This window comes from Paenibacillus cymbidii (assembly GCF_004764705.1).
Taxonomy (GTDB): Bacteria; Bacillota; Bacilli; order Paenibacillales; family NBRC-103111; genus Paenibacillus_AN; species Paenibacillus_AN cymbidii.
On sequence record NZ_SHLX01000002.1, the window covers coordinates 230,686 to 288,356 of the forward strand.

Sequence of the window (57,671 nt, forward strand, 5' to 3'; positions counted from 1 at the left end):
GCGGTTGCTCCCGGATACGCGCGCTCCACCTTGGCGGCGGCATAACCGGCGAAATCGTTCGAGAGCAAATCATTGTTCGCCCCCATAGCCGTCGTATGGCAGCCGTAGCTGAACAGAACCCCCTTCGCTTGCCCCGCTCGATCGCTCAAGCGCAGCACGAACAGATCGCGGTCGATGTCCGCCTCCGGATAGGGCGACCACGTTACGCTTCCGTTGCCGACCGGCCGTCTCCGGCTCATGGCAAAATCGGAGCGTGTGCGCCCGATATGCAGCTCGCCATCCTCCAGCCCGCCGTAGCATGCCTCCACCATACGCAGCAGCGTGTCGCGCACGAAGGCGAAGTACGCTTCGTCGCGCGTGTAATCGATGGCGCGTTCGTCGTCCATCCATCCGGACTGCCCCATGCTGTACCCGCCCCGACGCAGCGAAACGTCCGTTCCCGTCAGGAAGACGGAGTGATGCGTATGGGAGAAGTTGATCATGACCTGCGCGTGCCCCAGCCCGAATCGCGCTTGCAACGCGTCCTTAATCCCGACGGTAAAGCTGCGGTCGGAGCCGAGCGCGTCGATCGTCACGATCAGCAGCGCTTCGTTTGCCACAAGCAGAGCCGCTTTCATCAGCAGCGGATCGAGCACGCCGACGCTGGCATGCGTTCTCGCCCCAAACCCGTTCATGAACACCGGTTCGTCCGGCGTAATCGTCGCGGTGGACAAACAAAATTTCATCGATCGTCTACTCCTTCTGCGAGCCGGATTTCCCCGACCTGGCTTCGATTATCGTTGACGGCAATAAGCTCCGGCAGCCAAATGGATCCGCTCGGGGGACGTTTCTTCGCCCGGGCGGGCGTACACCAAGGAAACGGGCCCATTGCCGGTATTCATCCAAACGACAGCGTCCGCCGTTACGACGACCTCCAATTGTGCCGTACCCGCAGCCGCAAGCTCTACCGTCCCGCGACTGACGCGATAACCGGCGCGTTCGGCGGGAAGCGCGCCGCTCCAGGTATACCCGCCGCCGCCGATCCGGGTGACGCCTTCGAACAAGGGGATCGCCGCCGTTCCCGCTTCCAGCGTCTCCGAGAACACGAACATTTCCGGTTTCTCCGCACAGTTGAAAAACACCAGATAACGATCGTCCGTCCAAACGGCGGAACGCGACGGCATCTCCCCTGCGGCATCGGTTGCGCTGTGCATTCTCCCGCGCGCGGCCGCTTCCGCCGTTTCGGCGGCAGTAGCGTACATCATGCTGACGATGGCGAACGGGGCCGTACGTTCGCCCGCCGCCAAGAAGACGGGCTCGGCGCGATAGTTCAGCACCAGCCGGTCCTCGCCGCCTTTCCATTTTGCATATTGATGCTGATTGTAATAACGTACGCCGTTCGACCCGTACAGCAGGTAGCCGGCTTCGTCGTCGATATTGACATAGGCGCATGCCAGGAAGTCGGCAATCGTATCGCTGCCGTGCGGGCGCCAGCTGTCAAACCGACGCGTCTGTCCGGGCGTATGCAGCATGCGATATCCCTTGGCCCATGCCGGCAGGGCGGCATAACGCTCGTTGCGAATGCCGATCGTGCCGGTTTCGTTTGCCGCGATCGTTACGTCCGCTTTTGCCTCGAATTGTTCCCCATACACCGTTCTGCCGTCCGGCAGCGAAACGAATCCGACATGCTGCAGCAATCGGCCGTCCCCTCGCTCCAGCTGCGCATAAGCGGCAAAGCTGTCCTCGCTTACATCGATGCGATGCTTTTTCGCTTCGGTGACGAACGATTCGTGCCAGGGTGCACCGGCGCCTGCGCCGTCCGCCAGCTTGACCGTACCCGTATAGCTGTCGTAGAGCGGCGTCTGCAGCCACGCGCCATGACGGGGAAGCGTAAGCGCCATCGCGTGACTGCGCCAGCTGAAGACAGCCGATGTCCGTTGCGTCCGGTGCATGACGAAGCCGCCGAACGGGTACTCGTGCACGCCGCACAGCCGCTCCGCGAGCTGCTCCGCATCCTCCGGCATGGCGCCGCTGCCGCCCAGCTTGTGAATCAGGAACGCGTTCAGCACATGGGTCGCCGACAGATGCTCCATATCGATCGCGGTTTGATAGTCTTGCGGCATGATCGAACATAACTCGCCGTGCTGCTCCAGATAGCAGCCCCTGTCATTGCTGTTCTGCAATGCCTCGATCGTGGACAGCGCCATTTCCTCCAGCGCTGCCGCTTCCCCGTCGCGATGCACAACGTTCATCAGCGCATGGACGTGCAGAAAGCCGTGCTGCTGGTTGTACCACCAATCCTGGCCTTGCACGGAGCTTGGAATGCCGTCCGCTTCCGCCCAGCACTTGAGCGTTCGTTCGTACATCTCCGCATCGTTGCGCGTATCCGTCGTATCGAGCGGCAGATCGGCAAGCAGCAGATTGGCGATCGCCCGGCCGCGAAAATGCATGCTGGCCGCCATGTACGTCGGATGAACGAACGCATGATTTTCGGTTGTATAGTCGGGGTGCAGCGTAATCGCCGTAATGCCTGGCACATTCCCCACGCCGGGGGCATACCGTTCCTTCAGCCGATCGCGCACCGCCGTTGTCGTATTGCGATTCCACTTGCGATAGGCGTCCCACCATTTGCCGCTATGCGGATGATCGGGAAACAGCAAGGCGGCGGTAAAAATGCCGATGCCCGTCCAGGCGTTCTCCTCCAGCTGCGTATCGAAATACGTCCCGTTGCGCGGCTCTTCGTCCGACCAGCGGTCGGCATAGGAGGATACGACGTTCTGCACCAGCAGGCGCGTTTCGTCGTCGAGACGCCCCCACAGCAGCCAGGCCGCAAGTCCAACATACGAAATCGTACTGCCCACCTGGGTAGCCATAAAATATCTGTCGTGGCGCCCTCCCCATTTGGTGCCGCTGCACCGCGGATTGACGCCTTGGGCGCGCACGTTTTCCTCCGGGCCCGTGTCGTGCGTGAATCCCAAATAACGAATCGCGCGAATGGCGCGTTCGGCTAGCTGGTCCGCGTTGTATACGGCCGCCGCGCCTGGCTCCGGGAATGCCGCAAGCGCCGCGAAGACGGCTGCGGTATGCGCAGTCTCCAGCCCGTACCAATAAGCCCCGCCAAAAAAATGGCCGCAACGCGGCCGATCCGGCCAATCCCGGTACAACGTTTCGGCAAACGCCGTCCACTTGTGCAGGGAAGCGGCAAGCCGCCGCGTCCAGTCGTTGCAGTCGGCTCGCTCCCAGGCCGGTACCCGGATGCTCCAGACCGTCTCTTTCGTCATCAACGAAACCTCCGTTTCGGGCATTGCGGCATCGCTATTCCTTCAGCGATCCGAGCGTCGCTCCCTTGACAAAATACTTTTGCAGGAACGGATAAACGATCAGAATCGGCAGCGTGCCGAAAATAATTACCCCGGCCTTGATCATCTCCGGCGTGCTGGCCGCCATCATTTCGGGGACGGCTTGCTGCATGTTGTTGGCCGCATCCTGCTGGACGAACTCGCGCAGAATGATCTGCAGCGGCATCAGCGAACGCGAGCGAATAAAGATGAGCGCGCCGAAATAGGAATTCCACTGGCCGACGGCATGGTAGAGGGCGATTGTCGCCAGCACGGCCTTGGACAACGGCAGCACGATGCGCACATAGTTGCCGAATTCGGTGCAGCCGTCGATTTTGCCCGCGTCCATCAGTTCGGACGATAACCCCTGGAAGAAGGTCTTCATAATGATGATGTAGAACGCGCTCACCGCACCGGGCACGATCAGCGCCCACAGCGTATTTTCCATGCCCAGGCCGCGTACGACCAGGTAACCGGGAATGAGCGGAATCGTAAAAATGAACGTCACGATGATGCCCCGCAGCAGAAACTTCCGTCCCCGCATGGCCGGCCTGGACAAGGAGAAGGCAAGCGACGAGCACAACAGCAGCGCAAGCAGCGTCCCCGTCACGGTGATCCAGACCGACACGCCGAGCGACCGCCACATCGGACCGGAGCCCACTATCATTTCGTACACGCGGACGTTGAAGCCCTTCGGCCAAAGACCGACCAGCTTGGCTGCGGCATAGGAGGGCGAACTCAGCGACACGGCGAGCAAATGGATCATCGGCATAATCATCGTCAGGCTGAGCGCGATCAGACCGATATTGTTGACAAGCTGGAATCTCGTTTCCGCCTTCACTCCGTCTCTCCTCCTTCTTCCCGCTTGCCGCGGCGTATTTAGTAAATACTCTCGCCGGTCATTCGTTTGCTGAGCCGGTTCAAGCCGACGACAAGCAGGAATCCGACGAGCGACTTGAACATGCCGATCGCCGTCGAATAGCTGAACTGCGCCGTGAGCAGCCCAATCCGGTAGACGTACGTATCGATCACCTCGCCGACATCGCGGACGAGCGGATTGAGGAACACGAGCACTTGCTCAACGTTCGCGTCGAGCATGTTGCCGATGCGCAGCAGAAACAGGACAACGATCGCCGGCATAAGCGACGGCAGCGACACGTACCACATCTGCCGCCATCTCCCTGCGCCGTCGACCTTCGCCGCCTCGTACAGATGCGGATTGATGCCGGCCAGCGCCGCCAAATAAATGATCATGCCCCAGCCGATTTCCTTCCAGATGCCGATCGACACCAGCATGCCGATAAAATAACGCTCGTCGGTAAACCATTTCTCGAACATATTGATGAAAATGCCGCCAACGATGATCCAGGACAAAAAATGCGGCAAATACAGCAAGGTCTGCACCGACTTCTTGACCCAGATGTGCCGGACTTCATTCAGCAGCAGCGCAAGCGCAAGCGGCGCCGGAAAGCCGAATACGATCGAATAGAAGCTGAGCGTCAGCGTATTTTTCAAAATCCGGTAAAACTCCGCATAGGCAAACATGTTGCGAAAATGGTCGAAGCCGGCCCACGGGCTGTTCCAGATGCCCTTGAACAAATTGTAATCCTGAAACGCGATGACATTGCCCAGCAGCGGCACGTATTTGAATGCCGCAAGATGAACGATGCCGGGCAGCGCGATCAGCCATAACAGCGCGGAGTCGTTCAGCAGCTTCTTCACGGTCATCGCACCCTCCTCTTGCCGAATCGACGGCATATTGCCGGCCAGCCTTGCGGCGGACCGGCAACGGGCCTTATTTATTCACCGACTTGTTGTACCATTCCGTCGCTTCCGCTATCGCCTTGTCGCCGCCGCGTTTCGTCCATTCGGCCACGAAGGCGTCGAACGCCTTGTCGAGCTCTTCCTTGCCGGTAACGACCTTGGCGAACATATCCAGGAACAGCGTTCCTGCGCCAAGCCCCGGTACGAGCTCGGGATTCGTTTTGAACGGGCTCAGGAGCGGCATATTGACCATCGGCGTCACGATGGCCGAAGCGTCGGCCGTTTGAATGCCTTTTTTGATCGTTTCATAGTTCGGATCCAGCGCCAGTACACGGTCCGCGTTGTTGCCGGCGCCCTTTGGATTGAGCGACAGCCGGTATACGAGATTTTCGCCGTTGTCCTTGTTGCGCGGATTTTCCGGATTCCATTCGATTTTGCCGTTCGTTTCCTTGTAGTTGATATCCTTAATGCCGTACGCCCAGAACTTCTGCGCATCCTCGTTGGTCCATGCCCATTCCAGGAATTTCAGCGCGTTCTCCGGATTTTTCGTCTTGGTCGGGATGACGAAGACGAAGTAGATGCCGTCCGATTTCGGGAACAATCCCTTGTCTCCCTTCGGACCGACCGGGCCCGGAATCATCGCCAGCTTGACCGATTTGTCCTGCATCTGATTGACGAAGGAGGTCGCATAGTTCGGCGCGTCGTGCATCCAGGAACCGGCCTTCCCTTGCGTAATCGCCGCCGTCCAGTCCGCCGCCTTGTTCGTAAACATGTTGCTGTTGACATAGCCTTTGTCATACAGCATCTTCCAGAACTTGATCGCTTCCTTCATTTCCGGCCGAATCATGTTGGGCGTGTATTTGCCGTCTATCACGGTCCAATCGGTCGGGTACACGCCGAAGGCGCCGAAAAACATTTCGCTGTAGCCCATATTTTCCCGAACGGCAAAAGGAATGGCGTCCTTGTCGTTCTTCTTGACGGCTTCGAAATAAGCCAGCCATTCGTCCAGCGTGCTTGGCGCCTTCATGTTGAACTTGTCCAGCCAATCCTGGCGGATGTAGGCGACCCGCGAAGCGACGGGCTCGATCATTGCCGGAATGCCGTAAATTTTGCCGTTCTTCGACACCTTCGGGCTGTCCCAGGCCGACTGCGGTATCAGCTTCTTCAGGCTTGGCGCATACTTGTCGATGAGCGGCCCCAGTTCATGGAACGCACCCGCGTCAATCGCGCCCGGAGCCGCCGACGATTCGATTCCTTCCGTGCGCATCAGATCGGCAAGATTGGCCGAGGCGAAGCGGGTCGTCAATTGCGGAATGAAATCGGGATAGTGGCCGAGAAACTCGTATTGCAAATCGAATCCGCTCAGCCGCTCCAATTCCTTGACGTACTCGTTGTCCTTCCAGTTAGTGACGCCTTTCGTGTAAATAACGGCGGCGTGCGACAGGAGCAGGCTTACCTTGGGCCGCTCCTTCGGCGTTGCCGGCGCGGCGCTGCCGGACGCCGGTGCGGCGCTTGCCGTTGCCGGCGATGCGGAGCCGGCCGACTTGCCGCCGTCCGATTTGCTGCAAGCGGCGAGCGCGCCCGTCAACAGAAGCGACATGGCGGTCAGCATGACCAATCCTTTTTGGGCTGGACGACCTTTCATGCGATTTCCTCCCTTTTCTCGTTTGGAAGCGTTTTATCGTGCGGTTTAAGCATAATCAAAGGGACGAAACGAATACAGGCGATTTTTTTCGAAATGTGGTTGTTTTTTTGGCGAGTTGCAAGCTAATAAGATCCGAACCGTTTCTTGTAAAAGCTAAAAGGAACCGAACCGTTTCTTGTATTCCTGGGGCGACAGACCGCAATATTTTTTGAACGCCTTGTTGAAATGGGAATAGTCCGCATACCCGACTTCGTAGGCGATTTCCGCCGCTTTGCGCAGCGGGTCCCGCAGCAGTTCCTTGGCAAGCTCCATACGTTTTCGGGTCACATATTGGATGAAGCCGACGCCCACCTCTTCCTTGAACAGCAAGCTCAGATGGGAAGCCGACAGGCCGGTGCGGGCCGCCGTCTCCGACAGCGACAGCGTTTCCTCGCGGAAATGCGCGTCGATGTGCTTCAGCACCAGACCAACGGCGCCCCGCTGTCCGATATTGCGGCTGCGGCCGATGCGTCGGGCCGTTTCCGCCATCGTTTCCTTCATCGCGGCAAACGCTTGCCCGTCATCCGCCTCCATCAGCTTGCGGGAGCTTTCGTCCGGCGCTTCCAGGCCTCTGCCGCCGAGCTCATGAAGAACTAGCGACGTCACGTTCATGTACATTTGCTTCGCTTGCCGCAAGGACACGCCTTCCTCGCGCAATTGCCGCTCCATGCGTTCCAGCATGTCCAGCAGCGGCCGCTCTTCCAGCAGCCACAACCGCTCGGCCAGACCTTCGGCCAGATCGCGGCAATACGCGGTCAGACGGCTTTCGCGCTCCATCTCCCGCGCCGATTCGTCGAGCCGTTTCCTTGCGCCTTCCAGCACGGCAAAAACCTGCTCGGGTTCGATCGGCTTGAGGATGTAATCCTTGACTCCATACCGCAGCGCCTGCCGGGCGTACTCGAAATCGTCGTAACCGGACACGACAACAATCTCCCGCACCCCTTCGCGCGCGGACAAACGAGCGAGCAGCTCCAGTCCGTCCATCTTCGGCATCTTGATATCGATAAACAGCAGATCCGGCGCGAACCGTTCGACCTGTTCCAGCGCTTCGACGCCGTTTTTCGCTTCCGCCACCACCTCGAAGCCGCAATCCGCCTCCGCGATCAGTGCCCGCAAACTTATTTTGACCGCATATTCGTCGTCCACCAGCAAGACCTTGTTCACGTTTGTTCCCCCCTCGATGCCATAGGCAAACGAATTTCCACTGTCGTCCCGTTGCTGTCCGACCTGGCAACCCGCACCCCGTAATCGGCTCCGAAAGTAAGCCGGATGCGCTGGTGCACATTCCATATCCCGATTCCGCCGGAAGCCGCTTCCCCGGAAGCCCTTGCCGGCTCGATATCGATCTCGGTCCGGCCGAAGGCATCGTTGATTTTGCCCATGACGGCCGGATCCATTCCTCCGCCCCGATCGACGATCGAAACGACATAGTCGCTCTCTTTCTCGTTGCCCCGAATTGCGATGAAATCCGGGCTTTCCTTATGTCGATCGTAGCCGTGTATGAAAGCGTTCTCGACAATCGGCTGCAAAATCATGCCTACCGCAAGCGCGTGTTCCGCTTTGCTTTCGTCGACCTCCCAGATCAGCGTAAAATCGGGATTGCGTTCGGCGTGAATCGACAAATAGGTGCGAATGTGTTCCAGCTCTTGCCGCAGCGCGATCTGCCCCCCGGCGTGGTTGACGCTGTAGCGGAATATGCGCGCCAGCGCGGTCGCCATCCGGCTGATCGGCCAGGCCTTGGCGACAATCGCGTTGGAATTGATCACTTCCAGCGTGTTGTACAGGAAATGCGGATTGATTTGCGACTGCATCATGCGCAGCATCGATTCCTTCTGCTGCAGCTGCATTTCCTTCTCCCGCAGCTCGGCGCGATGCTCGACTTCAATCAGCCGCCGAAGCTCCGCCATCATCCGGTTGAAGCCTTGATTCAGGCTGTCGATCTCCACGTAGAGCGCGTTGCGTGGCGCCGCCACGTTCAAATCGCCAGACTCGGCCCGCTTCATCAGCCGCTGCAGCTTCAGCAGCGGACTGGTGACCGAAAGCGAGGCGCCGCCGCCGGCCAGCAGCGCAAGCGCGACCAGCAGCAGCATGAACAAGGCGGAAGCGTTGCGCAACCCGAGCAGATCGCCGCTCAGCTCGCGAATCGGCACCTCGGAAACGACGTTCCAGCCGGTCAGCGCGGATCGGCTGAAATAGACGAGCTTCTTCCCGTCCTTGGCGTCTTGCAGGTAATAGCCGCCTTCGCCAATGAAGCGTGCGCGCGCTTCCGGCTCGAGAACCCGGCCGATCCGCCCGCGATCGGTATGAAAGATCACTTCCCCGTCGCTGCCGAAAATCCAAATATAGCCGCTTTGCCCAAGCTGCATATCGCCGAAAAACCGCGTCAGCTCGTCCAGGTAGATGTCGACGACGAGCACGCCCTGCGGTTCGATCAGCGTGCGGTCGGCAATTCGCTGCGCGGCTGTTATCGTCGGCCTGCCGTTTACTTGGGTAACGTTCAGCACCTGAAACGAACGGTCGCTCGCCAGCTTGTCGACAATCGACGGATACCGCCCGGCGGCGTCCAGCTCGCTTACGCTGCTGATCACGGGGCCAAGCGACGAAACCAGCGATAAGGAAGCCACTTCGCTGCGGAAGAACAGGACGTTCGGAAACACTTCCCGCTGCAGCTGTTGCCCGACGGAAAAAATGCCGTATTTGTCGCCGGGCTGCAGGTAGATGAACTGGTTCACGAGGGGATGCACCAGCAAAGGCGAGATGACGTTGGCCAGATCCTTGAAATACGTATCCAGCCGGTCCTGAATTTGCCCGACCAGCAGCTTGTCGTAATCGACGGCGATCCGTTCGATCGACCGGCTCGATCGTTGTTGCCAGTTAATGGATATCATCAGGAAGGGGATGCAAAAAAAGAGGCAAATGAACACGATCAGCTTCGTCTTCAGCGACAATTCCCGCATTTTGGCGACCACCGAACCACTCCCGTCCGCACAGGCGTATTTCCGTTCAGTGTATCAGCAATTGGCGGTAAGCGGAACTCCCCCTCTATTGCGCGATATACCTCCTTGTCACGGCTTAGCCGGGATGAGCAGCCGCGTTCGAAGCGGCATTATGGTGCGCCCTGGCGGGGGCGCAGCATGGTAAAAGCCGTCTCGAGCCGCTGTGGGGTTCGTCGCTGCTAGCAAAGGCGCGGCTGTAAAGCTGATTTCAGCCTTATTTCGCCCGCTGCTCGCATAACCGCCGCTCTAAGGCTGATTTCAGCCTTATTTCGCCCGCTACTCGCATAATCGACGCTCTAAGGCTGATTTCAGCCTTATTTCGCCCGCTGCTCGCATAACCGCCGCTGCAAGGCTGATTTCAGCCTTATTTCGCCCGCTACTCGCATAATCGACGCTCTAAGGCTGATTTCAGCCTTATTTTGCCCGCTGCTCGCATAACCGCCGCTGCAAGGCTGATTTCAGCCTTATTTCTCCCGCCGTGGAGCACTTGAGGCAATTGCGGCACTTGAGGCACTTGAGGCACTTGAGGCACTTGCGGCACTTGCGGCACTTGAGGCACTTGAGGCACTTGCGGTACTTGCGGTACTTGGGGTACTTGGAGCACTTGGGGCACTTGGGGCACTTGGGGCACTTGAGGCACTTGAGGCACTTGAGGCACTTGCGGCACTTGCGGCACTTGGGGCACTTGGGGCACTTGGGGCACTTGGGGCACTTGGGGCACTTGGGGCACTTGGGGCACTTGGGGCACTTGCGGCACTTGAGGCACTTGAGGCACTTGCGGTACTTGCGGTACTTGGGGTACTTGGAACACTTGGGGCACTTGGGACACTTGGGGTACTTGGAGCACTTGGGGCACTTGGGGCACTTGGGGCACTTGGGGCACTTGGGGCACTTGGGGCACTTGGGGCACTTGGGGCACTTGGGGCACTTGGGGCACTTGGGGCACTTGGGGCACTTGGGGCACTTGGGGCACTTGGGACACTTGGGGCACTTGGGGCACTTGGGGGGACGCGGAAGCCCTAATAGCGCATGAAACATGCGCTGCAAGCCCGCGCCAGGGGCCGCGGATGCCCTATAGCGCATGTTTCATGCGCTGCAACCCTTCCTGCCCCACCGTTCTCCCGAACGGCGGGGCAGGAAGATCATTATACCGGCAGCAGCCGCTTCAGCCGCTCCTTCTCTGCGGCGGGGATCGCCGCGAAACGATCGGCCCAGTCGTGCACCGCCGCGCTCGGCGACGAGGTGAAGCGGAAACCGCGCCGGTCGAACGCTACCGTGCCGGTCTCCTCGATGCCGGCGAAACCGAGCCGTTTCCGCGCTTCCAGCATCGACGCGTACAGTTCGAGATCGAGCCCGCCGTCCGCCGCAAACCGGCTCGTCCAGTTCGGATACGCCTGGCGGCACACCGCTTCCGTCATGTAGTGGATGTAAAAGATGCGCCGCTTCAGCGCCGACAAATTCGCCCGCGAGCCGTGCGGCGTCGACACGCAATGGAACAGCACGTCGCCCGGCTCCATCAGCACCGGCACCGCGCCGTATTTTTCGAACAACTCTTCCTCCGACTTGCTCTTGTAATCGACGTGGCCGACCAGATGGTGGCCCGGAATCGCATACACGCAGCCGTTGTCCGTGCCGGAGTGGTCGAGGTAAATGTCAGTCGTAAAGTTGGGTCCCGGAAGCGAATCGAGCCGCTTCGGATCGCCGTACGGCGGATCCTGGTGCCAGGTGACCGCCGCCCCTTCGTACGGCACCTTCACGACGAGCGAATCGTTGAACGGCACGAAGCTGTCGCCGACCAGTTGGCCGATGTTCTCCAATATTTCCGGATGGGCCGTCGCCGCGAGAAAAATGTCGCCCCGGGTCCACATTTTCTCCGAGCGCCAATACACCTTGTTGCCGCGTGCGCCGGGCAAATACAGGTGATCGTGCCCCGGCTGTCCCTGCAGCTCCACGCCCTGCCGAATCACTTCGTCGACGGCATCGGACAGCAGCCGCAACTCCTCCCCCTTCACCACTCCCCGCATGACCAAAAATCCGTTCGCATAAAATGAATCGATCTGCTCCTGCGTCAGCATCGGCTATCTCCTCCGTCGTCGTCGTTCGGCAGCAGGCGCGCCTGCGCATCGCTGCCGATACTCCCATTATCCGCCGCAGCGCCGCACGCCGCCATGCAGGCAGCCGTCGAATCCATGCATAAATTTGACCTCATGCAGTTTCGTTACGGCATCGGATGCCCATACGTAAAATAGTGATTCGTCGCATACGGAACGTCGCGGTCGTTGCCGAGCACGATTTGGCGGAAGCGGGAGTCCGCACCGCGCTCGCGGTAGGCAGTGGCGGAGATGCCCTTGATCGCCTTGAACAGCCGGGAAAAATAGTGCTCGTTCGCAAACCCGAGCTCCGCGGCGATCTCCTTGACCGAAGCGGAGCGATACAACAACATGCGCGCCGCCTGCTCCATCCGCAGCCGGCCCAGATGACGGCTCGGCGGCTCGCCGAAATGACGGGTGAAGGCGCGGGCGAAATAGCCGTGCGACCAGCCGATCCGGTGCGCCAGCTCCTCCATCGACACCGGCTCGGCCAGGTGCCGCTCCATGTAATCGACGGCCATCCGCAACGGGTGCGGAATCTCCGCCTCCGGCTGCGGCGCGCCGATGAGAGCCGCCGCTTCCCGCAGCTCCTCGAGCAGCGCGAACAGCAGCACGCTGCAGCGCAGTTTCCAGTTCGGACCCTGCGCGTCCGACAAATGCAGGATATGCCGGAACATCGCCGGCACAGGCGAACGGGCATCCACCGGTATGAAAATATGCCCGTGCAGGAACGATTCGAACCAGCGTCGCCCTTCCTCGCGGGGAAAATAAAACACCGCAAACAGATGGCGAACCGGCTGCTCCGGATCGAACAAACACTGGTGCAGTTCCCCCGGACGCGTGATCGTCATGCACGGACGGTCCAGCGCATACGTGTCGCCGGAGGCGGTGTAGGTCGTGGCCGAGCCGCCCGGGAAAAACACAAGCTCGTACGCATCCAGCGTTCTTGGCCCTACCTTGGCGCCGGCAACCATCGTAAAATCGCCGGTCAACGTCAGCTCCGGCATCCACGGATCGGGGCAAACGGCTTCGCCTTGAACGGACGGCTGGCGCGCTCGTTCAGCCTCGGGGTCGACAGACATGAGAGCAGCCTCCTCATGCACGTTTTTGACTTCATTGTAACGGGCATGGGAACGAAGTACAACCGTACATGCGAAGCAAGAGGAAACCCGCCTGCTTTTGTCGAAATGTAGAGTATGATGACGAAAAGAAAAATTTGGCTGGCGGCGGTCCTGTTTTTGACCGTTCTGACCGGCTTTCGATTGTTGTGGCTGCATTTTCACTCCGATGCCCGATACCCCGCCGCGGTTCAAGGTATACTCGATTTGCGCGGCTGGGAAGGGCTCGCTGCCCACTCCTTGCCGCTTGGCGGCGAGTGGGAGTTTTACCCCGGCACCTTCCTGTACGGGGATGAAGCCGGCAATACCGCTGCCGCTCCCGGCTCGCTTGCGCCTGCGCAGCGGATTCGGATGTCCGGCGACTGGGCATTCGAAGACCGGCCGTTCGGCCATGCCAAATACGGCTTCGGCACGTACCGGCTGCGTATTCTGGTCGATCCCGGAGCGGGTCGGTCGTTTGGCATCCATATCCCGAGCAGCAAAAGCTCGTCCGAAGTATACGTCAACGGGAGGCTTCTCGGTCATTCGGGCCATCCGGCGGCCAGCAAGGAGGACTATTCGCCGCGCGATCTTCCTTACACCGTCTATTTCCTCCTGGACAACGAAGGCGAAATCGACCTTGTGATCCAGGCGGCCAATTTCGACGATTTCCGCAGCGGCGGCGTCAATCGGGCGGCCCAATTCGGCCTGGAAAATGTGCTGATCGGCGACATGAACGCTTCCCGCAATATGGTCTGGCTCGCTTGCGTCGCCTATGCGATGCACGTGCTGTACGGCTTCATTCTGTATCTGGCGGGGGGCCGGGACAAGCGGCTGATCTACTTCTCCCTGATGATCCTGTGCGTCATTCTGGGGACACTGCTGGACGGAGAGCGGTTATTGTACGAATGGATTCCGTTTACATTGGGATGGGGTCTGAAAATCATTTACATCGGCTTGCTGGCCGGCGGCTATAGTCTGCACCAGCTGATCAAAGACATGCTGCCGCTCCGGCTGAAACGCCGCGCAACGCTCGCGTTCGAGCTGGCGTGCGCCGCCGCGGCGCTTTCCGCCGCGCTGCTTCCGGTGGCCGCGATTCAGACGCTGGCGCCGGTTTATTTGGCGCTGACGTTGGTGCCTTGCCTGTTGACGCCGGTCGTCATGTACCGGGCCACCTCCCGAATCGACGCCGACAATATTTTCCTGCTGCTGGCCGCGATTGCGGCGATCAACAGCCTGATCTGGCTTTTTGCGATCAATGTGTTCGGTATCCGGATGCTTTCCTATCCGTTCGATCTGATCGTGGCGATGATGTGCTTTTCCGCCTATTGGTTCAAACGTTATTTCCGCATGGCGGACGATTCGCGCAAGCTGGCGGAAGCGCTGCGGGAAGCGGACAAGCGCAAGGACGAGTTTCTGTCGACGGTGGCGCATGAGCTGCACAATCCGCTGCACGGCATCATCAATATTTCGCAATCGGTTTCGGAGCGGGAACAAGTCCGGCTGGATGCCCCCAGCGCAAACGATTTGCGGCTGCTGGTCAAGGTCGGCCGCAGCATGTCCTACATGCTGAACGACCTGCTGGATATGGCCAGGCTGAAGGAGAACCGGATTCGCCTGAGCCTGGCCGGCATTTCCATACACGGCGTTGCCGCAAGCGTCATCGACATGCTGCGCTTCATGACCGAAGGCAAGCCGATTCACTTGAGCAATCGGGTGCCGCTTCACTTCCCTCCCGTCCTCGCCGACGAAACGAGGCTGCATCAAGTGTTGTTCAACCTGCTGCACAACGCGGTGAAATATTCGCATGCCGGCGAAGTGTCGGTGCAGGCGGACATCGAAGGAGAATGGGCGATCGTTTCGGTGGCGGATACGGGCATCGGCATGGACGAGGAACTGGTGAACCGCGTGTTCGAGCCGTACGAGCAGGCGGTGGACGCCGGGCTGAGCGGCGGCTTCGGACTGGGGCTGCACATCTGCAAGCAGTTGGTGGACATGCACGGGGGGACGCTGACGGTTCGCTCGCAGCCGGACGTCGGGTCCGTATTTACGTTTACGCTCCGGCTGTTCGCAGGCGGAACGATCGAACCGCCCGTTGCCTCGCAAGCCGCCGCAGCCGAAGAGCCGTCCGGAAAAGACGGTGCTGCCCGCACCGACAGCCGCACCGCCGATCCGGGACCCGCGCATCCGCAGCCGCATCGCGCTTCGCCCGATCGGATGCGTTTGCTTGCGGTCGATGACGATCCGGTCAACCTGAATGTGTTGCGAACGATTTTTGCCGGGGAGCCGTATGAGGTGGTTACCGCGATCAGCGGCCCGGAGGCGCTGGTGTTGCTGGACGCAGACCGGTGGGATTTGATTCTGTCCGACGTCATTATGCCGGGCATGTCCGGCCTGGAGCTGACGGCGCGCATTCGCGAACGGTTCTCCGTCGCGGAGCTGCCGGTTTTGCTGCTCACGGCGCGCAACAGAGATGCGGATATCGAAGCGGGCTTCGCTTCCGGCGCCAACGATTACGTTACCAAACCGGTCAACGCAACGGAGCTGAAAGTCCGGGTTCGCGCCTTGACGCATTTGAAGACGACGGTAAACGAGCGGCTGCGGATGGAAGCGGCGCTGCTGCAGGCGCAAGTCAAACCTCACTTCATGATCAATACGTTTACGGCGCTGTCTGCGCTCAGCCGCATCGATATGGACAAGATGGACAATCTCGTTCAGGAGCTGACCCATTATTATCGTCTGGGCATCGACTTTCAGAATGCGGACCAGGCGGTGCCGATCGAACGCGAGCTGAGGCTGATTCGCTCCTACCTGTTCATCCAAAAGGAGCGGTTCGCGGACAGACTGCAGGTCGTATGGGAAGTGGACGACAATTTGAGCTTGCTGATCCCTCCGCTGACCATCCAGCCGCTGGTGGAAAATGCGATTACGCACGGGATCCTGAAGCGGAGCGCGGGCGGGGAAGTGCGCATTCGTATCGCCGATCTCGGGCATGCCGCCGAAATCACCGTCTCCGACAACGGAGTCGGCATTGAAGAAGCGGTCGTCTGTCGCTTGTTGGAAAGACAGCCCGACCGGCGTACCGGAATCGGGCTGCTCAATACGCATCGCCGGCTCAAGCAATTCGGCGGCAAGGGGCTGACGATCGAAAGCCGGCCCGGCGTCGGCACTTCGGTTTCGTTCGCCGTCGCCAAGCCGGCCCCTTTCACAACTCCATAACAACCATCTGGTGGATGTGCAGCTCTGGCACTATCGTTTCCAATACGCCGTCCGTCCAGGTCCAGTCGAGCGGCTGTCGCGACGGAGCGGCGTAAACGGCGGCCGGGCGCTGCGCCAATCGGACGCGCACCGGGATGTCGCGGCGCAGCGGCAGCTCTTCGATCACCGTGTTGCCGGTATGGCGCTTGGCCCCGTACTGCACCAAATGGAGCACCCATCGATTCTTTTGCTCTTGCCGCATCAACGACACCTCCACGGCCGGCGAATGCGCCGCCACCTCCAGCAGCCTCTCCTCCGCCGGAAGCAGTTCGTCGATCATGCTCAGCACGAGCTGCCGGATATGCCGGCTGCCGACCGAGAAGTAATCTTCGGCCAGCGACAGCGGCGCCACGCATACCGCGCCTGCGCCGTAGCGGCCGATCACGGCGGCCGGGTTGCCGCTCGGTTCGCCGGCCGGGGCATGGTAATGGCCGAAGCGGCGGGACGGATCGATGTTTTCGTACGGCAGGATCAGTTCGGCCGCCACCTCCGCGCCGCTGCCCGGCAGCAAGCGTGCATATGCGCTTTTGACAAAATAGGGCACTTGCGGGATGCCTGCGGCCAGCTTGTCGCCCGGCTTCACGAAGATGCCGGGGCTTGCGGCGATGTCGGCGAGCTTGACGCCGGCCAGCTCCTCCAGCAGCAGCCGCCATTCCGCGTTGCGCCACAACTCGCTGCCGGTGACGAGCAGCTTGCCGCCGCCGGCCACGTAAGCGCGGATCGCCGGAATGAGCGCGGTGTCGAGCGTCCGGTTCTCGGCCAGCCACAGCAGCCGGTACGGCGCCAGCTCGGAGAGCCGGTCGAGCACGTCGAAATGGCGGTTGCCTTCGAGCAGCGCCAACCCGGCGCCATACAGCGCCTCCGGCGTCTGATGCGCGAAATAATCCGCCGGCGCGGAGCGAATCTGGCAATTGCGCTGGTCGTCGGCGAGTATGCCCAGGTAAGGAACGCTCTGCGCGTTCAGCGCCCACGCCTCGCGCTCCTGCACGAACGCGTACGCGTCGCCGATCAGCTCGTAAACGCCTTCGTCCGGCTTCCCCGACGGGTGCAACTGATCGCCGACGCAGCAGGCGCCCAGCGTGGCCAGGATGGTGGCGCATTCAAACTTCAGCTGCGTTTCGTTGTTCAGGCTGCCGAAGTAGCCCCAATTTTTCGGAAAACGGGTCGTCATGCCGCCCGACGGCTTCGGCAGCGTGCGAATATATCGCGCGACGATGGGGTAATGGTAGCTGTTCCAGCTCACCGGCGCTTCCAGTTCGATGAAATCGAGGTACTCGCTGCGAGCGCCGCCGATGTACCACTGGTTGTTGCTGGTGAACGCCATTTGCGGATCGAGCGATTGGATCAGCGTTTTGGTTTGCGCCATGAACGTATCCAGCGTCAGCCGCTCGAACCGTTCCATCTCTTCCCGGCGGTTCAGGTCGAGCCCGAGCGCCGCCGCCTTCTGTCGGCAATAGGAGCAATAGCATGTGTCCGCCGGGTACATGACCATGTCGAGGAAGATCCCGGCGACGTCCGGAAAGCGCGGCACAAAGTCGCGCAGCTGCGGCCAAAACCACTCCTCCACGAACGGGCTGTTGAAGCACGGCCAGCCCCAGCTGCGGCCGCCGTCCGTGTCGAGCCGGCTGCCGTCCTTGCGCTGCATCGCCCATTCCGGATGCTCCAGCACGGCGCGGTCGTGAATGCCCGTCGAAAAATGAACATAAATCTGAATCTGTTCCCGTTTCGCGGCGGCGAGCAGCGGCGTCAGCATATCTTGCTGCAGCCCGGGGTGCTGTTGCCCCGCTGCGCCTTCGTAATAGGCGTTGCCGCAGGCGCAGTAGCCGAACACGGCCGTTACGGCGTTCACGCGCGCTTGTTTCCACGTCTGCACCAGCCGCTCGGCGTCGAAGCTCTGCCCGACTTGCTCCACCCAATGCGGCGTGTGGAAGTCGAGATGAATTTTCCGGCTTGTCAGTTCCGGGTTCACGGGCCATTCCCCTCTTTCGTCAGTCGAATTTGTGTTGCCTTGGCGGCTCGTTTGGGGCTGTTCCATTCGGCCCCGCACTTCCGGCCAGCCGGAGCCATCCATCTGCAGGGGCCCCGTCAATCCAGGTGAAACACTTCCTCCATATCCGCCCACCATTCGCCTTCTTTGCGCGTTTCGAGCGGCTGCTGGCACGGCTTGCATACCGCCCACCAATCCTGGGTGACGGGATCGGCCGCCATGCGCGCCATGTCGCCTTCGTAGTCGTCGCCTTCGTATTCGAAATAGCTGAACAGGAAGCCGTCCTTGTAATAAATCGAATAATTCGCGATGCGGCTTTCCTTGATTTGCTTCAGCACGTCCGGCCAAACCGCCGCATGCAGCCGCTTGTACTCCTCCAACTTCTCCGGCACTACCCGGATCACGCTGCCCACTCGTTTCATCGCCCATGGCCTCCTTGTTTTCCCGCTTGCTTTCTTGCTCTTCTTACGCTACCTGCCTTTCCCGCTCCTCCTGCTCTCTTCTTGCTCTTCTTGCTTTTTTTGCTTTTTTGCTTGCTTTCTTTTCTTGCTCTTCTTGCTTTTCTTGCTCTTTTTGCTCCTGCCTTGCGTCAGGTTGCCGATCCAACACGGCTCTGGTATGCTGGTAGTACCAAACAGCTTACCACCGCCATCTGCTTTGTTCAATCCTTTTTTTGGAGGAAAATCGCCCGCATGGTACAATGGGAACGGATCAAACGCACGACGGTAACCGAACAGATTATGGAGCAAATTGCTCATTTGATTACGGCAGGCCAGCTCAAGGCGGGGGACAAGCTGCCGAACGAACGCGAGCTGGCGGCGACGCTGCAGGTGACGCGCGGCCGGGTGCGCGAAGCGCTGCGCGCGCTGTCGCTGGTCGGCCTGATTACGATCAAGGCCGGCGACGGCAGCTATGTGAACGAGCAGGAAGTGCCTCTCGCCGAAGATACGATCGTGTGGATGTTTCACAACGAAATCCACAATTTGGAGGAAGTGTACGCGGCCCGCAAGTTGATCGAATCCGAGGTATATCTCACGGCTGTCGGCCGTTTGTCGCCGGAGCAGTTGGCGCAGTTGGCGGCGATCTTCGCACGTTTGCAGGAAGCGATGCCCGATTCGTCGCCGGAGCAGCACCTGAAGCTGCTGGACGAATTCGACCTGTTGATCGGCGAATGCTGCGGCAACGCCATCTACTTCAAGCTGATGCAGACGATCGTTCACCTGCGGCGGGAGACGAGCCGCAAGCTGCTGCAAGTGCCGGGCGCCGTCGAAACGAGCGTCAAGTCGCGCTCCGCCCTGCTCGGCGCCCTGCAAGCCGCCGATGCGAAGCGGATGAAAGCGGCGGCGGCCGAGTTTTTCAAAACATCGCAGGCGTTCTACGAATCGCTTGCCCGAACTTAAGGAGGGAAGTCGCGTGCCCAAACCATCCGATCCGCTGCCGATCGTGTTGTTCGACACGCCGCAAACGTTGGAACGCTGGCTCGAGGAGCATCACCGCTCGTCGCCCGGCGTGTGGATGCAGATTGCCAAGAAAGGCTCGGGCATCGCGTCCGTCACCTACCAGGAGGCGCTGGACATCGCCCTTTGCTACGGCTGGGTCGACAGCCAGAAGGACAAGATGGACGAGCGCACGTACCTGCAGCGGTTTACGCCGCGCGGGGCGAAGAGCATCTGGTCGCAGGTGAACAAGACAAAGGTTGAGGCGCTGATCGCCAGCGGCCGGATGCAGGCGGCCGGCCTTGCGGCGATCGAGGTCGCGAAGGCGAACGGGCAGTGGGACAAGGCGTACGCCTCGCAAAGCAACGCCGAAGTTCCCGAGGACTTTGCCGCGGCGCTCGAACGCAGCCCGCAGGCGAAAGCGTTCTTCGACACGCTGAACAAGTCAAACAAATTTGCCATGCTGTTCCGCATCAATAACGTGAAGAAGCAGGAAACGCGCGAACGAAAAATTCGCGAGTTTATCGCCATGCTGGAGAAGGGTGAAAAAATACATCTGTAGCCGGCCCGGTGAAACGCCAACAGGACCAAGCAGGAGTTGACTCCGCTTGGTCCTGTTTTGGCACCGTTTACGTACAGAACGCCGCTCAAGGAGCGGCGCGGGCCCTCCGCAGGGCATTTAGCGCATGTTTCATGCGCTGCATAGAGGCGCGGGTAGATTTCTGCCTCATTTTGTCGTCGGCGCGCTCCGGTTCGCAGCAGCAATAAAGTTCCCTTTGTTCAAATTGCAATTGAATGAAAATTCGGCGACAACACGGCAGTCTAACAGCCTTAACGGGAAAACCTCCCGTTATTTTTCCGTTTTTTATGGAAAAAATAAAAATAACAGGAAAACCTCCTGCTATTTTGCCGCCATAACCCGATTTCCGGAAAAATGGCGAAAATTAGAGGGAGGTTTTCCCGTTATTTGAGCAAACCGATGATTTTGACGAAAATAACAGGAGGTTTTCCCGTTATTCCTCATCTCCCTCGTTACTCCAGATACTTTTGCCACTCCTTACTATCCCCGCTACCCTTTGCTACTCCTTGTCACTCCATGCCACTCCTTGCTACTCCCCGCGGATCGCCGCCAGCGTAACGCATCTTCTCGCGCTACTTCTTGAAATACAGCCGCGGCGAGCCGTAGCTTCCGCCGCTGAATGCGTTGGCGGACGTGCTTTTGATCACTTCGTCCGGTCCCCACTTGGACAGCAGCTCGGTCGGGTTGCCGCTGGCATCCCACTGGGTCACTTTGGCCCAATGGAAGCCGGAGAAATAAATGACGTCCGGATACGGAATCGGCGTCGTCGAATACGACGTGAACAACGTCCCCGCCCGCCCCGTCCAGTTGTGGTACGAGCCGTTCTGCTTCAGCATGTAGTCGATCACGTCCTGATCGATCTGGTACGGCTCGCCGGATACCGTCCGCTGGTCCACGGCGTATTCGTAACACATCTGATCGTTGTTCGCCATGCCAACGAAGCTGTTGTTCCACGTCGAGCTGTAAAACCACGTGCTGTCCATGCCGGAGTAATACGCCGCATTCTGGTTCGTGACGTAAATTGAAACGTCGGACGACACCGTGCCGCCAACCGCATAGGTCGCTTTGACCCGCAGCTTCGGCATCGTCGCCCCATTGTTCGAGCTGTACGTCGTATTGAACGTGTAGTTTCGCTTATACGTGCCGCCGGAAAGCGACAACGCGCCAAGCGAATATTCCGTTCCGCCCGCATCCACCGCATACGCGTTCACCGCCGTCGGCGTACCCGACACGCTGGCTTCGATCTGGTACGTATTCCCTTTCAGCAAAAACGACGTCGGCGCCAGCACGTTCACCTGCCCCGGCGCATACGCGCCGACTGTCAGCGTATAGCCAGTGCTCGCATGCGGCGCATCCCAGACGATCACATTGTAATCGCCGTTCAGGAACAGCTTGGCGCCCCCCGACCCGCTAATCACGGACGGCGACATCACAACCGCTCCGGTCGTCGGATTCTGAAACGCAACCAGCACCGTACTGCCGCTGCCGTTCGTATTCGCCGCAAACTGGAACACATAATTTTCGAAATGGCCGCTGAACTTGCGCTCGTGCGAATCGAACACATAAGGCGAATGGGACGACGTTTCGTTGACCCACCAGCTGCCGTACGACGACCCGTCGAGGGTATAGCTGCCCGGCGACGCGAACCCGGACGCGGGCACCGCCAATACACCGATAATCAGTAACAGCGCCCAAACGACAAGCTTCACTTTCTTCATCATCCAACCTCCCGGCATTATGAAAATAAGCGGTCGTTTTCCGCTTTCTTCCATTGTGCCACGGAGGCGGCCACCGGTATATAGCCTTTTCCTGTCTTCTCTTGCCTTTTCATGACCGGCTTTACTTTTCCCGAGTGTGGCCCTGCTTGCTCACATGAGCATGCGGCGCCTTGTCTCCGACCAGATTCAGGGCAATGCCGTGCTCCAGATACGCCTTCAGCCCGCAGAGCACGATCGTAAACCCTTCCGTGGCGTCGACGGCTTGCCGGACGATTTCGTCCCCGTCCCCCGCGAAACCGGAGCTGGCGATCGTAACGAACGTGCCCGCTTCCTGCGGAGCGAACGTCCATTCGACCCGATAGCCAAAATCGATGACGATCTTCTCGTTCGGCACCAGCTCAAGCACGCCGATCTCGGCGGCGGCGGCGTACATTTCCCATTCCCAGCGCACCGTCGCTCCCGCTTCCAGCCTTCCGCTTCCACGCGTAAACCAGAACCGGCTCGTAATCGCCGGATCGACGAACGCTTCGAACACCTCTTCCACCGGCTTGCGAATCAGCATTTCCGTTATGACGACAGGCATTTCGTGGAATGTCGGCATCATGCGGCCTCCTTTTCGAATGGAACCCAAACTTATCCCTATCGTACCGCAAACGGCAACCGGCAGCAAAATCCGAGTCCGTAAAATCGGCCGCTCCCACCCCGTTGACACTCGCGAACCGGCGACGCCATAATGGAAGCATAAACGCGCCAAGCGGATGTCAGACAGTGGCTGTCCGCGCGGGTCCGGTACGGAAGAGAGGGATCCCGATGAAGGAACCGACAGGAACAAATGGAAGCTGCAAGGAGACGGCCGACTCCAGCATATGCGAGGTGCTGCAAATTTTGGGCGCCAAATGGGCGTTTCTCGTGCTTGAGGAGCTGCTCAAAGGACCGCGACGGTTCAACCAACTGCAGCGCAACATCGCCATCGTCAAAACGCAGTCGCTCACGGACACGCTCCGCCACCTCGAGCATAACGGCCTCGTGCTGCGCCAGGTATTCCCTACCGTTCCCGTATCCGTGGAATATTCGCTGACGGAGAAAGGCCGCGATTTCCAAACCGCCCTGATGGAAATGGACAAATGGGTGCGCAAATGGGGCAAGCCCGCCACCGGCCAAACAACCGGCGAACCCGCTCAGCCCGCGCCTTGAACCCCAACCTCCCTTTACGATAAACCGCCCGGGTCAAAAATCGACCGACACCCGCGGCGGCTCTTTGCGTTCCCTCACACTTACCAAAAGTTAAGCAGCTCCATTTATCCGGATTACATCCAATCGAATTGCGTTCTTACTTTTTACAAGCGACCGGCTTATACTGCGTGTATGCCAAAGAAGCGACCCGCTAGAACCGCTACTCCCGTTCAGGGTTGCCACGAAAGGAATGTGCCTTCATGCAGCGGATCGCCGTTTATTTGTTTATGTTTGCCGTGTTTTTCACCGCCACGTCGGAGCTGGTCGTAGCCGGCATTTTGCCGGAGCTTGCCGGGCAAATGCGCGTGTCGCTTGCGCTGGCCGGCCAGCTGGTGACGATCTACTCGCTCGCCTTCGCCGTCGGCACGCCGCTGATCGTTACGCTCACGGCGCGGCTCGGCCGGAAAAAGCTGCTGCTCGCCACGCTCGCCGTCTTCATCGCCGGCAACCTCGCTTCCTTCGCCAGCCCCGGCTTCGCCATGCTGGCCGCCGCCCGCGTGCTGCTCGGCGCAAGCTCCGGCGTCCTGATGGTCGCCGCCTTCGGAGCCGCCGCCAAGCTGGTGCCGGCCGAGCGCCTCGGCAGCGCCATCGGCACGATCGTGCTCGGCTTCAGCAGCGCCATGGTCGCCGGCGTTCCGATCGGCATCGCGTTGACCGAACGGTTCGGTTGGCAGGCGATTTTTCTGCTGCTGGCCGTCGGCAGCTTGCCGATCCTGCTCGCCATCGCATGGCTGCTGCCGGAGACGGAGGGCGACGCTCCCGTACCGCTGCTGCGGCAAATCGCCGTGGCCCGAGATCCCGTCATCCGCTCCGCCCTGCTGCTCGTCCTGTTCCGCGAAGCCGGCAATTCGATCATGTTCGCTTACGCCGCCGCCTTCCTCGGCGACATGCTGCACCGGAGCACCGGTCAAATCGGCGCCATCATGCTTGCTTTCGGCATCGCCGGCGCGATCGGCTCCCGGCTCGGCGGCGCCGCCGTCGACCGCTGGGGAAGCTCGCGGCTGATCGTCGGCAGCGTGGCCGCACATGTACTGGCGCTGGCCCTGCTGCCGCTTGCCGTCGGCTCGCCGCCGCTCGCCATCGCGTTCATGGCGCTGTGGGTGCTGGCCATGTTCGTCATGGGCCCCGCGACGCAAACGTACTTTATCGAACAGGCGCCGCAAGCGGCCAGCCTCGTCATCAGCGTGAACATTTCCGTTACGCAGATCGGCCTGGCGGCCGGCGCCGCATTGGGCGGCGCGGCAGTCGCAATGAACGGCACAGTGCTGTACAACCCGTGGGTCGCCAGTGTCGCCCTGCTGCTGTCGTTCGCCGCAGCGCTCGATTCCATCCGGCGCAAAAAACAAGCCTTCATCAAAACCCATTGACAGAACCGCAATCGCGCGCTACGATATTTGTATTATTAAATAATACAAATACTTAGAAAGCGGTGAAACTCCATATGACGACATTGCACAGCTTGACCGAGGAGCAGAAACAATCGTACGCGAAAAACGGCTACCTGATCGACTTGCCCCCGGCGTTCAACGAGGCGGAAATGGTGGTGCTGAACGAGGAATTGAAGGAGCTGGAGAAGCTGCTCGAACCCGGAGAGAAGCTGCTGCATACCCGCGAATGGCACCGGGAGAGCAAGTGGCTGTACGACATTTGCGCCAACCCGCAAATTTTGCAGTACGTGGAAGGCATCCTCGGCCCGAACTTTTATATGTGGGGATCGCAGTTTTTTGCCAAGGAGCCTCGTTCCAAGGAAAGTGTCGCCTGGCACCAGGACGCCTACTACTGGACGCTGGCCCCCCATCATTCGGTTACCGTCTGGCTCGCGTTCACCGATGTCGACGAGGAGAACGGCGCGATGCGCGTCATTCCGGGCACCCACGACAAAGGCATCATCAAGCACCGCAAAATCGAAGGCGACTCCGTGCTGAAGCTGGAGCTGGAGCAAGGCACGTTCAACGAGTCGGACGCCGTATCGCTCAAGCTGAAGGCCGGCCAACTGTCGCTGCACGACGACAACATCGTGCACGGCTCGCCGGCGAACCAATCGGACCGCTGGCGCATCGGCCTGACGATCCGCTATTCGTCGACGAAGGTGCGGAGCACGGTGGACAACCCGCATTTCCTGACTTACATGATGCGCGGCGTCGACGAGTTCAAACACAACCCGTACGGGACGATTCCGACACAGCGCTTCGGCCGCCTGCCGAGCGACTACTATGCGGACGACAAGAAGGTATCGCAGCCCAAGAAGTAACAAGCCGTAGCCGCCGTTCCTTGTCGCTGTTGCGCGATTCGCGCTTTTATGTTCCAATGATAGGAATGAAGGCAAGGAAAGGTCGGTAACGTCGATGGCGCTCTACCTGCAACTGAAGGACAATCTGCTTAAAAAAATTATCGAAGGCACTTATGCGATCGGGGAAACGATGCCGACCGAGCATGAGCTGTGCGAGGAATACAAGCTCAGCCGCGTGACGGTGCGCAAAGCGCTGGAGGAGCTGAAGAAGGACGGCCTGATCGCCGGCGTGCCGCGGCAAGGAACGATCGTAACCCGCCGAAAGGGCGGGTTTCGCAGTTCCCTCGATTTGATCGCGCTGGTCGCCGCCGTGCAGGACCCGTTTTTCGTCGCGTTCATGGAGCATTTCGAACGGACCGCCGAAGAGAACGGTTCGCTGATGCTGTTCAAGCAAGATTTTCAGGGGCGGGCGTATCAGTCGGACGATCTGTTCTACCGGTTCATTCAAAAAGAGATCCGCAACGTCGTGATGTGGCCGTGCACGCCGCAAATCGACTTCGACTTGTTCCGGCGGCTGCGTTCGGTCGGCATGAACTTCGTGCTGTTCGACCAGCCGTTCGTCACGAACGACGCCGACGTCGTCTGTCTGGACAACGGGCACGCCGTCGCCACGCTCTACGCGCATATGCGAAGGTCGTTCGCCGGCGAAATCGTGTTCGTCGGCTACGACGGGCCGGAGCTGCCGAGCGGCACCGAGCGGGAAGAGGCGTACCTTGCGGCGAACGGCGGCGCCGGCCGCATCCGCAACATCCCGCGGAACAACGAAACCGACCGCGAAGTGGCCCAGCTGCTCGGCCAGCTGGAGCAGGAAGGCGCGCTGCCGGCGGGCATTCTCTGCAACAGCGGCGGCATCGGCCTCGCGGCGGCCAAATACGTGCGCGAGCGGGGTTTGGCCGGCGTCCCGGTGGCCACGATCGATTACATGCCGGAGATGGACGCCTTCGACATCGCCGCCTACGATCAGCCGATGCGCCTGATGGCGGAGAAAACGTACCAGCGGCTGATCGCGCAGAACAACCAGGGCACAAGCTGGAAAGCGGATACGTACCGGCTGCAGGGCGAGCTGATCGTATGCGGCGGAGGGTAGTCAGCCGCCGGCGGAAACGGCGCCGAACTGGGCTTTGTGCAGCTGCTTGTACACGCCTCCGGCCGCAATGACCGGCGTCGTCCTCAGCGGGTCGCCGGGAAGGAAATCGTTCACGTTCACCTGAATGACGTGATCCTCTTTGACGACGGGCAGGTTGCGCCGGACCGGCGCGTTCTTGAGCTCCTCCTGCAATTTGGCGTTGTCGCCGCCCTGCCAATCATAGACCGTCAGGAAAACGTAATCGCCGATGTAATCCGGCAGCGTCTCAAGCGTTATCTGCCGAAAGGTAACAAAAAAGTAGCGAGAAATATTCTCACTACTATCCTACTGAATGCGGCGGCGCTTTTCAATCGTTCGTTTCGGCAAGCAGCGCGAGTCGCTCCGCCGTTTGGCACCCAATAGGCCATCTTTTGTGGCCTATTTCGTTAAAAAGGGGCCGTCGCCTGAAAATAGCCAGTGATTTAACTGGCTATTTGTGTAAATTCGGCCGTTTTGAGGATGTTTCGCCTAAATAGCCAGTGTTTTTACTGGCTATTTCCGATGACACCGGTGAAATCGGGCGAATAAGCCATTTTTCATGGCTTATTTTGCCCCGAAGTGTTGTCGCATCGCATGCGGCTTAATTGATAAAATGCAGCGTCTGCAGCAGCCGCTTCAGCATAACGGCCGCTTGCGCGCGGCTTGCCTCCTGCGCCGGAGCAAACGTCGCGTCGCTCATGCCGCTCACCAGTCCGGCATCGACCGCTTGCGCTACGGCATCGCGCGCCCAGTCGGAAATGCTTGCGGCGTCCTTGAACGCCGCAAGCCGCTTCGCGGCATCGCCGGCATAAAGCGAGCCGCCGGCGTAACGCAGCGCGCGCACGAGCATCGCCGCCATCTCCTCGCGCTTGATCGTCGCCTGAGGCACGAAGCGGCCTCCGTCGTCGCCCTGCACAAGACCGGCGCGCGCCGCCGCTTCGACAGCGGCGTAGTACCAATCGCCCGGTCGCGCGTCGGCGAACGTCGGCGTTGCCGGCCCGGCTCCGGCGGCAATGCCCAGCGCCCGCACGAGCAAGCTGGCGAACTCGGCGCGCGTGATGCTCGCATCCGGGTTGAAGCTCGTGTCCGTTACCCCTTGCACGACAAGCTTCGAGGCGAGCAGCTCGATGTCGGCTTTTGCCCAGTGCCCGCTCAGATCGGCAAAAGATCGCGCAACCGATGCCACCGAATAAATGCTGTTATGCGGCGAAGAAATACGAACGACGGCGACGCCGTTTGCCATTTCGATCGTCGCGGGCACGAACGCGAATTGTCCGGTGGCCGGATCGTACACGACGGCGGTCAGGCTGCCGGTCGCGGCGTCGGTGGCAAACGCCATCGTGCGGGTGACATAAGTGCCGCCAAAGTCGGTTACTTCCGTCGTCGTCCCGCCGGATTCGACGGCAACGGCAAAGTTGAACGCATCCCCCAGCAAAGTCAACCCGTTCGAAGAAGCGGAGGCGGACAATTGCTGCCCGGTCGTGCCGGACACTTTCTCCATCGATACGGTGACGGTCGACCCGCTTCCGCCAAGCAGCGAAGACGCTTCGCTGCCGGCGACGAACAGCTTCATCGGCAGCTCGAACGATACGGAGCCGGATTGCACCGCAACGACAGCGTCCGGCGCTTGTTCCGCCGCCGTGCCGATCGCGCCGCCGGGCAGCTGTACTTTCGCGTGGTCGGCGCTGCCGTCGACCGGAATGATGACGGCGGAGCCCGCGCTTCCGCCGCTACCGCCCAGCAGCCGCAGCAGCTCATCGCCGTCAGCCGTAACCGTGACGGTCGTTTGCCCGCGGCTGTCGGTGGATTTGCTGACGCCGAGCGCCTGCTCGGGCAGCGTCGTCGCGTTCGGCAGCTGCGATTGCGGCAGCAGCGGCTTGGGCGACGAGGCCGGCGTCGGCGTGGCGCTTGGCGTCGGCGATGGGGTCGGCTTCGGCGTCGAAGTCGGCGTCGGGGAAGCCGCAGGGCTGGAGCCGCCTACTCCCGGGATTCCGGGGATGAACGGGATGGCCCCGCCTCCGCCTCCGCCGCCCGGGTTGCCGCCGCCCCCGCCTCCGCCGGTGCCGCCAGTTCCGCCAGTGCCGCTCCCCCCGCCGCCCGGCGTTGAAGTCGGTATCGGCGTCGCCGGCGCATCGACAAAGTCGAGGCGCAAATCGCCGCGCGATGCGGCGGCGTACTGCCGGGCATTGCCCGCGGCAAACGCGCCGTCGCGAAGGTAGAGCTCAACGTTGGCCACATCGTTGGCATTCGCATGGGCGGCGGCCGCACCGTTCAATTGCACCGTCAGCGACTGCGGCCCGTTCCGCCGGACGACCGGCGTCAGCCCGTTCGGCAAATGATACACCGCCGCTTTACCCGTCGCGACAAAATCTTCGCCGTTGCTGCCGGCGAATTCGGCGTTCGCAAGCGCAATGCCGATCGTATTGGCGATCGTGCCGTTATTGGCGCTGCTTTCGTTAAATACCGTACCCGAATAGGAAAGCGTGCCGGGATCGCGGAAGGAGAGGGCAAACGTTACTTGCCGCGCGCCTTCAATCGAAGCCAATTGCCCCTCCGCGAACGCCGATTCGGCAAAATCGAGCTGCACATCGCCAGTCGAGGCGGATGCCCGATGCGACACCGCTCTGCCGGTGAACGAGAGCTGTACCGTATTGGCTCCCGTCCGTTTGACAACCGGCACCAATCCTTCCGGTACATTGCGTAACGTCGCCTTTCCCGTTGCGATGTAGTTCTCCTGATCGGCGCCGACAAACGCCAGCCCCAGGCTTAACGAGGCCATAATCGTGCCGGTCAGCCCGCCGTCGTTGCTCGCCGCTTCCGCAAACGTATGGTCGGAATACGTAATGCGCTGCGCAGACAAGCCGACGAACGTTCCGGTGTTGTTGCCCGGAAGCGGTGTGCGCCCGCCGGTGTCGACGACGCTCGCGGCGCGAATCCGGTACACGGCTCCCGGCGTCGGGTCCGCTATCGTCAGCTTCACCCTGCGCGGATCGGGCTGCAGCACCGCCCGCGTAATCGCCGGCGCCGAATCGATGCGCTCGCCCGTATCCGACACAAATTCGTACTGCGACGGCTGCTCCGCCGCATTCCGGTCCATCGGCGCGCTGAATACGAGCTCCACCGTATTGACGCTGGCATTCACGAGGTTCAGCAGCAGCGGCCTAGCCGCCACATCGCGCAAGGAAACGGCGGCGAGGTTGTCCGCCTGCTGTCCGGAGGCGTCGCGGATCGGATTCATCCGGCCGCTGTAAGACAAATGCACCGTTTGCCCGTCGGCTACGGGCTGTGGCAAAACAAGCTTGACATAGTGGCCGGCTACGGCTGCTGAAAGCGGCTGCACTCCCGCTCCCCCGGCAACCTTGACGGTAAAATCCGCTGCGTCGGGCGCAATCGCCAGCAAGGTGCGGTCAAAGCCGAGCGTCAGCGTCGATCCGTTCACAGCGGCAGACTGCAGCACGGGCGGCGCCGCGACGCCCTTGCCGGCAAACGCGTTTGTGAACGATACGGAGCGGTTGGCGGTATCCTTCACCGCTCCTGCGATCGTGTAAAGCCCGCCCGCGGTCATCGGCGAGGTAGTCAGCCGCACTTTGGCCGCATTGCCCGGATCGATCTGCGCCTGGACAATGAGCAGCGGTTGCATCAGATACGAAGTGGACGCGACATAATTTGCGACCGTGTTCGCCGCGCTTGCGCCCAGGGGTGTGTCAAACACAAGCTCCACATGCGTATTGTCGGGAACCGCAACGTACTTCAGTTGCCCCGCTGTTGCCGGCAGCACCAGCGGCGGCGTCGTCACAGCCAGATCTTCCGCCGACTGCGCCGCATATTCGCCATTCGACGCCACGAGACGGAACCGATACGCGGTTGACGGATCCAACCCTCGCATCTCGCCATCCATGGCATCCGTCTGAAGCCTCCAGGTTGCTCCTTCATCGTCGGAACGGTAAATATCGTAGCGGCTGGCGCCGGAACCGGACATGGTCCACGACAGCTTGACCTGATCCGGCATCAAGTTCGAATAGGTAAAAGACGTCACCGAACCGATTGCCGATGCGGCAGAAGTGCCGGTCGAAACGATATTGGAATAGAGAATCGTCTCCCCGACATACTCGGCAAGCTTAAACTGATAATTCGTCCCGGGCTGCAGCCCCGTAATCGTGGCGAAAGCAGACGAAGCGACAATCGGCGCAGCCAGCGTCGCCGTCGCCCAAGTGCCTGTTCCCTCCACCGATTGCAAAAGCTCGCATCGCCCGCTGCATGGCGCAAACTGGAAAGACGCCGACGTGTTCGTCGCCGTTCCGGACATTTTCAACCGCGGCGGAGCCGCCGCAAGCGTCTTGACTTCGAGCTCTTTCGAATAGGCAATCCCGCCGTTCGATAATCTCCCGCTTAACCGGAACAAATAACTCGTCCGGGCGTTCAAACCAGTAACGGTCGTGTAGGCCGAGCCCGGACCGATGGGGACGTTGACTGTCGCCGTAAACCAACTGTTTCCGCCGTCGGGTGATAGTTGAACCGAATACACGCCGCCGTCACCCGGCAATCCCGACCAGTACAGCAGCGCGCTGGTATCTGTCGCTTCTCCGAGTCGAAGATTGCCGGCATCGGGTACAATTTTCATCGGGACAAACGTTGGTGTCGACTCTGTTGCAGTCGTTACCTGAACCAGGTACGTGCCGGCTGCCGCCGGATTGCGAAAACCGGCTCGTTGCGGAAATATGATATCGACGAATGATGTTGCCGGAATGGATTGCTGCACCGTAAAGGAGACGAGTTGCCCGTCGACCGCTGCGTTTGAAACCGAAACAGCGGCATCTGGGAGGGTGTTGATGGAAAATTGCGATGCCGAAATCGACGACGGGACAACCATTTCATCGGGGAACCGTATCGTGATCCGATCGCCGGCATTCCATGCGCCGTGTACCCCCAGACGGAATTCAATCGCAAAATTACCGGTTGCCCCGGCGCTGTTGTTTTCCAGGGATACGTGATCGTCGCTCGCGACGTTGTCATTTAAATTGACCATTGCGCCCGTCGCCGTTTTGTTGGTCAATGCCGGGTAGGCAGCGCCGTACCGCTTGAGCAGCGATACCGTTTGCGCCGTCCCCGTCTGGCGCTGGCCGATCAGGATCGCGGCGATGCCCGAAACGAACGGCGCCGCCATGGAGGTGCCGCTGGCATAAGCATAAGTATGCTGAACCGAACCGTTCGAATAAAGGGGGAACGTGCTGTAAATATTGACGCCGGGAGCCGCTACGTCGACACTTCTTTCGCCATAGTTCGAAAAAGTCGCCAGTTGCCCGCGGTTATCGATCGCCGCCACGCTGACGATATTGGAGGCGGGAAGCCCGGCAGGCGAAAAGGTTGTATAGTCGATGTCGAATCCCCGGCCGGACTCGTCGCCGTTGCCTGCCGCCGCCACGAATACGAGACCGGAAGCGGCGATGGCGCTGTTCAGCGCCGTGTCCCCCGCCACAGCAATCCCGCCAAAGCTGGCATTGATCACTTGCGCGCCGTGATCGACCGCGTACTGGACTGCCTTGATGGCATCGGCTGTCGTGCCCGACCCTTCCGGGCCGCCGAGTATCTTGAGCGGCAGCAGCTTGACGTTCGGCGCAACGCCGCGGATGCCGATATTGTTGGCCGCGGCGGCGATGATGCCGGCGACATGCGTACCGTGCGCATCTTCCAGTTCATTGTTATATACGTTCGACGGGTCAAAAACCGTGCTGTCGTTGTGGTAGAAGTCCCAGCCGTCCGGATCGATTTTGCCAGACAAATCGGGATGATTGATATCGATTCCGGTATCGAGGACGGCTACTTTGACTTCCTGCAGCGAGCCTGCAAGCTCCCATGCTTCGGGCGCATCGATATCGACATCGTTCGCTCCGTCCTGCCCCGAAATCCGCTGCCCGGTATTATGCAATCCCCATTGCTTCCCCCAATCCGAATCCTGGATCGCGGAAGCATAATACAAATAGTTCGGCTGCGCCGACTCCACGGTCCCGCTCGCTTGCAGCGTGGCGATCACGCTTTCGACGCTGGCGCCGGATTCGATCTTGACGACTTCCGTTCCGCTGGCTTCAAACGTATCGACCGTGGTCAGCGACAGCCCGCTCTTGACGCCTTGGGCCGACATACGCGCCGCGCCGGCGGGCTTGAATTTGACCAGCACTTCGTCCTGCACGTACGCAGGCCTGCCGCTTGCGCGCCACTCCTGCGGCGTTCCCGTTTCCGCAGCGGACGCTTTTCCCGCCGCGAGCGGCAAGCTCCCGAGCCCTTGCCCCACCAACAATTGCAATGCCAGCAATCCAACAGCAGCCGCCTTTATTTTCGACAAAACAAGTCCCTCCATGAATCGTGTAGGAAAAACCATTCCACGCCTGCAATCTCTTATCCTACCAATTCTAGCATAGGGCGCAGGCTGCCGACTGATATTTTTTGCGTACGATCGGTCATTCCAGTGACGGGACAATCATCACGGCCGCCGCAACAAAAAGGGAACCCCGCTTTTGCGCGGAGTCCCCTTCTTTCCATTCGCCCGATCACTGCTGCCTTATGGCCGTTCGCTGCCCGCCACTCGCTTGCTACGCATTGTGCGGCGCTACAGGCGGTGCGGCTTTGCCGGTCGGTTTGCCGTGTTTCGTGTGCTTGTCGAACCAGTGGTGCATGTACGGCAGCAGGTAGTGGTCGACGCCGAATTTGCCGGCGTTCGTGCCTGCGGCGGCGATGAAGATGCCGAGCAGGATCAGCCACGGGTTCGTTGCGACGGTGCCGGCGAACAGGAAGATGAAGTTCATCATCAGCCCGAAGAACATCGCGGTTGTCGTCAGCGCGCCCAGCAGCAATCCGGCGCCGATGAGGAATTCGCCCCACGGGATGATGAAGTTGAACAGCTTCACGTTCGGCAGCGCCACATGCTGCAGGAAGCCTACATAGTTCGGATAAATCGCTTCATGCGTGGTGCCGTCGACGATCGGCTTGGCGATCGCTCCCTTGATGAAGCCGGCCGCGTCAAACGCTTTGTCCCCGGTCAGCTTGTGCCAGCCGGCGGTGAGCCATTGCCAGCCGACATACAACCGAACCGCCGTCAGCAAGATCGCTGCGTACCTGTTCTCTCTAAGCCATTTCATTAACATGATCACCATCTCCTCGTTTTCTTCTTGGCTTTATCATACCGCCTTTCGCGCGCCGCGGTTATCGGGAGAAATACTGAATCTGCGGCAGAAAATCCCCGATCTTGCGCTAGGGAAATTCGGCGCCTGCGGCAACGAATCGGGAGCGGCAAAGTTCAGGGATTTCCCTGACTTACAAGCGGCCGGCGAAGCGCTATAATGAAGAAACTCGAATACGCACGCGCAACAATATTTAATGAAAAGGGTGATCCGAGATGATGGAGTCAGGCCATATCGCCATCCAGCAGCAATTGGATCGTCTGCGGGCCGCCACTTCCAGCGACTTCGCCGGACTCGCCTGGTTCGTGCCGCAGGAGCACCGGATTCGCTGGCTGCTCGCTTCCGGCAACCTGGGCGAGCGCTACCGCAGCCTCGCGCTCAAGCCGGGCCGCGGCTTGTCCGGGCACGTCATCCGGCTCGGCCGGCCGGTCGTGCTGGACGACAGCGCCCCCGAAGCGGAGCGCGAACGGCTGCGCCACGAATATTCGATCCTGATGGTCGAGCAGCTGCACTCGTTCCTGGCGGTTCCCGTCACGGCAGACGCCGAAACGCGCGGCGCGCTGCTGATCGGCAGCCGGCAGCCGCGGCGGTTCGCGCCGTCCGACTTGCCCGCCGCGGCCGAAGCCGCCGAACGGATCGCCGAAGCGATGCCCGCGTTCGCCTGCGAAGCGACGAACAAATAGGCCGTTCCTGATCGGCCGGAAATTTGGTAGAATGGACGCAGGCAACGGAATAACGATCCGTTCATCGAGGAGGGATCACGTGATATCGATCTTGCTGGTGGACGACCATGCCGTCGTCCGGTCCGGGCTGATGGCGCTGCTGAACGCGCACCCGGCGCTGCAGGTCGTCGGCGAAGCCGCCGAAGGAGACGAAGGCATCGCCAAGGCGCTGCAGCTGAAGCCGGACGTCGTGCTAATGGATTTGAGCATGCCCCACGGCAAGGACGGGCTGACGGCTACGGCCGAACTGAAGAAACAACTGCCGGACACGTCGATTCTCGTGCTGACGATGCACGACGACGACGAATATTTGTTCCGCGCCATTCATGCCGGCGCTTCCGGCTATATTTTGAAGAACGCTCCGCACGAAGAGCTGATCGCCGCCATCCAGTCGCTGGCGCTCGGCAACGCCTACCTGTATCCGACCGCAACCAAACGGCTGATGAGCGAATACCTCGACAAATTGAAGCACGGCGAAAATATCGGCACCTACGAATCGTTGTCCGACCGCGAGAAAGAAATTTTGAGCTGGATCGCCAAAGGCTTCTCCAATAAAGAAATCGCCGAACATCTGATTATCAGCGTGAAGACGGTGGAATCGCACAAGAGCAACCTGATGGAGAAGCTGGGCCTGAAGACGCGGCCGGAGTTGGTCAAATTTGCGATGAAGAAAGGACTGCTGCATTTTGAATAAAGATGGCATCAGACCTTATCCGGAAGTGATCGGCGAGAACGTCTCCGCGCTGCTCCGGCAAATCGACACACAGCTGACGGACACGCCGTTCCGCGACGAACTGAAGCAATCGCTGAAGCAACTGGCCGATCTGAAGTTCGCCCTGGACGAATCGTCCATCGTGGCGGTAACGGACAACCGCGGCGTCATCTTGTACGTCAACGACAAATTTTGCGAAATTTCCAAATTTCCGCGGGAAGAGCTGCTCGGGCAAGATCACCGCATCATCAATTCCGGCTTCCATGACAAAACGTTTTTCCGCGAGCTGTGGTCGACGATCGGGGCAGGACGCGTCTGGCGCGGCGATTTGCGCAATCGGGCGAAGGACGGCTCGCTCTACTGGGTGAATACGACGATCGTGCCGTTCCTGGACGAAAGCGGCAAACCGTACCGGTTCCTCGCCATCCGCAACGAAGTGACGCGGCTGAAGCGCGTGGAGGAAGAACTCAAGCTGATGATGGCCAAGGTCATGCAGATCCAGGAGGAGGAGCGCAAGCGCATCTCCCGCGAACTGCACGACGGCATCGGCCAAAGCATGTTTTCGCTCTTGATCCAGCTCGACCGGATTATCGCCGGACAGGACGATCCGGAGCTGCAGAAGCTGCGGAACAGCGTCTCCTCCGTCATGGAGGAAGTGCGCAGCCTCGCCTGGGAGCTGCGGCCGTCCGTGCTCGACGACCTCGGCGTCGTGCCGGCGCTGCGCACGTACATCGAAAATTTCAACCAGCACTTCGCCATCGAAGTGAGCTTCGAAACGAATTTGCGCAAGCGGCTCGGCATTCAGGCCGAAACGACGATCTACCGCATCATTCAGGAATCGCTGATCAACGTCAGTCGTTACGCCGACGTCTCATCGGCGGAAGTGAAGCTGCTCGAGCACGACACGCATGTCGAAGCCCTGATCGTCGACCAGGGCAAAGGATTTATCCGCGAAGCGAGCAAGAAGGGCGTCGGCCTGTTCAGCATGCAGGAGCGGGCGCACAGCATCGGCGGCAAGCTCGTCGTCAGCTCGGAGCCGGGCCGCGGCACCCGCGTCGAGTTGACCGTGCCGAAGCCCGGCGCCGCAACCTAGCCGGCCTGACCGACCCGCTTTAGGCCGGCTGCTCCAACGCCGCGAGCCGGTAAGCGTCCCGCGCCATAATGATTTCTTCGTTCGTCGGAATGACCATCACTTTGACGGGGGAATAAGGACTCGAGATGAGCCGTTCCCCCGCTCCTTCCCAATTCGCCTTCGCGTCGAGATAAATGCCCGCAAACTCCAGCCCCTGGCACACTTTCTCGCGAATTTCCGAGCTGTTCTCGCCGATGCCCGCCGTAAAGATGAGCCCGTCCGCCCCGTTCAACCGGGCGAAATACAGCCCGATAAACTGATGAATCCGCGCGACGAACATGTCGATCGCGAGCATGGCGCGCGGATGCCCGTCGCGGGCCTGGTCCAGCAGCACGCGAATGTCGTTGCTGATGCCGGAAATACCGAGCAGACCGCTCTGATGGTTCAGCACGTTCATCACTTCCGCCGTGTTCAGCCCCGCCGCTTGCTCCAGGTACGGGATGATCGACGGATCGATATTGCCGCTGCGCGTCCCCATCGCCACGCCCGCCAGCGGCGTAAAGCCCATCGACGTGTCGTACGACTCGCCGTTCCGGATCGCCGTGATGCTGACGCCGTTGCCGATATGGCAGCTGATCAGCTTCAGCTGATCGACGGGACGGCCCATAATTTGTGCGGCCCGCTCCATTACGTAACGGTGGCTGCTGCCGTGAAAGCCGTATTTGCGAATCTTGTGCTGCTCGTAATACTCGTAAGGCAACGAGTAAAGATACGAAGTCGGCGGCATCGTCTGGTGAAAGCTCGTATCGAAAACGGCATAATGCGGCTGGTCGCGGTAATGCTCCCGGGCGATCCGCACGCCGTACAGGTTCATCGGATTGTGCAGCGGCGCAAGGTGGCTGATGCTGTCGATCTTGCCGTACACGTCGTCGGTAATAAGCGCGGACGCCTGGAACAGATCGGCGCCATGCACGACGCGGTGCGCCACGATGTCGATATCGGCGCCGACCTGCTCGAAGATGGCGTCGACGTCGGCCGGCAAATCGATGCGGCCCTGACGCACGATCCGTTCGGACGGCATGTCGAACACCTTGTACTTGACCGAACTGCTGCCGAAATTGAGCACCAGCACCCGCTTCTTCGTAAACGTATGCCGCTCGTGATAGCCGTCGACCGTGACGATTTGCACCGTATCGCCGGTGCGCAGGCCGCAGGCGTTCGCTTCGTCCGTGTCGATGTGAAACTCCAGCGCATAGTTCGGATTGACGCGGCACAGCACATTTTCGAGAATGACCGCGCGCACGCCCGTCGTTTTGACCGCGACCATCTCTTTGTCCTTGACGCCGATCATATCGGCATCGTCGGGATGCAGGTGCAAGTGGCGGTAAGGCAGAATGACGCCGCGCTCCAGCGCGACTTCGCCGTTCGGGCCGCTGACGCGGATGCCCGGCGTTCCGTCCAGATCGCCGGAATCGCGGACCGGCGCGTCGATGCCGAGCACGTAGCCGTCCGTCTTCGATATTTCCACCTGCGAATACTTGCGCTCCGGCCCGAGCACCCGCACGTTCGGGATGCTGCCTTTCGGCCCGTGGATCGTTACCGTCTCCTCGCAAGCGTACTGGCCCGGCTGCATCAGCGCTTTCAGCTTCTTCAGCGCGTAGCCTTTGCCGAACAATTGCTCCACATGTTCCCTGGTCAAATGAATGTGGCGATTGGATACGCCGACGATCGTACGCATAGGATCCGCTCCTGTTCCTGTTCGCTGGGATGAATATTCGCTTCGTTAATGGTTCGCCGCGTTACGGAACGTTCCGCTCGCGTTTGTGCGCTGCGGGATACAGCCCGCTTTTGATATGCTGCCAATCGTTCAGCCATTTCTGCCGGTTCTCGCCGCCGTAGCCCATGATCCAGAAGCCGTAATCCTCATGGAGGAACGTGGCGAAATGCTCCTTCAGCCAAAAATCGGTGTTTTCGTCCGCACTCTCCAGTATGATCGTATAACCGGATTCCGTTGCATAGTGTTTCATCGCTTCCACGATTTCGGCGCCGATGCCTCTGCCGCGGTATTCCGCCGGCAGCCGGATCAGGCCGAGGAAGATGTCCCGGTCCTGCGAGTCGAGCGTGTAGTCGAGCATCACATTTTGCGCGCTTAAGCCGGGATCGTACATGACGTCATGCCAATGGAAAATAAACCGGTTCCCCGCCACCGCTTCGAATTCGAAATCGATTCGATGCTTGCGCAAAATGGTTTTCACAATTTCCGCCAAATCTGCCGGCATGCCGATCCCCCGCTTTCGTCGCCCACTCGCTACATCTCTATCTTACCGTCATCCGGCGGCGGCGGCTATCCGTGAATTCCCTGAACTTGGTCGGCAATTTCCCCGGAACGCGGGGGCGGGGGCGGACCGGCGAAGCTTTACGACCTCAGCGGCTTCCGGTAAAACAAATAAAACAGCGCCAGCCCGAGCAGCAGCAGCGAGCTGAAAAAAATCGTCGCCGTTTCGTCGAAGCGCCCGGCAATCCAGCCGCCTGCGGCCGGGCCGATCATAATGCCGATCGCCTCGACGCCGGAAAGCAGCCCCCATCCCATCGCCTTCTGGTCTTGCGGCACGAAATGGGCAAGCAGCGCGTTCCAGGCGGGAAGCAATGCGGCGTAAGCGATCCCGAGCATCACGACAAGCGTGAAGGTGGCGATATGGTTCGGCGAATGCAGCAGCAGACAGAGGAGGGCGGCAAGCGCCCCGAATCCGGCGACCAGAAACCGCTTATACCCCCGGCCGTCGGCCCAGCGCCCCATCGGAACCAGAAACGCGGCCGTCCCGACGCCGCCGGCAATGAGCATCAGCGAATATTCGGCATACGTCAGGCGCAGCACATTCTCCGCAAAATGCGGCAGAATCGGCACGAGCAACCCCGCGGCGGCCGTCTGCAGCACCATGCCGGGCAACAGCGGCCGGATGCGGCGCATTTGCCACAGCAGCCGCCGCAGCTGCTTGCGCAGCGGCCGTTGCTGCATCGGCCCGGACAACAACGGCGCAGGGTCCCAGCGCAGCGCCGCCAGCCAGCCGGCGAACCAGAGGCAGGCGAGGAACAGAAATGAAAGGCCGAACCCCCGGCCCAGCATAAAATTGACCGCAACCGGCCCAAAGCCGAGGCTGCACAGCCAGACGGTGTAAATCCAGCCCATCTGCGTCGCCCGTTCCTCTTCCTTGACGGCGCTCATGCAGAGCAGCCAGATCGGCGAAGCGCCGATGCCGAGCAGCGCCGAACCGGCGATCAGCAGCGCCGGCTGGTGGCTGAAATAGATCGCGATCAACCCGAGCATCCCGCAGCCGTACGCGATCTGCACGATAGTGTGAGGCGCGGCCCTGCCGAGCCAGCAGCCCGACACCGCCTTCATGGCCGTATCCGCCGCAAAATGGACCGATACCGCCACGCCCACCGCCGTTACGGTAATTCCCGCCTCGTGGACGGCATACGCCGGCACGAACGAAAACATCAACGCGCTGCGCACCGTTTCCGTCAAAAACAGCACCGCCGCCAGATGGGCGACCGGCAGCCGGATCAGCGCCCTAGCGAACAGATTCATGGTACCTCCAGCCGCCGGTTGCCAAAACGGCAGCCGTTTGCTCCTGCTGGGAGCCCTCAAGCTGGCTTCTCATGTGGGCGACGATCGTTTCGGCGGCCTGCGGCTTCCGCAGCAAACCCGCCTGACGGCGCATTCGTTCGGCCAGGCCGGGCGCCAGCAGCAAGTCGCGGATTTGCCCCGCCAGCTGCTTGACGGTGTGCAACACCAGCGCGGCGCCTTTGTCGGCCAAGTAAGCGGCGTTTTCCTTCTCCTGTCCCGCCAGCGGGTTGAAGATCAGCACCGGCACCTGTATCTGCATAGCCTCCGAAAGCGTCACGCCTCCCGCCTTGGTCACCAGGCAGGCCGCGCGGCTCATCAATTGCTCAAGATGGTCCACATAACCGTACACAGTCACCTCCGGGATGCCGAAAAAACGGCCGGCCAGCGCCTGCAGCAGCGTTTCGTTGCGGCCGCAGACAAGGTTGACGGTCAATCCGGGATGCCGGAGCAAATGGCTCACCAGCTTGACGGTGCGCGCGATCGTCATGTACGAGCCGGCCATAATCAGCACCGACCCGGCTGCAGGAGCGGCGGCTGGTTGCGCCGCCCGTTCGAATTGCGGGCGGACCGGGATGCCGCTGGCGGTCGTCCGCCCCAGCGGGACGCCGCGCTCCGCCAGCTTGTGCTGCAAATCGGCGGAAGCGACGTAATAGTGGTCCGCGCCGGCGTGGAGCCAGCGGTTGTGCAAGGTATAGTCCGTGATCACCGTAAAATGGGGCAGCCGTACGCCGCGTTCGCGCAAGCCATCGATCAAGTTCCCGAACGGGAACGTATGGACGATGGCGGTCGGCTGCTCCCGTTCGACAATGGTCGCCAGCGTTTTGACGCTAAAGGCGCCGATCCATTTGAACAACGGGCTGTCGCTGCTCAGGTCGCGGGTCAAATAGTAGCTCCAGCCGTAATAATCGAAGCCGATTTCGGCCATGGCCGCGCTTTTCCGGTACAGCAGCCGGCACAGCTCGTTCCAGACCGGGAGCGATTCCCGGTACGGGTCGACGACCACGGCCTGATCGCCCTGCCGTTCGATCGTTTGTTGCAGCGCTTGCGCCACCTTGATGTGGCCGTCCCCGAACCCCGCCGTCAAAAGGAGAAATTTATGCCGCCTTCGCATCGCGATGCCCCTTCCCTCCGGCCTTTGCGCCTGTGTGCGTGTTGCCTGCGCCGCCTGGCGCGCCGACAACCCCTCTACCGAAATTTTACTTGCGCCGCGAGTCGGATAGGAATAAGGTTTTGTAAACTTTCCGGGCTGCATGACACCCCCTATCCAATGTCGACTCTTGTTGAAAACGCTCACATTTGATAAAATACGCTTGGATAAATCAGCCATAAACTAGGTTGTCTTTATCACAACATTTTAAAAAAAGGTGGTACCTCTAAAAGATGCCAACCATGCCGTCGAATGAAGAGTTTCGTGCGAAGGCCAGAACCAGCTTGACCGGATTGTGGGGAACGTGCGCGGGACACATTTTCCTGATTTTCCTGATCTGTGCGATTCCGCTCTGGGTGCTCGACCAGATCGAACAGCTGGCTACTTTGGCATCGTGGGCGGTTACCGGCGCGCTGACCTTGGGTTACGTCACTTATTTTATGGACGTCGCCCGCGGCAACCGGCCGTCCTTCGGCCAGTTTTTCAGCGGATTCCAGCAGTTCGGCCCGGCCTTTCTGCTTTACTTGCTCATCTCGATCTTCACGGTGCTGTGGTCCCTGCTGCTCATTGTGCCCGGCATCATTGCCTGGTACCGGTATTCGATGGCGTTTTTTATTCTGCGCGACGATCCGGACGTTGGCGCCATGGAAGCGATCCGCCGCAGCAAATCGATGATGGACGGCTACAAGGGCCAGTTGTTCCTGCTCTATCTATCCTTCATCGGCTGGTTCCTGCTGACCTTGCTCACGTGCGGCATCGGCACGTTGTGGCTGTATCCGTACTACATGACGGCCAAGGCGCATTTCTATCAGGCGCTGAAGGAACGGCGCGAGACGTTTACCGGCGCTCTCCGGCCGGCAGCCCCCTATATCGGGCAATGACCAAAGTCGTCGGCATAAGCAAAAGAGGGCTTCCTTCACGGGAAGCCCTCTTCGGTTTCGGCAATTGCACCGATCACCGCCGCGCCACCGCCACCGTTCGAATGACGAGCTGCGCAGCCAGAAGCAGCAGCGTAATCGTGCCGTAGATCGCAATCGTATAGCTGAGGGCGTAACCGACGCCCGCTCCCTGGTGAAGAAGGGCGGTGATCAGATGGATCAGCAGGTTCGTGAAGCAAAAAGCGTAGCTGCGGATCATCCAGTTCCGGTGCGAATCCGCCCGTTTCTTCCGGATCTGTATGATCGCCATGACGGTGAAGAACGGCCACAGCAGGTTCATCAGGTTGAAGCCCATGCTGCCGATTCGCCCTCCGGTCGCATATGGCGCCATATATCCCGACGTTGCGACGACCACCAGCACCGACACGAGATAAACGTATCCGTTGACGCGGTGGAAACGGCGGCTCTTGCCGTAGATCCGGTTCGAGAAGTTAAGCAATCCCGTCGCCATGGCGATGCAGGCAAACGCCACATGCACATCCATCACCTTCAGCCAGACAGGCACATTCGGCTCCCGCACAGCGCCGGCTTTATAATCCAGAAACGCTGACGCTTCGGGATCGAGGATATAATTTTGCACAAGCGCATACAAAATAAACAGGATGCCGACAGCAGCCAGCAGGCCGTATAAAACGTTTCGTTTTGCCATTTCTTGTCCTCCCTTCCACCCACTCACGGCTTTCGGCCGTCCGTCGCCACAGAGCGGGAGATCCGCGTGCCGCTTACTTTGGACGCCGGCAGGATGCCGGCCTTGGCAACGCCCGTCAGGCGATCGCCGTCCGCCGTGACTTCGAATTTCAACTGCAGGCGCATCGGCTTCGTGACCCGCATGGACCAGACCAGCTTATCCCGGTGCAGCACCGGATCCACAAAAGCAACCGTTTCGTCTCCCTGTGTCGCTTTCCCCGCAATTCCGCCCCCTTCCGTCCAAATCGACAGCTTGACCGGCAGCTTGCCTACCGGCGTGGCGACGATAGCCTCCCACTCTCCCGCGAATATCGACGGCTGCACGCCGCCACGATCGCCGGCTGCGGCAGCCGCGCCCGATTGTTCCGCCTCGTCCGGGATCGTTGCCGGATCGGGCGCGGGCGCCAGTCCTGCCGCTTTCCACACCGTACCCCGCCGCTCGAACTCGAACAATTGCTCCACTTCAAACGCAATTCGCGGTCCCAACTCGCGCTCCAGCAAATACAGCGCCACATCGAGCCCAGACGTGACGCCGCCGCCGCTCACCAAATTGCCGTCGTCCACCACTCGCGCCGGAACGGCAATAACCCCCGTCGCTTCCAGCAACCCCATGCCGAGACGGTTCGTCACCGCATGCCTGCCTGCAAGCAAGCCGCCCATGGCCAGCACCAGCGACCCGCCGCATACCGTGGCGATCACGGCGTCTTCCCGTTCGAGCGCCCGGCCGACCAATGCCGGCAAAGCCGTTTCTGCGGTGCGCCCGAGAATCGCCGGCACCGTATCCGGTCCGTCTCCGGCGAGTTCGCCGGATGCGCCGGGGATGAGGACAATTCCTCCCCTCTCGGGATTCAGCTTCCCTGCGGCCGCCAACGCAACTCCGCTTGTACCGCTTGGCACCGATCGTTTCCCTTCCACCGCAACCAGTTCGACGCTCACCGCACCTCGCGCATACAAGGCCGCCGCGCAGAACACTTCATAAGGCGCCACCGCATCCAGCAGGTCGAACCCGTCGTAAAGCACGATTTGCACATGAAGCATGTTTCGTTCCTCCGTTTCGCGAGCTGCCGTTACGCAGCTTTTGTTTCGATTGTCCCGCTCATTCTATCAGGCGAAGCTCTCGAATGAAGCGGGCAAACGGTCACAAAACGCGAACCGAACCGTCACAAAACGGGACAAATTGGTTGGCGCGAAGCGGAACGTGATACACTGGTACCAAGGGTGAGATTGGATGAACGAAACGAAAACGATCCTCGTGGTGGACGACGATCCGAACATTACGGAACTGCTGCGGGACTTTCTGGAGCACGAGCGGTTTCGCGTAGCGACGGCCGGCAACGCGGCGGAAGCGTGGGCGTTGTTCCGGCAGGACGCCGTCGATTGCATCGTGCTCGATATTATGATGCCGGGAGAGAACGGATTCGAGCTGTGCCGCCGGATTCGCAAGGAAAGCGACGTTCCGGTGCTGTTCCTGAGCGCGCGCGGCGACGATGTGGACAAAATTCGCGGGTTGACGCTCGGCGGGGACGACTATATCGTCAAAACGGCTTCGCCTGGAGAAATCGTCGCCCGGGTCAAGGCCGTCCTGCGGCGTTCCGCTTCCCGGCAGCAACCGGAAGAAGCCATCCTCGATTACGGACGGCTGAAGATCAATCGCTCCACCCGGGAAGTGGTTGTGGCGGGGGAACAGGCTTCGCTTACGCCAAAAGAATTCGAGTTGCTGCGCTTGTTTGCCGAGCATCCCAAATACGTGTTTTCCTATGAGCAATTGCTGGAGAAGTTTTGGGAGGGCGTTGGGGACAAGCATACGGTTCGCGTCCATATCGGCCGGCTGCGCGAGAAGATCGAAGCCGATCCGCTGCGGCCGCACCACCTGGTCAACGTATGGGGCGTCGGCTATCGGTTCGAAGGAGGCTGACAGGTGAAGAAGCTGCGAATTCGAACGTTTGCCCTGCTCTGTTTCTGCTTCATTCTGCTGCTGCCCTGGCTGTTTTATATTGCGGCTCATGTGCTGAACCACCAGTCGCTGCGCTTCTCGCAGGACCGGCCGCCCGACGAAAAAACGCAGCGGCAAGTGGACGAAACGATACGCCTGATCGAAAGCGGCGCGAACCAATGGGCGGACGCGGATTGGCAGGCGCGATTGTCGCAGCAGCTTGGGGAAACGGAGCTTGCGGCGGACATTCGTTCCGCCTCGGACGAAATCGTCTATCGCTCCGATCCGGACACCCGCACCGCGTCCATGGCAGCGGAGCGGTTCTCCGTGATCGAAGACGGCCGGTTGCTGGGGCGAGTCGTCGTCTACCGGCCGCAGTCCCCGAAGCTGATTCCGCTGACCGCGCTGTTTGCCGGACTTCTGCTGGCATTCTTGATCGTCGCCGTCGCAATGCGCCGGTTTCTGCTGAAGCCTCTGGAGCGGCTGAGCGCGGCATCCCGGCAAGTTGCGGACGGTGACTGGAGCATCCGGCTGCCCGCATCCCGCATCGCCGAAATCGCCGACGTGCGCGAAAGCTTCGAAGCGATGGTGAGCGGGCTGCGGCACTCGTTCCGCCAACAGCGGGAATCGGAGGAGCAGCGCCGGTTCGTCATGGCCGCGCTGGCGCACGACTTGCGAACGCCGCTGTTTGCGCTGCGGGGTTATCTGGACGGCCTCGAGACGGGAATTGCCCGGTCGCCGGACAAAATGGCCCACTATGTGGCCGTATGCAAAGCATCGTCCGCGCAGCTGGATCGACTGGTGGAGGAACTGTTCGCGTATGCCAAGCTCGAGTACCAGGAAACCGTGCGCAGCGCCGAAACCGTCGATCTTGCCGGCATCGTGCGGAAGTCCGTCGAAAGCTTGAGCCCGGCGGTCAAACAGAAGCGGATCGCCATTGTCGTCCGGGTTGCCGGCGCTGGCGATTGCACGGTGAACGGGGACCCGCTCTTGCTGGAACGGGCCCTGAACAACATTCTGGATAACGCCGTGCGGCATACGCCCGATGGCGGGGAAATTACGGTCATTTGCGAAAGGGAAGGCGACCAGGCGCATGTTCGGGTAAGCGATACGGGACCGGGCTTCCAGGCGGAGGAGCTGGAGCGAGTCTTTGAGCCGCTGTACCGCGGCGAGGCGTCCCGCAACCGCAGCACCGGCGGCAGCGGGCTCGGGCTTACGATTGCCCGGACGATTTTCCGTCAGCACGGAGGCGAACTCGCCGCAAGCAACCGCAACCGCGAAGCGGGCGGCGCGCTGCTGGAGGGCCGGATCCCGGCTGCGTCTGCAGCCGTATAAACCTCCCGAGACGGCACCACATCTGGAAAATAGGCCATAAAAAGTTGCTTAATCGCTCCTTTTTACGCGGCCAACGCATAATAGCCAATGAAAACACTGGCTATTACTGCCGAACCGCCTTGAATCCGCCCTTTTCATCGAAAATAGCCAGCAATTTCGCTGGCTATTTTCGATGAAAAGGGCAAAAGAGGGCAAATAAGCCATTTTTCATTGGCTATTTGGAAATCCGCGCGGGGACGAGGCCTCGTCGCCCCCGCGCTCCAGCGCCGCGCCCCTACTCCGCTGCCGCGAACCGCACGCTCCAGCGCGTGTCCGCCTGCCGCGTCGTCAGCCGCAGCTGCCAGCTGCCGCTTGCGCCCGCCACGATCGCCGCCGGCGCGCCGTCCGCAACGACTGCGACCGGCGCCAGCCCCGCGGTCGCCAGCGCCACGAAGCCGCTGTGCCCCGCGGGCCGCAGCAGGCGCCCGGACAGCACGCGCTCCCGCGCGTCCCACGACACGTCGGCGAGCTCCGCGCCGCCGCTCTGGTGGAACGACGTGCCGACGACCCACGGATGCGGCTTCGCTTCGCGCAGGCGGATCAGCTTCACCGCCGGCCCGGTGAAAGCAAGCTCCAGCGCGCCCGTGCCGTCCCCGGTCAACAAGTCCTGCATGTCGCCGGGATGCTCGTACCCGTTCGGGTTGCGCCGCCGCGACGGGGCCAGGCCCAAATACTGCCCCGACCAGAACTCGTACGCCTCGTACGAGCGCCCGCCGTCCAGCCCGAGCCGCTCGAACGGGATCCGGTAGCGGCGCGGCGCCATCTTGTCCCCGTCCGACTCGATCGCGAACACGGCGGCCAAATCCCACGCGTCCCAGTCTGTCTCCACGCGCAGGTGCCAGACGCTGCCCGGGCTGTGCGGCACTTGCACGATGTCCTGCGTTTCGCCGCGGCACAACGTTTCGTATTCGATGCTGCCCGGATCGTAAATCGGCTCGAACAAGTCGATCGCCCGCGCCGACTTGCCAAGCGGCGGCAGCGTCGCCTCGAGCACCGCCCAGCGATCCTCGGGCAGCGTCTGCAGCGTGTCGGAGATGTCGATCTGCCCGCCCGACAGGAACGCCGCCGTCGCGCGGATGCGCGCTTCCTCCAGCGTGCCGGGCAGCCCGACGCACAGGCAGGACGCCTGGATGATGCCCCAGCGGCGGTTTTTCCACAGATGCAGCGCCAGCGCGCGGAAGTTGTCGCGCTGGAACGGCCACGTGATCAGCCCCGTGTTGCCGGTGTCGTAACACGTGTACAAGAGCGGCCACTGCCCGGTGCCGGGCATTTCCGGGCCGCCGCAGTTCAGGATGAGCGCGTCCGGCAGCTCTTCCCGGATGATGCGGGCGCCGATGCGGCCGGTTTCCGGGCCGGCGCCGATCGCCTTGTCGTGACGCCGCGCCGTCACGGCAAGCCCCGGCTGTCCGATAAAATCGGCCTTGAAATACGTCACGCCCCGCTCCGCCAGACTGCGAATCCGCTCGCGCAGCCACATCTGCGCCCCCGGGTGCGTCAGATCGAGCGAATAGACGTCGCCGTTCGGCTTCCAGAACCAGGTGCCGAGCGCGGCGGGTTTGCCGTCTTCGCCCGGCACGAGCCACTCCGGATGCTCGCGGAACGTTTCGTCGAACTCGCTGATCTGGTACGGCGCCTTCCACACGCCGAGCCGGAAGCCCATCTCCCCAAGCTGCTGCGACAGCCAGCCGAGCCCTTGCGGGAACTGCTCATTCTCCTCGAACGTATGCGGCAGTTGGTCCCGCTCCCAGCCGAGGTCCGCCTCGATGACGCTGAGCCCTAGCGGCTGCAGCCGGTGCGCGGCGATGCGGGCGGTTTCCAGCAGCCGCTCCTCCGTCACGCCGAGCCGGTACGGATACCAGCTGCACCACGACACCGGCGTTTCCGCCGGCAGGCCGCTGCCGCCGTCCCGGCTGTCCTGGCCGCGCGCCGTCATGTCGCCGTAAGCGTCCAGCAAGTCAAGCGGCTCGCTCCCTTGCAGCAGCAGCAAATCCTCCAGCGCCGCTTCCTCGCCCGGCTGCAGCAGCAAGTCGTTGCTCGCGTAGCCGACCGACCACGACAGCACGTTGCCGTCGCCGTCCGCCGCCAGCTCGATCGCGCCGTTCCAGCGCTCGCTGCTTGCGAAGCCGGCAAGCAGCGCCTGCCGCGCGTCCCGGTCGTAGGCAAGCCACACATGCTCCGAGCGCACGTCCCGGGCGGACGCCGGCTCCGCCTCGTTCGGCTCCCCCGCCCCGTTCAGCCGCTCCGCGCCGGCAGCTGCCGCGTCCGCCAGCATCACGACATCGGCGCGGTAGTTGGATTGCTTCATTAGAACGACCCGCTCCGGCCGCGCCCCGAACACCGGCGCCGACCGTTCGGCCACCGCCGCAAACAGCCGGATCGCTCCCAGGCGGATCGGCGCCGGGCCGACGCTGCGCACGCGGCTCGTCACCCGCGCGCCGCCCGCCCCGATCGCTTCCGCTTGTATCTCCAGCCGGCAAACGCCCGCCCACTCATACGCCGCTGCCGATCCTCCTACCTCCGCCTCCCCTGCCTCAACCGTCGCCTTTTCGGCAGCCAGTTCAGCACCATCCGCTTCCACAACAGGAACCAACCCGCTCAAGAATAATGCCGGCCAATCCTCGCAAGCTAACTGCCACTCGCCCGTTTTGCCAACCGCGATTTTCATCCCTTTTCAACCTCCGCCATTGTTGTCCGTCGTTCAGCTTCATTATAGGCAACGCCCGGACGCCGCGCCATTTCACAAACATGCGATTCGTTACAGTTCCATTCGATTCGGCGAAATCAAAATCGATTCAAAAAGATTGATATAGACTTTCCCCCTCTCGCTTCCTACACTCGGAAGTACAACCGGGCAATGAACGCCGCCCTTGCACAGAAACAGAAAGGATGGGGCCCATGGAGGACACACGGCCAATCGAAGCGGCAGCGGCGCCAGCACCAGGCATCTGGCAGACGATTCGATGCAAACGCATACAACTTTTCAGGGAATATGGCAAAAACAAATATTTGCTGCTGATGCTGCTCCCCGTCGTCGTCTGGTATCTGATCTTTTCTTACGGACCGCTCTGGGGGATCCAGCTGGCGTTCAAGGATTTTCGCATCATGGACGGCATCGGCGGCTCGCCATGGGCGGGATTCAAGCACTTTCACTACATGTTCACCGCTTCGCCGGATTTCCCGACGATTATGCGGAACACGGTGCTCATCTCCCTCTACCATATCGTGTTCGGCTTTCCGGCGCCGGTCGTGCTGGCGCTGCTGCTGAACGAGCTGCGCTCGCGCATCTTCACCCGCATCGCCCAGACGATCACGTACATGCCGTACTTTTTTTCCTGGGTCATCATTTCGAGCCTGGCGATCACCGTGCTGTCGCCGTCGACCGGCGTCGTCAACATGGTCGTGAAGTGGCTCGGGTACGAGCCGATTTATTTTCTCGCCAGCCCGGATTATTTCCGCAGCATCCTGGTCGGCACCGCGATCTGGAAGGACGTCGGCTACGGGGCTATCGTCTATCTGGCGGCGCTCGCCTCGATCGATCCGGTGCTGTACGAAGCGGCCAAGGTCGACGGCGTCGGCAAGTGGCGCCAGCTCTGGTCGATTACGCTGCCGAGCATCCTGCCGGTCATCGTCATTATGTTCCTGTTCCGCCTGATGGGCATTCTCGACGCCGGCTTCGACCAGATTCTCAACATGTACAACCCGGCCGTCTACAACGTGTCGGACATCATCGACACCTATGTATACCGCGTCGGCCTGACGCAGATGCAGTTCAGCTTCACGACCGCCGTCGGCCTGTTCAAGAACGTCGTCGCTCTCGTGTTCGTGCTTGCGGCGAACTGGCTGATCAAACGATCCGGACAGGAGGGGCTGTTCTGACATGTTCAAACGAATGACCGCCGGAGAAATCGCTTTTCAATTCGTCGCCGTCATGCTGGTCGCCGTCCTGTGCGTGCTTGTGCTCTACCCGTTCCTGCACGTGTTTTCCTTGTCGTTCAGCGCGCCGAAGGACGCGCTGCGGGTCGGCCTGCACATCCTGCCGCGGACGTGGTCGCTGGATGCGTACCGCGAAGTGTTCCACCTGCAGAACCTGTACGTCGGCATGTCCAACACGCTGTTCCGCACGATTGTCGGCACCTTCCTGTCGATCGTGCTCATGTCGCTAGGCGCCTATCCGCTGTCGAAGAAACGGCTGCCGCACCGCACTTTTTTTACGATGCTGATCGTGTTTACGCTGTTCTTCAGCGGCGGCCTCATCCCGACGTACATGCTGATCAAGGACCTCGGGCTGTACGACTCGCGCTGGGCGCTGATCGTGCCGATGCTGAGCAGCACCTTTACGATGTTCATCATGCGCAACTTCTTCATGAGCATTCCGGAGGAACTGGAAGAGTCGGCCAAAATCGACGGCGCCAACGACGTGCGCATCCTGCTCTCGCTCATTCTGCCCTTGTCGAAGCCGATTCTGGCGACGGTGACGGTGTGGGTGGCGGTGGCGCACTGGAACGCCTGGTTCGACGCCCTGATCTACATCCAGGACCCGAAGAAGATGGTGATGCAAATTTATTTGCGCAAACTGTTTATAACGAACGACAGCGACACCTTGCGGCAAATGATGGAGCAGAGCGGCGGCCGGGTGCAAGTGCAGGAAACGCTCAAGTCGGCGGTGCTGATGGTGACGATGGCGCCGATCATCGTGCTGTATCCGTTCCTGCAGAAGCATTTCATCAAAGGCATCATGGTCGGTTCGCTGAAAGGGTAACGCGAATATTGGCGGCGGGGTGATCAACAGGCCTGCCTCGCTTCAATATACAATCAAGCCATGGGAGGAATCACGATGAAAAAAGGGAGAGTCAAACTCGCGACACTGCTGCTCGTTTCCGCAGCGCTTGCCGGCACCGCCGCGCTCGCGGGCTGCACCAAAAGCAAGGACGAAGGCGCGACTTCCGCGTCATCGTCGCCGAAAGCTTCGACCGCGGCGACAACCGAGCCGCCGATGGAAATTACGGTGCTCGGCGTCAACCCGCCGAACGACGACAAAAGCTTCGTGCAGCAGTACATGGAAAAGAAATACAACGTCAAGTTCAAAAACATACGCGTCGCCCGCGACACGTGGCAGCAGGAGTTGAACATCAAGCTGGCGGCCAAGGAAGTGCCGGACATCTGGTACTTGTGGAGCTCGACCGAAGTGCAGCAATACCACTCGCAGGGGCTGCTCGCCAAAATCGACCGGAAAGCGATCGAGCAAGCGATGCCGACCTACGCCAAACAAATCACCGACATGAAAGCCGAAGACGCCTGGCGGCCGGCCTTCTACGACGGCAGCTATTACGCGGTCCCGCGCCTGTGGCTGGACGGCGCCACCAGCTACCTGACGGCGTACAACAAGGCGTGGCTGACCAAGCTCGGCTTCTCCGCGCCGCCGAAAGACTTGACCGAGTTCGAGCAATATTTGACCAAGGCGCGCAATGACGATCCCGACGGCAACGGCAAGAAGGACACGTACGGCTACTCGGCGACGGGCAAATCGGCGTTCGCGACGTTCAACACGATTTTCGCCGCGTTCCAGGTGGCGCCGAGCGTGTGGGGCGAAAACGACAAGGGCGAGCTGCAGCTTGGCATCACGACGGAGAAAGGCCGCGCCGCGCTGCGCCAGATCAACAAATGGTACAAAGCCGGCCTGATCGATCCCGAATTCATCACGACCGACGATACCAAGCTCGGCAAAGACGTCGCCAGCAACAAAATCGGCGCCGACGAAAACTACTGGTACTACTTCGATCCGGTTGCCGGCGCTAACCAGTTGGCGTTCAAGGCGGCCAACCCGGGCAACGAGCTTGTCGTCGGCAAACCGCTGGCCGGCCCGTACGGCCCCGGCACCGCGCTTTCCTACGGTCCGTTCACGGCATTCGTCGGCATGGGCGCGCAGGTGGAGAAAGATCCGAAGAAGATGCAGAAAATTTTGCAAATGTGGAATGACTTGACCTCGGACAAAGAAACGTACAAACTCGCCGCCTTCGGCAAGGAAGGCGAATCGTTCAACCTGAAGGACGGCGTGGCCGTGCTGACGGGCGACAACATCAAGCAGGAAGTGCTGGGCGGCACGTACGGCGCCGGCGACTATTACAACCCGTTCCGCGGCTCGGTGCTTGCGTTCCAGGACTTTACGTATACGAAAGAGCGGATCGACTTCAAGAACGCGGCGACCGGCGGCGTGCCGACGATGTTCTCGAAGAAGCTGTTCCAGACGGACGCGGACAAAAAATACCCCGACCTCGGCAAAATGGTCGACGAATATTTAATCAAATTCGTCACCGGCGAAATCGATCTCGACAAAGGCTACGACGATTTTATCGCCAAATGGAATGCGGCCGGCGGCGCGGAAATTACGAAGGCGGCGAACGATTACTACAAGGCCAATTACAAGAAGTAAGACCGTTTTCCATTGGAAACCCGGGAAGGATGCGGCTTTCGCATCCTTCTTTGGGCTGCAATCGCGAAAAGTTGATACCGATTCAAATATAATGAAATGGCTCCTCTCCTCGCCCCCGTGCTATAATCTCGGTACGGGGCGGGCAGCTTTGCGGCCGGTTCGAATCCTGGATGGAGAGGGATGTTCAGGTGGGATACTTCAAACGCGTCAACATCAACTACCTTCGCCGGATGACCATCACCTACAGCATTTTTGCCGCTGTCCTGATCGGGATGGCCGGGACTTACTTTTACACCAAAGCGAACGAATCGATGACCAATGAAATCGGGATGTCCAGCAAGTACCGGCTCGATAAAGTAAGGGATTTTACCGAAGAGTCGCTGAAGAAGAAGTATGAACAGACGTACGCCGACAAAGTGCTTTCGACTGTAGATCCGAAGGGCCAGCCGTCCGACTTTTTGTATTTCCTCTCCAATCCGTGGGAAGGGAACAGCTATCGCATCATTCAGCTTGTCGAAGATTTGTACAAAACGCGCCGCGGCAACATCGAGCTGCAAGATGTAACCGTTTACTATACGAAGGAGCAGTTTCTCGTCAACAGCCAGACGTTTCACGCCCAGCCCGCCCGCTTCGAGGACCAGACGTTCATCGAGCAGCTTGCGAGCGTCAAGCACCATGAGTGGTTCAAGCGCACGTCGTCCGCGAAGGAAGATCTGCTCACTTACGTGTATACGCTTCCATACATGTCGACCGGCGACAAGATCAGCGGCTACCTGTACATCGACCTCAACATCGACAGCCTGAAAAAAGAGTACGCCAGCATGATGAATTCCTCCAGCGAAAAGCTGTACGTGTTCGACCATTCCGGCAATTTGCTGTTCGGCACCCTTCCGCCCGGCGAGCAGGACATGGCCGAAATCGCCGCGCTGAAGTCGGAGGGGCTCGATTTCAAGCTGATCAATTCGCCCGAAGGCAAAGTGGTCGTCTCCTATTTGCCGGCCGGCCGTTCCGCCGACAGCTGGAGCTACGCCACCGTGCTGCCGCTGGGTTCCGTCACCTTGTATGCGGCCAAGCTGAAATCGCAAATTTTGTGGGCGTGTCTGATCGTGCTGCTGCTCGGGTTTGTGTTGTCGTATGTGTTGTCCCGCCGCTTCTATTTGCCGCTGAAGAACGTGCTGGTCCACATCCGCAACATCTACGAAACGGCGGAGCCGGCTTCCCAGACGAACGAATATTCGCGCATCGACCATTTCATCCACCATCTGGACCAGCGCATTGTCAGCCTTGAGGACGAACTGGTCAAAAAAGACTGGATCCGGCTGCTGTACGGCCATTCCGGCGGAACCGCGCTGGAGGAGCGGATGCATCTGTACGGGAACCGTTCGTTTATCGTCGCCCTGATCAAGACCGAGCCTACCCATGCCGCCAGCGCCATGGAGAAGTTCGAAATGGCGAACCATCTGCACCCGTACGAACTCATCCCGCTTCATCCGGACGAGTTCGCCGTGCTGTATATCGTCCAGGCGGACGAAACCGACGACGGGCAGTCGATCCGAGGCGACATGGAGAAGTTCCAGCTGCTGATCCGGCGCGAGTTCGCCATCGGCATCGGCATCGGCTCCTTCGCCGCGTCGCTGAAGGACATTCATTTGAGCTACCGCCACGCCAAGCTGGCCGGCTCGTATTCGTTCCTGTACGGCGCGAGCTATTTGCTCAGCTACCGGGAAGTGTCGGCGCGCAGCCGGCTCGCTCCCCCGTTCCCGTTCGAGCCGTTCGAGAACGCGCTGAAAGCCGGGGAGGCCGCCGAAGCCGAGGCGCTGATCGACCAGTACGAGCAGCGCATTCAGGCCGAGCCGGTGCATCTCGAGACGATCGAGCTGACGCTTCACCATATCGTCGGCGTCTTGTCCAAGGTGACGATCGACCTCAACCTTCAGGACAACATCAAGTCGACCTCCGACTTGTTCGCCGAATACAGGCAGGCTTCCTTTGCGGCTACCGTCGCCTGGATCAAGGCGATCGCGCGCGATATTTCGCGCTATATCGGGCTGCATACGAAGGATGTGCACCAGGCGCTGGTGCAGGAGCTAAAGCTGTTCATCGACCAGAACCTGCACGAGGACATTTCGCTGGATACGTTGGCCGGGCGGGCGTCGTTGTCGGCGTCCTACATCTCCACCTTGTTCCGCGAAGTGACGAATACGCCGTTCTCGGAGTATATCACCCAGGCGCGGCTGCAGAAGGCGTCCGACCTGCTGATCAACGACGCCATTTCGGTCAAGCAAATCGCCGCCGACGTCGGCTACCGCAACGTCGCCTACTTCTGCACCAAGTTCAAGGAGAAGTTCGGCGTAACGCCGGTCCAGTTCCGCAACGCCAATCAGTACCGGCGGCTGGAGTCGCGGTAGGGGCATACCATCTTGGCAGATCCCCGATGCCGTGGCGGCTGCCTCTCTGCCAAGTGGGAATTTGGCAACAGGTAATGCGCGACACTCCGCAGAAGGAACGTGAACGGAATAGCTTCCAATTGCATGTGATCATCCCGATGGTGCTGTCGAACCTGGTCGGAGCGGTATTTCCTAAAGGTTGCCGCAATACGAGCCAAACAACCGATTAGATGTGATTTTTTACATATAATTTTTTTTGGGGGGGACAGTGAATAGTAACCATTCGTAAGCTCCCCGCATGTCTGACTGTATCGCTCCCTGCCTTGCCAGTTCCGCAAAAAATATCAAAAGTTAAGGGTCTTATCCTATTATAGTTGATATACCTCCATGGGGGCGATGAGATGAATTACATGAAATCGGTAAGTCAGGCAATTGCCTACATAGAGGCCCATCTGTCCGATGAGATTGCGTTGGAAGAAGTTGCGTCAGAGGTTGGATACTCCTCCTATCACTTCCATCGCATATTTCAATCTGTCACGCGAAACACCGTTCCGGAGTACATAAGGGGGAGGAGATTAACCTATGCGGCCTACGATTTGTTTAATACCGACCTTAGAATCGTAGAGATCGCGATCAACTATCATTTTTCATCTCAGGAAGCTTTTACGCGTTCGTTTCAACAGCGGTTCTCCATCTCCCCGGGACAATTCCGCAAGCAGAAGGACATGAAAGACACGTTATTCCGGGTAATGGAGAAGAAAGCGTTGGATGAAGTCGGGCTGCGGCATCTGCACGAAGGCGTAACCCTCGATCCCGCAATTATATCTATGGGCGAACTTTATTTGGCTGGAATGGAAGTACGGGGTCTTCATTCCGACCAAATTGGGGAACTGTGGAGATCCTTCAAAAAACGCGCGGCGGAGATGGATAGAAACCGAGAGCGAGATCCGATTTATTATGCTCTCATTGAACTTGCCGGAACAGAGTGGGAGGTCTCTTACATCGCCTGCGTCGAAATTGGCGAAACCGGGCAGACGCCTGAAGGAATGATCGATAGAAACTTGCCGCCAACGACTTATGCTGTATTCTCACATAAAGGAACAGTAGCGAGAATACAAGACACCTTCCAGTATATATACAGTACGTGGCTGCCCAAATCAGGGAAAATTCGCATGAACCAACCGGAATTTGCACGCTACGACCATAGATACTTGGGGCCATTGCATGAAGATTCGGAATTTGACATCTATATCCCTGTTGGCCCGGGCATAACTTAGCGAGGATTGGAGGACTTTCTTGGATGAAAGATAATAATCGGAATGGGTGTGCAGGATATTCTCAAGTACAATTATTCGACGCCTCATTGGGAATCAATTTTCCCATGACGGTAATGTATCCGACGGACAGGCCTGAACAAGAAGAACGACTGGGACCCTACCTGCTGGAATTGGCTAAAGACGCAGACCCCTTGATGGGGAAGTTTCCTCTCGTTCTCATTTCTCACGGTACGGGAGGTTCGCCTCTTGTATACCGGACGCTTGCCCGGCATTTAGCGCGAAACGGCTTTATCGTCGGCATGCCCGAGCATCCGTACAACAATCGAAACGATAATAGCCTGGAAGGGACCGTTCAGAATCTTGCTTGCAGACCGAAGCATCTTCGTATGGCTATCGATTGGTTTTTTGAGTGTGCGAGATTCAACAGTAACATAATGCCCGATGCCGTTTCGGTCATCGGGCATTCCTTGGGAGGCTACACCGCGCTGGCAGCGGCAGGCGGCATACCCACCTCGTTCCCTCAGGAGTCGCCTGACGGACAATCCCAAATCATAGAGGTTATTTCAGATTATCGAATCAAGTCTCTGGTTCTATTGGCTCCGGCGTCGGTGTGGTTTCGGGTTGACGGGGCATTGCGTGCGGTTAACCTTCCGATCCTCATGCTTGATGCCGAGAAGGATCCCTACACGCCTGCTTTTCACGCACAAATTATTATCGGGGGAGTTGCCGAGCCCAGTAAGATTCATTATAGAACCGTCGAAAATGCAGGGCACTTTTCCTTTCTGAGCCCATTTCCGGAATCGATGATAGCCCCATCATTTCTTCCATCCCAAGATCCGCCCGGATTTGATCGGGAACAGTTTCATGAATGGCTAAACGCTGAAGTGTTGCATTTCCTGTGCAGTCATCAATGATTTGTCCGATCTTGCCTGGCGCAGCACTGAAAGTGGAACTTGGTTAATTATGGTCAAAATAGTGAGCAATATACGAAAGCCGCCTTCGAATCATTAATGAAGGTGGCTTTCGTATATGAAGGTACATCCCGTGCATGGAAGGATCGAGAGTGTGTAAAGCGACCCTAATCGTCAATACGAATGTCCATGCAGTACAGCAACGAAAGCGCCTCGGGCAGCGCAAACCGGGCTTTGGCGATGCGGTTGCCGCCCGGGTCGATCCGGTAGTTGGCCGCCCGCGAGAAGTCCGCACCGGTCAAATTCGTTTCGCCGAACAGACTCTCGCTGAAATCGGTGCCGCTCATGTCCGCGTTCGACCAATTCGCCTCGCGAAAGTCGACATCCTTGGCGGTGCAGTTCCGCATCGCGCATTCCGGCAGATCAAGCCCGATGAACGTGGAGTGGTTCAGCACGCATTCGTCGAATGCCAGCAGGCCGGCGACCCGAAGGCGCGGCCAATCCGCCTCCGTCCAATTGACGCCGACCAGCCGGCAGCGCTCGAACCGCACCTGCGAGACGTGGCTGTCCGTCACGCGAATGCCGTTCAAATCGCACTCGACGAACGCGCAGCCGGATAACTTGCATTCGCGGAACGTCGTCCCGGCAAACGTGCAGTTCCTGAACGTACAATCGTAAAAGCGAACCGAATCCAGCTCCTCTTCCTCGCAACGAATGCCGTCA

45 protein-coding genes (2 of these 45 only partly in view) are annotated in these 57,671 nt (G+C 60.1%); 19 read left to right on the forward strand and 26 right to left on the reverse strand.

What is annotated here, in order from left to right; translation table 11 throughout:
• The 10 genes from EXY20_RS04275 to EXY20_RS04320 all read right to left on the reverse strand — a co-directional run.
• Positions 1-725: the 5' portion of a neutral/alkaline non-lysosomal ceramidase N-terminal domain-containing protein gene (locus EXY20_RS04275; protein ID WP_135548024.1), read on the reverse strand. Its footprint begins 622 nt before the window's first position; only the first 725 of its 1,347 coding nucleotides appear in the window; its start codon is at positions 723-725; its stop codon lies beyond the left edge, outside the window.
• Between the two features lie 48 nt (positions 726-773).
• Positions 774-3,260 (reverse strand): hypothetical protein, encoded by a 2,487-nt coding sequence (locus EXY20_RS04280; RefSeq protein ID WP_135548026.1) that lies wholly within the window; start codon positions 3,258-3,260, stop codon positions 774-776.
• Positions 3,261-3,294: 34 nt separating this feature from the next.
• On the reverse strand, positions 3,295-4,158 hold the full coding sequence (locus EXY20_RS04285; RefSeq protein WP_235885346.1) for a carbohydrate ABC transporter permease: 864 nt from the start codon (positions 4,156-4,158) through the stop codon (positions 3,295-3,297).
• 38 nt (positions 4,159-4,196) lie between these two features.
• Complete coding sequence (locus tag EXY20_RS04290; RefSeq protein ID WP_135548028.1) at positions 4,197-5,045, reverse strand: ABC transporter permease; 849 nt, start codon at positions 5,043-5,045, stop codon at positions 4,197-4,199.
• A gap of 67 nt (positions 5,046-5,112) precedes the next feature.
• On the reverse strand, positions 5,113-6,726 hold the full coding sequence (locus EXY20_RS04295) for an extracellular solute-binding protein (RefSeq protein WP_135548030.1): 1,614 nt from the start codon (positions 6,724-6,726) through the stop codon (positions 5,113-5,115).
• A 153-nt stretch (positions 6,727-6,879) separates the two neighbouring features.
• Positions 6,880-7,929, reverse strand: a complete 1,050-nt coding sequence (locus EXY20_RS04300; RefSeq protein ID WP_167858979.1) for a response regulator transcription factor — start codon at positions 7,927-7,929, stop codon at positions 6,880-6,882.
• Positions 7,926-9,734: a sensor histidine kinase gene (locus EXY20_RS04305; RefSeq protein WP_135548034.1), complete on the reverse strand. Its 1,809-nt coding sequence runs from the start codon at positions 9,732-9,734 to the stop codon at positions 7,926-7,928. Before EXY20_RS04305 ends, EXY20_RS04300 begins: the two co-directional genes overlap by 4 nt.
• 1,172 nt (positions 9,735-10,906) lie before the next feature.
• Positions 10,907-11,836 (reverse strand): phytanoyl-CoA dioxygenase family protein, encoded by a 930-nt coding sequence (locus EXY20_RS04315; RefSeq protein ID WP_135548036.1) that lies wholly within the window; start codon positions 11,834-11,836, stop codon positions 10,907-10,909.
• Positions 11,830-11,952, reverse strand: a complete 123-nt coding sequence (locus EXY20_RS40230; RefSeq protein ID WP_268965945.1) for a hypothetical protein — start codon at positions 11,950-11,952, stop codon at positions 11,830-11,832. The genes EXY20_RS04315 and EXY20_RS40230 overlap by 7 nt, the downstream gene beginning before the upstream one ends.
• A 27-nt stretch (positions 11,953-11,979) precedes the next feature.
• Positions 11,980-12,933, reverse strand: a complete 954-nt coding sequence (locus EXY20_RS04320; protein WP_167858980.1) for a helix-turn-helix domain-containing protein — start codon at positions 12,931-12,933, stop codon at positions 11,980-11,982.
• A gap of 117 nt (positions 12,934-13,050) precedes the next feature.
• Here EXY20_RS04320 and EXY20_RS04325 point away from each other — a divergent pair, with 117 nt between their 5' ends.
• The gene (locus tag EXY20_RS04325; RefSeq protein WP_135548040.1) at positions 13,051-16,167 is read left to right on the forward strand and encodes an ATP-binding protein; all 3,117 of its coding nucleotides are present in this window, start codon (positions 13,051-13,053) and stop codon (positions 16,165-16,167) included.
• Here the strand turns inward: EXY20_RS04325 and EXY20_RS04330 are convergent.
• From EXY20_RS04330 to EXY20_RS38785, 3 genes are all read right to left on the reverse strand, one after another.
• A complete protein-coding gene (locus EXY20_RS04330; RefSeq protein ID WP_167858981.1) occupies positions 16,154-18,175 on the reverse strand; it encodes an alpha-amylase family protein in 2,022 nt (673 codons plus the stop codon). The two genes, EXY20_RS04325 and EXY20_RS04330, sit on opposite strands and share 14 nt — an antisense overlap.
• Positions 18,176-18,291: 116 nt before the next feature.
• The gene (locus tag EXY20_RS04335; RefSeq protein WP_135548044.1) at positions 18,292-18,615 is read right to left on the reverse strand and encodes an L-rhamnose mutarotase; all 324 of its coding nucleotides are present in this window, start codon (positions 18,613-18,615) and stop codon (positions 18,292-18,294) included.
• 43 nt (positions 18,616-18,658) lie between these two features.
• Positions 18,659-18,802: a hypothetical protein gene (locus EXY20_RS38785; RefSeq protein WP_167858982.1), complete on the reverse strand. Its 144-nt coding sequence runs from the start codon at positions 18,800-18,802 to the stop codon at positions 18,659-18,661.
• 83 nt (positions 18,803-18,885) lie between these two features.
• Here EXY20_RS38785 and EXY20_RS04340 point away from each other — a divergent pair, with 83 nt between their 5' ends.
• Positions 18,886-19,593, forward strand: a complete 708-nt coding sequence (locus tag EXY20_RS04340; protein WP_135548046.1) for a FadR/GntR family transcriptional regulator — start codon at positions 18,886-18,888, stop codon at positions 19,591-19,593.
• Positions 19,594-19,606: 13 nt separating this feature from the next.
• Positions 19,607-20,191, forward strand: a complete 585-nt coding sequence (locus tag EXY20_RS04345) for a YdeI/OmpD-associated family protein (protein ID WP_235885347.1) — start codon at positions 19,607-19,609, stop codon at positions 20,189-20,191.
• A gap of 590 nt (positions 20,192-20,781) precedes the next feature.
• Here EXY20_RS04345 and EXY20_RS04350 read toward each other — a convergent pair.
• Together EXY20_RS04350 and EXY20_RS04355 are read right to left on the reverse strand one after the other, a co-directional pair.
• Entirely contained in the window at positions 20,782-21,927 is a 1,146-nt protein-coding gene (locus EXY20_RS04350; RefSeq protein WP_135548048.1) for a hypothetical protein, read from the reverse strand.
• A 121-nt stretch (positions 21,928-22,048) separates the two neighbouring features.
• Positions 22,049-22,528: an SRPBCC family protein gene (locus tag EXY20_RS04355; protein ID WP_135548050.1), complete on the reverse strand. Its 480-nt coding sequence runs from the start codon at positions 22,526-22,528 to the stop codon at positions 22,049-22,051.
• A gap of 209 nt (positions 22,529-22,737) precedes the next feature.
• On the opposite strand from EXY20_RS04355, the gene EXY20_RS04360 reads away from it, so the two are divergent.
• The 4 genes from EXY20_RS04360 (at position 22,738) to EXY20_RS04375 (ending at position 26,537) form a co-directional block, all read left to right on the forward strand.
• Complete coding sequence (locus EXY20_RS04360) at positions 22,738-23,121, forward strand: winged helix-turn-helix transcriptional regulator (protein WP_135548052.1); 384 nt, start codon at positions 22,738-22,740, stop codon at positions 23,119-23,121.
• Between the two features lie 239 nt (positions 23,122-23,360).
• Complete coding sequence (locus EXY20_RS04365) at positions 23,361-24,527, forward strand: MFS transporter (protein ID WP_135548054.1); 1,167 nt, start codon at positions 23,361-23,363, stop codon at positions 24,525-24,527.
• 74 nt (positions 24,528-24,601) lie between these two features.
• Entirely contained in the window at positions 24,602-25,411 is an 810-nt protein-coding gene (locus tag EXY20_RS04370) for a phytanoyl-CoA dioxygenase family protein (RefSeq protein WP_135548056.1), read from the forward strand.
• A 94-nt stretch (positions 25,412-25,505) separates the two neighbouring features.
• Positions 25,506-26,537 carry a GntR family transcriptional regulator gene (locus EXY20_RS04375; RefSeq protein ID WP_135548058.1) on the forward strand — a complete coding sequence of 344 codons (1,032 nt, stop codon included), beginning with the start codon at positions 25,506-25,508 and terminating at the stop codon, positions 26,535-26,537.
• Here EXY20_RS04375 and EXY20_RS04380 read toward each other — a convergent pair whose 3' ends face one another.
• The 3 genes from EXY20_RS04380 to EXY20_RS04390 all read right to left on the reverse strand — a co-directional run bounded on the left by EXY20_RS04380 (position 26,538) and on the right by EXY20_RS04390 (position 33,694).
• The gene (locus EXY20_RS04380; RefSeq protein WP_135548060.1) at positions 26,538-26,729 is read right to left on the reverse strand and encodes a hypothetical protein; all 192 of its coding nucleotides are present in this window, start codon (positions 26,727-26,729) and stop codon (positions 26,538-26,540) included.
• A gap of 427 nt (positions 26,730-27,156) precedes the next feature.
• Positions 27,157-32,895 (reverse strand): S8 family serine peptidase, encoded by a 5,739-nt coding sequence (locus EXY20_RS04385; RefSeq protein ID WP_167858983.1) that lies wholly within the window; start codon positions 32,893-32,895, stop codon positions 27,157-27,159.
• Positions 32,896-33,142: 247 nt separating this feature from the next.
• Positions 33,143-33,694: a DoxX family protein gene (locus EXY20_RS04390; protein ID WP_135548064.1), complete on the reverse strand. Its 552-nt coding sequence runs from the start codon at positions 33,692-33,694 to the stop codon at positions 33,143-33,145.
• 251 nt (positions 33,695-33,945) lie between these two features.
• On the opposite strand from EXY20_RS04390, the gene EXY20_RS04395 reads away from it, so the two are divergent.
• The 3 genes from EXY20_RS04395 (at position 33,946) to EXY20_RS04405 (ending at position 36,257) form a co-directional block, all read left to right on the forward strand.
• A complete protein-coding gene (locus tag EXY20_RS04395; protein WP_135548066.1) occupies positions 33,946-34,413 on the forward strand; it encodes a GAF domain-containing protein in 468 nt (155 codons plus the stop codon).
• A 79-nt stretch (positions 34,414-34,492) separates the two neighbouring features.
• Complete coding sequence (locus EXY20_RS04400) at positions 34,493-35,146, forward strand: response regulator (protein WP_135548068.1); 654 nt, start codon at positions 34,493-34,495, stop codon at positions 35,144-35,146.
• The gene (locus EXY20_RS04405; RefSeq protein ID WP_135548070.1) at positions 35,139-36,257 is read left to right on the forward strand and encodes a PAS domain-containing sensor histidine kinase; all 1,119 of its coding nucleotides are present in this window, start codon (positions 35,139-35,141) and stop codon (positions 36,255-36,257) included. Before EXY20_RS04400 ends, EXY20_RS04405 begins: the two co-directional genes overlap by 8 nt.
• 19 nt (positions 36,258-36,276) lie before the next feature.
• On the opposite strand, the gene EXY20_RS40390 is transcribed toward EXY20_RS04405, so the two are convergent.
• From EXY20_RS40390 to EXY20_RS04425, 4 genes are all read right to left on the reverse strand, one after another.
• Complete coding sequence (locus tag EXY20_RS40390; RefSeq protein WP_135548072.1) at positions 36,277-37,974, reverse strand: acetate/propionate family kinase; 1,698 nt, start codon at positions 37,972-37,974, stop codon at positions 36,277-36,279.
• Positions 37,975-38,035: 61 nt separating this feature from the next.
• On the reverse strand, positions 38,036-38,515 hold the full coding sequence (locus tag EXY20_RS04415) for a GNAT family N-acetyltransferase (protein WP_135548074.1): 480 nt from the start codon (positions 38,513-38,515) through the stop codon (positions 38,036-38,038).
• 137 nt (positions 38,516-38,652) lie between these two features.
• Complete coding sequence (locus EXY20_RS04420) at positions 38,653-39,825, reverse strand: MFS transporter (RefSeq protein WP_135548076.1); 1,173 nt, start codon at positions 39,823-39,825, stop codon at positions 38,653-38,655.
• Positions 39,809-40,975, reverse strand: a complete 1,167-nt coding sequence (locus EXY20_RS04425; protein ID WP_167858984.1) for an MGDG synthase family glycosyltransferase — start codon at positions 40,973-40,975, stop codon at positions 39,809-39,811. Before EXY20_RS04425 ends, EXY20_RS04420 begins: the two co-directional genes overlap by 17 nt.
• A gap of 269 nt (positions 40,976-41,244) precedes the next feature.
• Between EXY20_RS04425 and EXY20_RS04430 the strand changes: the two genes are divergently transcribed.
• Positions 41,245-41,892 carry a DUF975 family protein gene (locus EXY20_RS04430; RefSeq protein ID WP_235885348.1) on the forward strand — a complete coding sequence of 216 codons (648 nt, stop codon included), beginning with the start codon at positions 41,245-41,247 and terminating at the stop codon, positions 41,890-41,892.
• A 73-nt stretch (positions 41,893-41,965) separates the two neighbouring features.
• Here the strand turns inward: EXY20_RS04430 and EXY20_RS04435 are convergent, their stop codons facing one another.
• Positions 41,966-42,598, reverse strand: a complete 633-nt coding sequence (locus tag EXY20_RS04435) for a DUF2306 domain-containing protein (protein WP_135548081.1) — start codon at positions 42,596-42,598, stop codon at positions 41,966-41,968.
• 23 nt (positions 42,599-42,621) lie between these two features.
• Positions 42,622-43,674 (reverse strand): DJ-1/PfpI family protein, encoded by a 1,053-nt coding sequence (locus EXY20_RS04440; RefSeq protein ID WP_135548083.1) that lies wholly within the window; start codon positions 43,672-43,674, stop codon positions 42,622-42,624.
• Positions 43,675-43,864: 190 nt separating this feature from the next.
• Here EXY20_RS04440 and EXY20_RS04445 point away from each other — a divergent pair, with 190 nt between their 5' ends.
• Both EXY20_RS04445 and EXY20_RS04450 read left to right on the forward strand, forming a co-directional pair.
• Positions 43,865-44,551, forward strand: a complete 687-nt coding sequence (locus EXY20_RS04445) for a response regulator transcription factor (protein WP_135548085.1) — start codon at positions 43,865-43,867, stop codon at positions 44,549-44,551.
• A gap of 3 nt (positions 44,552-44,554) precedes the next feature.
• Complete coding sequence (locus EXY20_RS04450) at positions 44,555-45,904, forward strand: sensor histidine kinase (protein WP_135548087.1); 1,350 nt, start codon at positions 44,555-44,557, stop codon at positions 45,902-45,904.
• 274 nt (positions 45,905-46,178) lie between these two features.
• On the opposite strand, the gene EXY20_RS04455 is transcribed toward EXY20_RS04450, so the two are convergent.
• A complete protein-coding gene (locus EXY20_RS04455) occupies positions 46,179-48,608 on the reverse strand; it encodes an alpha-amylase family protein (RefSeq protein ID WP_135548089.1) in 2,430 nt (809 codons plus the stop codon).
• 230 nt (positions 48,609-48,838) lie between these two features.
• Here EXY20_RS04455 and EXY20_RS04460 point away from each other — a divergent pair, with 230 nt between their 5' ends.
• The 6 genes from EXY20_RS04460 to EXY20_RS04485 all read left to right on the forward strand — a co-directional run bounded on the left by EXY20_RS04460 (position 48,839) and on the right by EXY20_RS04485 (position 56,951).
• Positions 48,839-49,819, forward strand: coding sequence for an ABC transporter permease (locus EXY20_RS04460; protein WP_135548091.1), 981 nt, complete (start codon positions 48,839-48,841; stop codon positions 49,817-49,819).
• Between the two features lies 1 nt (position 49,820).
• A complete protein-coding gene (locus EXY20_RS04465; protein WP_135548093.1) occupies positions 49,821-50,702 on the forward strand; it encodes a carbohydrate ABC transporter permease in 882 nt (293 codons plus the stop codon).
• Between the two features lie 75 nt (positions 50,703-50,777).
• On the forward strand, positions 50,778-52,373 hold the full coding sequence (locus EXY20_RS04470) for a type 2 periplasmic-binding domain-containing protein (protein ID WP_167858985.1): 1,596 nt from the start codon (positions 50,778-50,780) through the stop codon (positions 52,371-52,373).
• A 188-nt stretch (positions 52,374-52,561) separates the two neighbouring features.
• On the forward strand, positions 52,562-54,781 hold the full coding sequence (locus EXY20_RS04475) for a helix-turn-helix domain-containing protein (protein ID WP_167858986.1): 2,220 nt from the start codon (positions 52,562-52,564) through the stop codon (positions 54,779-54,781).
• 380 nt (positions 54,782-55,161) lie between these two features.
• Positions 55,162-56,037: an AraC family transcriptional regulator gene (locus EXY20_RS04480; protein WP_135548099.1), complete on the forward strand. Its 876-nt coding sequence runs from the start codon at positions 55,162-55,164 to the stop codon at positions 56,035-56,037.
• A gap of 23 nt (positions 56,038-56,060) precedes the next feature.
• Positions 56,061-56,951 (forward strand): alpha/beta hydrolase family protein, encoded by an 891-nt coding sequence (locus EXY20_RS04485; protein ID WP_235885349.1) that lies wholly within the window; start codon positions 56,061-56,063, stop codon positions 56,949-56,951.
• Positions 56,952-57,115: 164 nt separating this feature from the next.
• Here the strand turns inward: EXY20_RS04485 and EXY20_RS04490 are convergent, their stop codons facing one another.
• Positions 57,116-57,671: the 3' portion of a pentapeptide repeat-containing protein gene (locus tag EXY20_RS04490; protein ID WP_135548101.1), read on the reverse strand. The gene runs 35 nt beyond the window's last position; only the last 556 of its 591 coding nucleotides appear in the window; the start codon falls outside the window, past its right edge — the gene reads right to left on this strand; the stop codon is at positions 57,116-57,118.

Excerpts from the sequence above, each read along its gene's own strand:
- EXY20_RS04280 (WP_135548026.1), bottom strand. The coding sequence starts at position 3,260 with ATGACGAAAGAGACGGTCTGGAGCATCCGGGTACCGGCCTGGGAGCGA.
- EXY20_RS04290 (WP_135548028.1), bottom strand. The coding sequence starts at position 5,045 with ATGACCGTGAAGAAGCTGCTGAACGACTCCGCGCTGTTATGGCTGATC.
- EXY20_RS04295 (WP_135548030.1), bottom strand. The coding sequence starts at position 6,726 with ATGAAAGGTCGTCCAGCCCAAAAAGGATTGGTCATGCTGACCGCCATG.
- EXY20_RS04315 (WP_135548036.1), bottom strand. The coding sequence starts at position 11,836 with ATGCTGACGCAGGAGCAGATCGATTCATTTTATGCGAACGGATTTTTG.
- EXY20_RS40230 (WP_268965945.1), bottom strand. The coding sequence starts at position 11,952 with ATGGATTCGACGGCTGCCTGCATGGCGGCGTGCGGCGCTGCGGCGGAT.
- EXY20_RS04320 (WP_167858980.1), bottom strand. The coding sequence starts at position 12,933 with ATGTCTGTCGACCCCGAGGCTGAACGAGCGCGCCAGCCGTCCGTTCAA.
- EXY20_RS04325 (WP_135548040.1), top strand. The coding sequence starts at position 13,051 with ATGACGAAAAGAAAAATTTGGCTGGCGGCGGTCCTGTTTTTGACCGTT.
- EXY20_RS04335 (WP_135548044.1), bottom strand. The coding sequence starts at position 18,615 with ATGAAACGAGTGGGCAGCGTGATCCGGGTAGTGCCGGAGAAGTTGGAG.
- EXY20_RS04340 (WP_135548046.1), top strand. The coding sequence starts at position 18,886 with ATGGTACAATGGGAACGGATCAAACGCACGACGGTAACCGAACAGATT.
- EXY20_RS04350 (WP_135548048.1), bottom strand. The coding sequence starts at position 21,927 with ATGAAGAAAGTGAAGCTTGTCGTTTGGGCGCTGTTACTGATTATCGGT.
- EXY20_RS04355 (WP_135548050.1), bottom strand. The coding sequence starts at position 22,528 with ATGCCGACATTCCACGAAATGCCTGTCGTCATAACGGAAATGCTGATT.
- EXY20_RS04360 (WP_135548052.1), top strand. The coding sequence starts at position 22,738 with ATGAAGGAACCGACAGGAACAAATGGAAGCTGCAAGGAGACGGCCGAC.
- EXY20_RS04365 (WP_135548054.1), top strand. The coding sequence starts at position 23,361 with ATGCAGCGGATCGCCGTTTATTTGTTTATGTTTGCCGTGTTTTTCACC.
- EXY20_RS04370 (WP_135548056.1), top strand. The coding sequence starts at position 24,602 with ATGACGACATTGCACAGCTTGACCGAGGAGCAGAAACAATCGTACGCG.
- EXY20_RS04375 (WP_135548058.1), top strand. The coding sequence starts at position 25,506 with ATGGCGCTCTACCTGCAACTGAAGGACAATCTGCTTAAAAAAATTATC.
- EXY20_RS04390 (WP_135548064.1), bottom strand. The coding sequence starts at position 33,694 with ATGTTAATGAAATGGCTTAGAGAGAACAGGTACGCAGCGATCTTGCTG.
- EXY20_RS04395 (WP_135548066.1), top strand. The coding sequence starts at position 33,946 with ATGATGGAGTCAGGCCATATCGCCATCCAGCAGCAATTGGATCGTCTG.
- EXY20_RS40390 (WP_135548072.1), bottom strand. The coding sequence starts at position 37,974 with ATGCGTACGATCGTCGGCGTATCCAATCGCCACATTCATTTGACCAGG.
- EXY20_RS04415 (WP_135548074.1), bottom strand. The coding sequence starts at position 38,515 with ATGCCGGCAGATTTGGCGGAAATTGTGAAAACCATTTTGCGCAAGCAT.
- EXY20_RS04420 (WP_135548076.1), bottom strand. The coding sequence starts at position 39,825 with ATGAATCTGTTCGCTAGGGCGCTGATCCGGCTGCCGGTCGCCCATCTG.
- EXY20_RS04425 (WP_167858984.1), bottom strand. The coding sequence starts at position 40,975 with ATGCGAAGGCGGCATAAATTTCTCCTTTTGACGGCGGGGTTCGGGGAC.
- EXY20_RS04430 (WP_235885348.1), top strand. The coding sequence starts at position 41,245 with ATGCCAACCATGCCGTCGAATGAAGAGTTTCGTGCGAAGGCCAGAACC.
- EXY20_RS04435 (WP_135548081.1), bottom strand. The coding sequence starts at position 42,598 with ATGGCAAAACGAAACGTTTTATACGGCCTGCTGGCTGCTGTCGGCATC.
- EXY20_RS04440 (WP_135548083.1), bottom strand. The coding sequence starts at position 43,674 with ATGCTTCATGTGCAAATCGTGCTTTACGACGGGTTCGACCTGCTGGAT.
- EXY20_RS04445 (WP_135548085.1), top strand. The coding sequence starts at position 43,865 with ATGAACGAAACGAAAACGATCCTCGTGGTGGACGACGATCCGAACATT.
- EXY20_RS04455 (WP_135548089.1), bottom strand. The coding sequence starts at position 48,608 with ATGAAAATCGCGGTTGGCAAAACGGGCGAGTGGCAGTTAGCTTGCGAG.
- EXY20_RS04460 (WP_135548091.1), top strand. The coding sequence starts at position 48,839 with ATGGAGGACACACGGCCAATCGAAGCGGCAGCGGCGCCAGCACCAGGC.
- EXY20_RS04465 (WP_135548093.1), top strand. The coding sequence starts at position 49,821 with ATGTTCAAACGAATGACCGCCGGAGAAATCGCTTTTCAATTCGTCGCC.
- EXY20_RS04470 (WP_167858985.1), top strand. The coding sequence starts at position 50,778 with ATGAAAAAAGGGAGAGTCAAACTCGCGACACTGCTGCTCGTTTCCGCA.
- EXY20_RS04480 (WP_135548099.1), top strand. The coding sequence starts at position 55,162 with ATGAATTACATGAAATCGGTAAGTCAGGCAATTGCCTACATAGAGGCC.
- EXY20_RS04485 (WP_235885349.1), top strand. The coding sequence starts at position 56,061 with ATGAAAGATAATAATCGGAATGGGTGTGCAGGATATTCTCAAGTACAA.